This window comes from Shewanella algidipiscicola (assembly GCF_900380485.1).
GTDB lineage: Bacteria > Pseudomonadota > Gammaproteobacteria > Enterobacterales > Shewanellaceae > Shewanella > Shewanella algidipiscicola.
Genome location: NZ_OXJV01000018.1, coordinates 57,672 through 115,342, shown reverse-complemented (window position 1 = coordinate 115,342; position 57,671 = coordinate 57,672). Strand labels below are relative to the sequence as shown.

The window sequence follows — 57,671 nt, the reverse complement described above, 5'->3', positions numbered from 1 at the left end:
ATCGCCAGCCTGTGATAATAAGCCCGACATGCCCGAGCCGTTATCGGCTTGAGGCGCGGCGCCAAGTAACATATCCGCTCCCGGAATCGCCGCTGCAATCGGTGCAAAACTCTCGTTACCTAGAGTAGATTGTGCCAAGGAGAGTAGGCTGCCGAGTCCGCCTTCTGCTTGGTTTTGGTTGAGCCCGAGCTGTGACATGACAGTGCTAACCAGATCGTTATTTTGGGTCTGCGGCGCCGTTACTTGGGGTTCAGTCTTGTTACTTAAATTATCGAGCCAGCCCGCGTGAGCTGCGCCGTTGAAAGCGAGAGTACTGAGCAGTAGTGGAACCATCTTGAGTGACTTCATCACTTACCATCCTATGGTGAATCAATTTAATGTGGCGCTAATATTAGCTTAAGTCGGGCAAGATTTCGTCGTTATTTTTAGACATCTGCTGTGCATTAGATAGGAAATTTCGGTATCCTGTGCGACTTATTAGTTGGTTTATCATTATCTATTGGAACGACCTATGTCATTATCAGCGATTTTGACCGAAGCATATAACTTCTTTCGCAATCATATTAGTCAGTTAGCTATTTTAACCGTCCCCATTTTGTTTATTCAGGTGAGTATTCAATTATGGCTGGGAATGGAGATCAACAGTGCCGATTTAGAGAACCCTCAGTTTGGTGCATCTCATATGGTCGCTATGATGGTGTTGCTATTGGTCTTTTCGGTGTTGATTGCATCGTTAACCCTGTTTATGGAAGTGAGATCCAATGGCCATGAACCATCTAATGCCTTGATTTTAAAAACCAGTTTAAATTTTGTGCCTGGGTTATTGCTGGCGGGTGTGATGTCTGGGTTACTGATTTTAGCTCCAGTGATGTTGTTTGCCGCCTTTGGCCCCTTGTGGCTGATAGGCTTGACCCTGAGCATCTATGTGTTTGCTCGACTCGCCTATGTTAACTTCATGGTGGTGGTCGAGCGATTAACACCGCTCGAAGCGATTAAAGGCAGTTTCAAGTTTAGCTCTGCTATCGCCTTTAAAACGTTACTGGTATTAATGCTTTATATTCCATTATCTCTGCTGGGTGGTACCTTGTCGCAACTCGCCTCAGCTGTTGGCTTTCCGCTGATGCTGATTGTCGAGGTAAGCGTGGCGTTTTTTGGGTTATTTGTTAACGTTGCGCTGTTTCGCTTATACATGGTGTCGCGCCCTAGCATCGATGAGCAGGTGTAGCGAATGTTTATATAAGGGCCTAATAGGCCCTTTTTTGTAAGTTTTACGGAGTGTATGCCGTGCTGACCGATATCGAACTCGTGAGCGAATTTTCTCAAGTGCTTGGCGAAGATTATCGTATCGCCAAGAGTTACGTACGTGATGTGCCTACCCAAGCCTTGCTGCATATCCGCAGTTTTACTCATAAATTGACGGATCAGTTAGCCCAGTCGCAGCAGATTATTTTTGATAGCCCTAACCTCTACGATCATATTGAGACCCTGAATCGCCATCGAGTGATCAATGTGCGTATCACTCGAAGCCTGCATCGGCTGCGCGGTGATGGTAATCGAGGGGCTCATCCGGAAAAATACCATTTAACCGCCGATGCGCTGCAAGAGTTGGCGCAGCGGGCAATTGAACGCTTACTCAGGTTAGTGGTTGAGCTGTTTCCCTTGATACACCAACGGCCTGCCCCTGAGTATCAGTTTGAACCGTTCGATTCGATTGCCGGTCGCGACTTATGTTATCGGGCGATCATGGAAAACGACCATCAGGCTCAGTACTTGGTGGGGATGTCGTTAAAAACCCGTGCCCTGATGCAGCGTGAGCAAGAGCAAGCCCTAGAAGAGCAAGATGACGAGCCTAAGGCGCAGCACCTGCGCAGCGCAGACAGCTTTAAGCAAGCAGCCTATTGGTTTGCACAGGCAGCGCCTCATCATATTGACGCCTTATATGAATATGGGGTTAGCCTGTTGCACGGTTATAACGGCGAGCCAGATGTCAGCGCTGGTGAAACTGCGATCATCGGTGCAGCTAAAGCGGGTGTCGCCAATGCCATGGCCTTATTGGGGTATTTCTATTTGGTGGGAGGCGAGCATATTGAGGTCAGCCATAGTGATGCCTTGCACTATCTGCAGGCGGCTGCGGCATTAGAGCATTCTGAAGCGATGGCCAATCTTGGGGTGCTCTATTATCAGCAAGGCGACTATAGCCAAGCCTATCATTACATTTCGACAGCTGCTAACGCTGGGTTTCCCCATGCGCAGTATCATTTAGCCTTAATGTTAGCCCGAGGTGAGGGGTGTGAGCCCGACGCATTAGCCAGTCAGCATTGGATGGCCGAAGCGGCAGAGCAAGGCCAGCTCGACGCCATGTTGAATCGAGCGCAGCAGATGCTTAATAGCGACAATGCCCTCGGTGATGACTATAGCGTGGCCGAACGTTATCTGCGTCAAGTGGTTAAATATGGCCACAGTGTTCCGGCGATGATTGAACTGAGTATCGCCTTAGCCGATGGCATTTTGGGGCGTATTGATGTGGTCGGCTCGGCGGCACTGCTTAACATGGCGCGCGCCCGTGCAAATGAACAAGAGCTGGCGGTTATCTCACCGTTATGGCGCTCATTGGTGGCGCAAATCGACAATGTGCTGGCGGTCACTGATAATCAGGCCGAGGTCTCGGCGCTAGAGCGGGCTAAAGAGCTATTATCTGAGCCGATTTAACACGTTTAGGCTAATGGGCTGCTGGGGCATAAATTGGCTTGGATAGCTTGAGCTTAGAGGTGAGTTTGCCGGTAAGTTTTGGTGCTATTAAATACTGATTGAGTGCATTTATGCCATCTAGCTGAGGCCAATGGCCTCAGCTAGTACAGACTTACTCATTAGGATCATGGTCGAAGGTTCGGCCTTGGCGAGGGGCGCGCTTAGCGGAAAACGGCGCCTGTTGTTCAAAGTATTCCGCTTGGGTATGGCGGCGCTGAGCTTGATGAGGCATCTCATCTTGCGCTGGCGAATATTGGCGAAACTTAGCCAGTTGGCGCTTTAAAAATAAACGCCCAAAAACGCTTAACACAACCAAACTCACCGCCGCGGTTAAGATGATAAAGGGCAGCGCTAGCAAGACCAATGTCATCACAACTAAACCGATAGCAAATGCCAACCACCCTTTGGTGCCAGTGAACCTATGTTGCAAAGGATTTTGCTGAAATTGATGATAAATCATAGTTTCTCCTGAATTTGCTTAGGCTTAATTCTGCCTATTTAGGCGGCAGAGATCACGTTAAATTAGCTTAATCTTAGTGCGAGCTGGCAGCGAGTGTCTCGGCAGACTCTGCAATATCAGATGATAAGCTCATTAGGCTTAATGTGTGCTGAATCATTTGCATCGGCTTGATTAAAGGCCTGCGCTACGCTTTTGCAAATGGTTTCTCGTATCCATTTGTGTCCAGGATCCTCATTATTACGTTCATGCCAGAGTAAGACGTAGGCTAAAGGCGAAAATTCCAGAGGCAAGGGTAATTCCACTAAGGGGTAGAGTTTCTGTGCGTGGCTAGCAAAGCTAGAGGGCAGGGTAAAAATAAGATCGCTATGGGCGCAAACACTGGCGGCACCATAAAAGTCTGGCACCGTTGTGCTTAAGTGACGGCGGTGGCCCAGGTTAGCCAAAAAATAGTCGAGTGCCCACCACTCATTGCCCTCGCAACGCACCTGTACATGAGACATCTCTAAGTATACGGCTAGGCTCCATGCATCACTGTTGACGAGTGCGAGGATCGGGTGCCCATGCCGTACGAGGCAGACCTGATGATCCTTAAATAGGGTTTGGTGGGCAATGCCTTCGGGTAGGCGCTCGATAATCAGATCCGATTGCGGGCTGAGGTCGCGGCCTGTGATGCCAAAGTCTATCTGTCCTTGCTGTAATGCAGGCAGTGACTTTTCTAGCCAGAGGTAAGAGTCTAGGCGCAAGTTAGGTGCATTATAAAGTAACGGACCAATAAAGTAGGGGATCAGGGTTTCGTAGGCGCTTTCCACCATGGCAAAAGAAAATTGGCGGTTACTGCTAGCAGGCTCGAAATTGGGCGGCTGAGTCAACTGATAAAGCCCCTGCAACATGGTGGGCAGTTGTTGCCCAAGGTGCATGGCATGGGCGGTGGGTCTTAAGCCGTGTGCGGTACGAATAAATAGCGGATCGTCCAAGGTGTCTCGCAGGCGGTTTAAGCTCTTACTCAATGCCGATTGGCTGACGTGTAACCGAATGGCAGCGCGAGTCACGCTGCGTTCTTCGAGTAAGACTTGCAGTATCACCAGTAAGTTAAGATCGATACGAGCCAAATTGTCGAGATTCATTAGATATTCCTTAAAGGAAATTAGCTTTTGAAATTATACCATTTCTATTCATAACAGCACTGATTTAAAATGCCCGTCTAGCACACTTCCGATTAACTTACAGAGATTAAAGAAACCTCATGCGTCGTAATTTGTTACCTATTTTAATGATGATGGTGGTGCTCAGCCCACTGGCCATCGACATCTATCTGCCTTCGATGCCAACCATGGCGGCAGAATTCGCCGTATCGGCTAGTCAGGTGCAATCGACCTTAGTGCTGTTTTTATTTGCCATGGGGGTCGGGCAGATCCTGATCGGTCCATTAGCAGACCGTTACGGCCGTCGCCCAGTTGCTATGGGCGGTATTTTGCTCTATATCGCCAGTAGCTTTATGGCTGTGGTGGCGATGGAGTTCCATTGGTTGCAACTGGCTCGTGTGCTGCAAGGCTTAGCTGCCTGTTCAACCTCTATTGTGGTCTTTAGTGCGATCCGCGATAGTTTTACCCCTAAAGAAGGGGCGCGTTATTATAGCTATATCAATGGTGTTATCTGCGTGATCCCTGCCTTAGCTCCGACCCTAGGCGGATTACTGGCATTGCAGTTTGGCTGGCGTTCAACCTTTATCTTTATGGCCTTGTATGGCTTGTTGATGATGGTGATTGTGGGTTATCGCCTGCCTGAAACTCGCCCCGCCAGTACGGTAACCACTGGGCCACTGTATCGCTGGGCTCGCTATAAGCCGATATTGCGTGAGCCTCACTTCCTATTTTATGCCGTCGCCTGTATGGCTGGTATGGCCGCTATTTTGTGCTATGTATCATACTCTCCGGTGTGGCTTATCGAGCGTTTGGGTGTGTCAGAGCTGACGTTTAGTGGTTTGTTTGCTCTCAATGCCGTGGTCAATATTATTGCCTGTTTTGCCGCTCCAATGGTGATTAGCCGTTTAGGTAATCGCCCCACCGTTATCCTAGCGTTACTGGCTTTATTGGCAGCTGCCGTGTTGGAGTTGGCGATGCAGTTATGGGGACCACAGACGGGCTTGCCTGCGGCGTTTGGCTTTATGTTGCCTATGATGATCTTGTGTATTGGTTTTGCTTTATTGCTTGGTCCTGCGACGAGTATGGCGCTGTCGGCTTTTGGTGAGCGTGCCGGTACTGCCGCGGCGATGCTGGGGTTTATTCAGATGAGTGGTGCCTCGCTCATTGCCGGTCTCATTCAGCAAACTGATTTAACGGCGCCCTATGCGGTGATTGTTGTGACGGGAGGATTAGCAACCCTATTGCTGGCTCTGATGGGCATGAGCCGGTTCGACAACTGCCACCAAGAGCAACATGCTCATTAAGTTATTTATGTCTATGCCTTTGATGCCAAAGGCTGCCGCTGGCAGATAGCCCCCTCGCGGATAATGACAACCTAACCCTTTTGCCTGCGTGGAGTGACCTTAAGCGCAGGCTTTTTTTTATCAATATTCTCCCAAGGGGTATCCACTAACGGTTCAATATAGGCGCGCTGAGGGGCGTGGTTTGGTAAACTTAACGTCAGTGTGATTATCGAAATAGAGCCTGTTGTGAGTCGAGTCCTGTGTGAACAATGCCAATACCCGTTAAATGCCTGCCTGTGCGCCCATATTAGGCCCATGTCGACGTCGCTTGAACTCATTGTTCTGCAAGATCCCGGCGAAGTTAAGCATGCTAAAAATAGCGTCAAGTTAATGAAAGCCGTGCTTCAGCCGCTGCGTGTCGAGGTGGGGGAAACACCAAGTGATTTTGCCGCGCTTAAGGCCTATCTCGACAGTGTGGATAAGCCGATATATTTACTCTATCCCTCAGAGCATAGCCAAAGCATTACTCAGCAGAGAATGGCATCCGATGCTGTGCTGTTGTTGCTCGATGGCACCTGGCGTAAAGCCTATAAGTTATTGCAGCTCAACCCTTGGTTGCAACAGTACCCGGCGCTGCATCTGGAGCTTGATGCCCCTTCCCATTACACGATTAGAAAAGCTAAGCGTGACGACAGCTTGTCGACCTTAGAGGCGGCTGCACTGGCTATAAAGGCGGTGTCGCCTAATGTCGATGTATCACCTCTTAATGATGCCTTGGCGGCATTAGTCGAGCAACGCCTCAATGCCATGCCTGTGGCTGTTAGGGCACGTTATGGTCAAAATGACTAATTGACCTAAAAATGTGTGATCTACCGCCGTGGCCACGCTAACAATTTAGTACTGGGTCACGACAATCGGATTACAACTGATGTTTAATGATGCCATCACTTGTGTGCAAGTGGTTTGGTCGTTGTGTCAGTCACTGTCCATGCAGGGAGGCAGTGACTGACTCGGCTACCGGTTTCTGGCGACGTGACAAGCCCAAACCGGGTTTTCACCATCATATTACTTACCATTATCTTGCGCTCTAGGCTTATTTTCCTCCCCTCTCTTAATTTTCCACTAGGCTTATTTACCTAACGAGCTTTACCAAGCGAGTGGCGGCGTTGAGCGCTTACTGGGCTTGAGCAATCCGCTCAATAAAACCGACATGTTGCCATGGCTTGCGTTAAGTGCGCGAGCGGGTAACAGACTCTATTCCAATAATAAGCCGCTACCATCCCGAGCAAGCAGCATGTAATATCGACACGTTAAGTCAGCGGTTTATTCTTGGCTACAAGGGAGCTGATATTAAGCGAGTGACTATCGTTTTTAGGCTGCGCTTAGCAATTTATCGCATTGATATTCATCGTTTATCACACATAGGATTTGAGGAAAAATGATGCTTCGTACACAACATCGCATGACATCGATATTGATCAGCTGTTGTTTGCTGTGCAGCGGCGCCGTAATGGCCAAAGAGAATCTTAGCCTAAGTGACAAAACCGCAACGGCCGAGGCGCTATCGCGACAAACCGAGCAAGATCAATTAGCCAAGGCGCGCCAAGCGGCGAGCGAGACAGAGCAGCGTCAGCAAGAAGTATTGCAGCGCCAAGAAGCAGGCGAATGGCAAGCAGAACAAAGGGCTAAGGCGCAAGCCGAATTTAATCAGCGCGAAACCCGCGAACAAAAATATTTACGTGAAGCGGCCGAAGCGGCGGCAAAAACGCGTAAAATCCCGCAACCTTAGGGCGAATTAGCATACCTAGTGTGCGGGCGACCCTTAACGTGGATCATTGAAATAGGAAATACCGTGAGTTGTTGTCCTTTATGTAAGAGCCCATCTTTAACTGAATTTTATCAAGATAAGCAACGCGCCTATGTTATCTGCGCTGTGTGCCAGCTGGTCACTGTGCCCGACCAGTACCTGCTCAGCGCCGCCGACGAGAAAGCGTTTTACGATAATCATCAAAATAATAGTGACGATTTGGGCTATCGCCGTTTTTTAAGCCGTACTTGGAGCCCGCTATTGCCGCGGCTGACACCTACAATGCAAGGGTTGGATTTTGGTTGTGGCCCAGGGCCAACCATCAGTGTGATGGCTGACGATGCAGGTATCACTATGGCCAATTATGACCTGTATTACTTTAATCATCCTGAGCTGTTAGCGCGCCAATATGACTTTATTACCATGACCGAGGTGATTGAGCATGTCGCCGACAGTGCGGCATTGCTGCAGCAATTAGACGCCTTACTCAAACCTAATGGGGTACTGGCTATCATGACTAAACGAGTCTTGGGCGCCGAGGAATTTGCCCGCTGGCACTATAAGAACGATTTGACCCATATCCGTTTTTACAGCATTGCCACCTTTGAGTGGATTGCTCGGCAGTTGCAGTGGCAGTTAGAGGTGATTGACAACGATGTGGTTTTTTTTACCAAAACGGCACTAGCTAAGAGCTAGGCTCTTGAAAAAGGTGGCTTAATATGACTTGTTGTAAAAATGATTTCACCTTTGCATCGTTATCCTCGATGGTAAAACCATATTGATATTCGGCACTGTCATCGCTAGGAGTTTGAATATTTTTAATGATAATAGGTACAGCTTGTAACGGCTGTTCTTGCTGGGTCTTTACTTGCAGGTAACAGCGCTGTTCTAAAGTTAAGGAATTGACTCCTATACCAATATAGCCACCGCCTTTAACTGAAATGTCCTGTAAAAAACCGCTAGAAATGGGGAGAGCATCGTAGCTATCTTGACTTGGATTATGTAGCGATGCTTCCACAAAGATGGGAATGCGAGCATGTTGGCGTAAGGTAACGCTTTGCAATTGATTTGGGTATTTAACCACTAACCATCGTCCTGAGCTGCTTAGCACTGCCTTTATTTGGCTTCTAAAGGCCAAAATATTGGCCTCAGGGTCTTCGCTGTTGATAATACGCACCACCACATTTTGTCCTTGGGTGATGAGTAACTTCGCCGCTTGCCACTGTTTGTCATACCCAAGCGCTAAGATCACTCCATTATGGGGATCGATACCAATCAAGCGAGTGCGCAATCTTATCTGTTGTATCGGTGTTAATAGTTGCAACTGCACCTCCGTGTTACAGCTCAGGCGATTGAGGTAGGCAAAGTTAACATCTGCGGTAGGTGACACGATTAAACTCCATGTTACGTGCGGTAAAAGCAGTAGTTCTGGCTAATTAGAGTAGCAAAAAAGCAATAAGTTACAATTAAGTTGTGCAGTTTATTCCCTATGCACTTGATCTTAATCGGCGTTTCACCGCTAATAGTCAGCTGGGTGCCGATACCTTAGTCTATTGAGGGATTGGTAAAATTTGGATGTTTTAGTTGCGCAACGAGGGAACCACTGATGATGCGAACAATTATCGCGCTGGGGGTGTCGATAGCAGTGTTATGTACTGCTGCGGCCGCACAGGCGACACAAGTCGATGATATACAAAGCTTTACACTCGATAACGGCATGAAGATCATGGTGTTAGAAGATGCTTCTATCCCCAATGCCAACATGTACCTATTTTGGAAAGTCGGCTCGCGTAATGAAGTTCCCGGCATTACCGGAATTTCTCACTTTTTCGAACATATGATGTTTAACGGCTCAAAAAAATATGGTCCTAAGATGTTTGATAGAACCATGGAAGCCGCGGGGGGAGCCAATAATGCTTACACCACAGAAAACGTCACTGTGTATACCGACTGGTTTCCTGCCAGCGCGCTAGAGACCATTTTTGACCTCGAAGCCGATCGCATTGCGCATCTGGATATCAATGCCGAAATGGTAGAAAGTGAGCGCGGCGTGGTGACCTCCGAGCGCACCACAGGGCTAGAAAACTCCAACTGGCGCACCATACAAGAAGAGCTTAAGGGCGTCGCGTTTAGAGCGCACCCTTACAGTTGGTCTGTGATAGGCCATGAATCGGATATCTCCGCCTGGACCCTAGACGATTTAGTGCAATACCATAAGACCTACTATGCACCTAATAATGCGGTGGTGGTGATTGCGGGCGATGTTAAACTCAATGAAGTGAAAGCCTTAGCCAATAAGTACTTTGCGCCAATTCCAGCCCAAGCGCCGCCGCGCGAAGTGAAAACCGTGGAGCCGCTGCAAAAAGGTGAGCGCCGCGTCTATGTGCACAAGGCCTCGGTCAGTACGCCTAACGTGATGCTGGGCTATCATGTGCCCGCCACGACCCATGCCGATTATTATGCACTGGATCTCTTGTCCTCTATTTTGACCTCAGGCAATAGCTCGCGCCTCTATCAAGGCTTGGTTGAGCAGCAGGTGGCGATAGAAGTCGAAACCTATATGCCGATGAGTTTTGACCCTAACTTGTTTTACGTCATGGGGGTGGCAAATCCAGGGATCACCGCTACCGAACTAGAAAAAAGCATGATAAGCGAAATTAACCGCGTTGCGCGTGAAGGCGTTAGCCAGCACGAATTAGACAAGGTTAAAAATATCAAATTGATGGACTTCTATCGCTCGATGGAAACCATCAATGGTAAAGCCAATACCTTAGGTACCTATGAGCTTTACTTTGGCAATTATGCTCAGTTATTTAACGCGCCTGAGTCCTATAACAAGGTCACCCCAGATGATATTCAACGTGTAGCGCAAACCTATTTACGTCGTGCCAACCGCACCGTTGCCGTATTGGCGGCCACAGAGGAGAGTGACCAATGAAGCAATTTATGAGCCAAATGCCAGCCAAGTTGTCGACCTTAGCGCTGACTGCGCTGCTGGCGACCACGCTAGGCTTGTCTGGTTGTGCGACGACTCAAGCGCCTGTGTCTGACAGTGCCAGCTTTAAGATGCCCGCTTATGAGCGTTATCAACTCGATAATGGCTTAACTGTTTATTTAATGCCGCAGACGGAGGTTCCCTTAATTACCGTTAATGCCGTGGTGCGTGCAGGCGCAGTTAACGATACAACTTCTGGTGTGGCGCTGATGACGGCGCAGTCTTTACTGCTTGGCGCTAATGGTCAGTCAAAAGCCGACATCGAACAGATGGTCGATTTCCTCGGGGCGTCAATTGGGGCCAGCGCAGGCAAAGAGGGCACCTATATTGGCGCTGACTTTATGGCGAAAGATAGCGATAAGATGTTGCCATTGGTGCGAGACCTATTGGTGATGCCTGATTTTTCTGCCGAGGAGTTTGATAAGTTGCGTCAGCGTGAAATGGCTGCGTTAGCGCAAGCGAAAGAGAGCCCTCGCAATGTGATTGGTCGCTATTTCGATAAGCTAATATTTGGCCAACACCCTTATGGTAATCCCACTTCTGGGACGCGTACCTCGCTGGAGCAGCTTACTATCTCTCAGCTTAGAGCGTTTCATAAAAGCTATTATCAACCGCGCAACGCCGCTATCACTGTGGTGGGAGACTTTTCCCCAGCAGTCATGAAAGCCAAGCTAGCCAGCTTGTTTAGCGATTGGCAAAATGGTGAAGCGATTCAAATGCCCACTTTAGCCCAAGGACAGCCGGCGTTAGACCAGAGTAACGTCTTGCTGGTGAATAAGGGCGATGCCATTGAAACTACCTTCTTGATAGGTGGCAAAGGGGTCACGCGGGATAATCCTGATTTGGTTGGCTTACAAGTGGTGAATACCATATTGGGCGGTCGCTTTACCTCATGGTTAAATGATGAATTAAGGGTTAATGCCGGCCTAACCTATGGTGCTCGCTCAGGTTTTACCGCTTATTCTCAGGGCGGGGTGTTTAAAATTAGCACCTTTACCAAGAGTGAAACCACCAAAGATGCCATCGATTTGGCCTTAAAGACCTACGCGAGATTGTGGCAGAAAGGGATAGATCAGGCCACCTTAGACTCGGCCAAAGCCTATGTTAAAGGGCAGTTTCCGCCTAAATTTGAGACCAGTGGTCAATTGGCTGCTCTGTTGTCCGACATGTATTTGTACGGTTTCGACGACAGTTATATCAACGAGTTTCAAGCCAAGGTCGATGGCCTGACCATTGCCGAAAGCCAGCGCTTAATCAGTCGTTACTTTCCGCAGGATAAGCTGCAATATGTGTTAATTGGTAATGCCAGCAAGATTGCCGATGTTGCGGCGCAATATGGCGAGGTTAAGCAGGTTGAAATTGATGCCGTTGGATTTGCCCAGTAAGTCTACATCCTAGCAGTGCAGACCTTGCTGTTAAATAACAAGCCCCAGTAACCTTAAATTACAGGGGCTTTTTTATGATTGGCGATTAGCGCTGCTTATAGGCGCTCAAGAGTTAAAGCGCGCCTTCGTAGCCAATTTGACGCCAGGCTTCATAGCTGATGATCGCTACCGCATTAGACAGATTTAAGCTGCGACTGCTACCTGCCATGGGGATTTTTAGGCGTTGTGTGGTCGGTAAGGATTCGATGATCTCCATCGGTAAACCGCGGGTCTCAGGGCCAAACAACAGCACGTCATCTTTCTCAAAACTCAGTTCGCTGTGTGGACGGCTGCCTTTTGTGGTGCACGCCATTATGCGCTTACCTGCCATCGCCTCGAGAAAACTGGCAAAGTCTTTGTGGCGAGTCACCCGGGTTAAGTCGCTGTAGTCTAAACCCGCGCGGCGCAGCTTTTTCTCTTCTAAATCAAATCCAAGTGGCTCAATTAAGTGCAGTTGGCAGCCATTATTAGCACATAAGCGAATGATGTTGCCTGTGTTAGGGGCGATTTCGGGTTCATAAAGGGCGATATGGAACATGCTGGCCTACCTTTGGATTGATGAGCGGCGATTATACGGTAAAAGTCGATGGTGGAAAACGTCACTGTGAGTGGGATCGTGAATCTCATCATCGCCATCAACATAGTCGGCATTTAGGGTTATATTGCCTTAGGCGGTTATTAATTAGATGAGATAGATATGGAGCTGGCTAAACTCTCACGTATTAGCATGAAACACTTAATCACGTTGCACGTGATGCTGGACACCTTGAGTGTGACTGACAGCGCTCGGCGGCTGTGCCTTAGCCCATCAACGGTGAGTAAGACCCTAAGCCAACTGCGCAATAGCTTAGATGACGAGTTGTTTTACCGTAATGGTAATAAGTTGGTTGCCACGCCTGTTGCCCGTCGACTTGGGCCGAGTGTGCATCAAATCATTAATGATATGAACCAGATGGTCAGCCAAGAGGCGTTTAATCCTGCCCTGTATGAGGGCTGTTTCTCATTAGCCATGCGTGAAAGCACCTTTGAACTGCTCGCCGCGAAGTTAACTGCCCAGGTGCTGAAGATGGCGCCCAATATTCGCTTAACCATCTGTGCCAAGGAGGGAATAGGTTTCGACGGTTTAGTGCAGGGAACACTGGATTTCATCATCTTGCCCCATGATCGCAGCCAGCCGCCTATCACCCAGCAAGACTTGGTGTGGGAAACCTTAATTGATGATCAGATGGTATGTTTAATGAGTCCGGCGCATCCATTGGCTCATCAAGAGACCATTACCATGGCCGATTACTTAGATTTTAGTCATGTGGGAATAAGCGATGCCGACTTAAACATTCCCTTCTTTGAGATGCAGTTAGCTCAGCAGTCACGCCAGCGGGCGACCCCTGTAGTGGTGCCCGACTTTGGCAGTGCGGCGTTAATGTGTCATCACAGTGAACTGCTGTTTACCTGCTCGCGTCATTGGGCCAATACCGCTTTGCAGGCCAAAGGGTTAGTCACTAAAGCGCTACCATTCGATTATGGCAAGGTCGCCTACAGTCTGGTTTGGCAGCGTCAGAGTATGAATGATCCCGCTTTGCGTTGGCTCTATCAACAGATAGTTGAATGTAGTCTAGTGGCGTTTGAATGAAAGGATGGGGATTTTTTAGGGTTAAACTCTCTCTTGTCGCTTGAACGCAAACACAAAGCCTTTTATGTTATTGTTTTGTAATGGTCGATGCGATTAATCTCGATACAGATGAAGAGATTGCCAAACATGCGCTTTACTTATTGGCATGATGACTCCCATTAATTAATTGAAAGCGGCTTAATGCGTAAGGATGCATGTGCAAAGGTACATAAAAATAGCCAAATGGCGTGCCAATAGACAGCTCAAGCAACAACAAATGAGCTGGCAAGAGCGTATTAGAGGCATTGTTAAGCGAGGTCAGGCTATTTGGTTTAATTTAAGTACGGCACAGAAGCTGTATTTATTAGCCTTAACCAGTCTGCTTGTGCTGCAATCGGGCTGGCTCTGTACGGCGTTAACCATCGTTGCCTTAACCGTCGAGTTTTGGCCTAAGTTTAATCAACTTTGGCATTCACTTGCTGGTAAAGCACTGATATTAATCTTCTACGCAACCGTCGCCAATTTTGTACTTGCCAGCGCCAGCGGCATTGTCAATGAAGTCACCATGGTTTCGGCAAACCAATTAAATTATACCCATAACTTTGCCACCTTAATTTATTTACCGCCATGGGCGCTCGGGATCACCCTTGCCACCTTGCTGGCCCTGCAATTATTTTTGCCTTTGTATATTATCTTTCTATTGTTGATTAAGCCTTTTGGATCTGACCGCATCAAGTTCATTACGCAAAGTTATTCTCCCTTGTTAACGGCCTTATTACGCTTTGTGCTTTCCAGTGTCGTGATGATCAATATTTTTGCGTTTGTCGACGGTAAGCCTACGGCCGACATTGTCGATGATATTTCGAGCAGCTTTTCGCAAAGCCAGCCATTATCGGTCAAGCCTAAGGAACAACAAGAGCAAGTCATTGAGCAATTATCCGAGCAGATAGAGCAGCATACAGAGTCTAAAGCACTCGATGGACAGCCATCGGTTAGGGGGGATGGTGGGGATGAAGGCGATACCGAAATTGCTAATGCCGTGTTTTCTTTTATCGATACCAAAGGCTACTTCGAGCGCAGCAAGCGTTTGATCGCCCTTTTTGCCTATAACTTTGAAGCCAATAGTTACTCACGTTGTGAAAAATCTGAAAACAGTAAAGTCGTAGAGCTTAATGATTATGAAGTGGTCGAAATTGCTCTAGATAATAGTATGCCTTATGGTTACAGCTTCATTGTAAAAGCCTGTCACTCACCCGGCATAAAGCCACCGATGTGATAGCCGACACAGCAACTTTATCGACGCATGGTGGGTTGCGGTGGGCGGTGTTGTGATATATGACGGCACTATACTGCGCGGATCGAGTGCCTTCAGGCCCGTCTTTGTTGTTGCATTGACTTAACTTTACAGTGAGTTACTTAGTAAGCCAATGCGCTCAGAATTGAAAGCCCAAGTGGCTGCGAATGGAAATGGGTTATTTAACAAAAGGAGTGATTGTTAGAGTTGCCATTTGAACATGACATCATGCCCATTGTGAAGGTATCTAAGCTCGTTGACTAACCGGTCTTTTTCATTCAGCAGTTGTTTTTTCTTTTCTAGAGTCGCGGCTTTATCGATACTGGCTGTCAACTTCTGATCCAAATCGCGGATCTCATAATCGATATGCTGTAAGCGCATGCGGATATTATCGGCTCGTTGGTTGAGCTGGTGCTGCTGGTAACCGGCATTGTATTGTTCAACAAAAGCGTTGCTGGAGCAGACACCCGCATAGCCTTCTCCGGCTAAGCCAACGCGGTAGCCATTTTCGGGCTGACAGTAATTTTGTAGGCCTGTGAGGTAGCCTTCACGCCACTGTGCGTGATCGACCCTGATGCCAAATTCGGCACAATCCTCGGCATAGTCATTGATTTTATTGGCATAGCCTCCATTGTTACCGTCTTGATGTCCAAGAGAAAACCAATCGGCGTGCTGACACTGTTTGCTATCGAGTGAGGTGCACTGGGTGAGTACGAGCGCACTTAACGCCAATAAAATGTGTTGATACTTCATTCTGTCAATTACTGTATTTTTACTGGAGGTGTCGATTCTATGTAACTGAGTGAATCAACTCCAGTGATTAATTGGAGAAATGATACATGGTGATACATTTTTACCATTAAGCTTGACAAGGGCTACACCGGTTTACGTGCCCGCAGGAGGATATTGGTGATGACAAACAGTGCCAGATTACGCGGCTTCATTCAGTCCTTCACTCAGTTGGTTGGGCGAGTCGGTAGCGATGAGGAGCGCCTGTTTACGTATGGAAAGCCCTCTATAGAAGAGTATACATTAGGCTGAATGGAGCTTTATTTGCGACTAAAGCAGATAACTTCAACCATTCAGCGCTAGTTCTTATAGCTGATTTTATTAAGGATAGTAATCTGTATGGTTGATTTATTTTGTAAAAAAACGATTATGTAACGATGTTGAATCATAAATGCAACAAGCAAAGGACTGTAAATGAACAAAAAATATATCGCTGCGCTGCTCACTCTGCTAGTCAGTTCGTCAGTATTAGCGAACACTAGCACTCAGTGTAAGACTGTCTTTAAAGTAACCTATGATGATGCATTAACCTTGCAAACCGACAGCATTCTACAGGTTGACCCTGATTTTGATGTAAACCAAGCACTTACTCTGGAGTTAACTTCTACTAATTGCGCAATACGCACCAAGAACATTAATCAAGTGCCGGACGTTGCCCAAGAGGGCGATAGTCGTACTATCACTCAAAAGCGTGAAAATGTGTTAACGACGTATGTGCAGGTATATAAGGACGCTAGGTGGGTAACCACTAGCTTTACTCAAGTGTTTATCGACCCAAATAAAGATGAAAAAAAGCCGGTGTAGTACATTTTTAATTTCAGCATTGATCGACTAAATATAGATTTAGTACAAAAGGAACTCTCGGGTTCCTTTTTCATTTAGGTGACTCGGCTATGGCCATATCCATAGTTATATAGAGTTATCTATTGTTTTTAAGCGTTATAGTTCAACAATGAACAGCCAGATAGCTTAATTGATGAGCATGTTTATTAGGGGGACGTAATGGAAAGCAATGCCAGATTACGGGATTTTATTCAGTCATTTAGCCATTTAATCGAACACGCCGGCAATGATGAGGTGCGTATTTTGGCTGATGGAAAAAACCTACTGTCAGCACTTATCCGTCATGATGATTGGTTGCCCGAAGCGTTTGCCCAGCCGAGTGTGGACAGGTATCAACAGTATTTACTCTATTGCGATCCGCGGGAGCGTTTTTCTGTGGTGAGTTTTGTATGGGCGCCGGGGCAGACGACCCCAGTGCATGATCATACCGTATGGGGCATGGTTGGGGTTATGCGCGGCGCCGAGCGCTGTGAGGAGTTTGAACTAGACCCTGCAACCGCTCGCTTGCGTGCAATTGGTTCACATCACTTGCCCACGGGCGGCGTTGATCTCGTATCACCGCGCATTGGCGATATTCACAAGGTTTCTAATGCCCTTAAGGATAGTGTGTCGATCAGCATTCACGTCTACGGCGCCAACATCGGTGCGGTAAAACGCCATGTGTATGACCTTCATACTGGGCAGAAAAAGCCATTTATTTCTGGGTATACCAGCAAGGTAATTCCCAATATTTGGGATCATGAAGCCGAGTAGACTGCTAATTTATGTCGCAGGTCTACACTAGGTTTGAGCGTTGGGCTGAGTGGGTATTGGCTCGGTGAGTGAAGCTTAGCTTCGTGCTTATGAACGAGAGACAGGGATTGTCGAACTGGCTTTTAGATAGAGATATCGTTGCGAGCATGTCCTTGTGGGCTCTGCGAAATCATCCATGATTTCGAAGGCCAAAGCCGCGCTTACACTTATATCTATCGCCTCTTCGATTTAGCCGTATTTGGTGTGAACTCAGAATTAAAAGCTAACGTACTTTTACCCCATTTCAATTCAGCGCTGCTTTCCCTAACATTTTTCAGTATCCTCATTGCCTAAACTATTATAATGCGATAAACCATAAAATATTCCTCAAATTTAGTGTGAGTGAGCATGTAATGCGAGTAAAAATAGAACACCATGAAGATGGTGAGTACTATCAAAAATAGGTAATACGAAATGCTAGTGTTTAACTGCACCAAAGCCGCAGTAGAGTTTTTTACGGTTACGCGTCAAGGCCAAAAGGTTTCAGATCTAGAGCCTGCGCCACATAAAACCATCGCAGAGTCGATTGAAACACCTGTTTTTCCAAACGGTGTTGATACCGACAAAAATGGTGGATTTCAATGGCAGTGGGTACTACATTGTGTATCCATTAAACGCAAAAAATACTTAATGGCGATGGATTATCAAAGTCGTTTTTGTATAACAGTACTAGCAGGAAAGAAAGGTGATATTTATCAGTTTCTCAACACCTTTGAGCCAATGCTAAAAGCGTGTTTTCACAGTCTAGCCAATGAAAGCGGTGTTGATACGGTCGAGGTAGAGAACTGTGTTGATCATTATGACAGAGAAGTTAATGACTGTGCCTTCCACCCTCGAAGTGACCGTAGCGTGCAAGCTCACCTAAATGACGTTCATTGGCATCTTGAACGTCACTGCTATGAAGATGGAATGTTACTTGAAGATGTTGATCTACTTGGCTTTAACTTATTTTCAGGTCAGTTTCCTCGTAATAGTAAGCACAAGAAGGAGCACTTTTTCCCTAATGAAGAATTTGTTAACCAGTGGCAACAGTGGGCATTAAAGCCTCAACCAGTGGATATGAGTAATGTCATCGTGTTAAGCCATCACAGACAATAGAGAATAAGAATAACTTTTTGTAGCGACTCTGCTGACACTCCCAGCCTAAAAGCTTCTCTGCACATTGAGCAAGCTAAAAGAGGTAATTAATCAAGTGAGTTTGAGCATACTTAACCTCAGATCGGTTTAACGTAACACTGAAATCACGTTGAATTCTGCTGATGTAATATTGAGTTGTGGCTTATTCTCTTTGAGTTGATAAGCCACTAAACCACCTATCACATTAAGCATGAAACCATGTACGCTGCGGTGGCGTGTATGCTCTATTTGTGAGCTGTTTTTTAGCTGGTCATTGATTGTTTCTATAATAAATCGTCTAGAAAGCATACCAAATAGAATATTAGTCCTAACAAGCCTTGGTTCAAAAATAAGTTAGCTTTTGATTGTCCGAGTCATATCACTAAGGTTAAATCGAAGAGATAGATAAGTCGGTGTAGGTGCGGCTGAGGCCTTCGATTTCAGGGATGAAATCGCAGAGCGCCCAAGGATGGGTTTACAGCGGTGCCGAGGAAGCACCTGCACGAAAGGCCTGCGGCAAGCAATTCAAAACAATGTAAGTTAACGCTACCATCAATCAATAAAAACCAACTCTCTAAATGCTACAAGCCAAAAAAAGCCAACACCTTGATTCGAAGGCCAAGATACTTTTGTCCAAAAATAATTTAGCTTTTAACGGTTCTGTGGATACCAATTACGGCTAAATCGAAGAGATAGATAAGTCGGTATGTAGACTGAGACACCCATCGTTAAGGTATGTAGACTGAGACACCCATCATTAATGGCGCAGAAGTTAACCTCCGGCTATGCTTTGATTGAGCATTGAACAAGGAGGTTTTTATGCCACGCCCTCGCAGAACTCAAATAAGTATCGAAGACACAGCCTATTATCATTGTTGTAGCCGCGTCGTTCGCCGTGCGTTCTTATGCGGAGAAGACCAATACACGGGTAAAAACTATGACCATCGCCGTGGCTGGGTTGAAGCCCAAATACTCAAGCTGTCAGAAGTGTTTGCCATTGATGTAGCGGCCTATTGTGTCATGAGTAATCATCTTCACCTAGTGCTTCATATCGATATCGAGACGGCNAATAACTGGTCAGATAGGCAAGTGGTTGAACAGTGGNATAAGTTGTTTACTGGTAATGACCTAACTCAACGCTTTGCCAAAGGTGAGCTAATTGAAGTGCATTACGTTAGCCAGTTAAAACACCTTATTGCCACATATCGTTCAAGGCTCAGTGATATCAGTTGGTTTATGCGCTGCCTCAATGAGCCCATCGCTAGGCAAGCCAACATGGAGGATAACTGCACNGGGCATTTTTGGGAGGGTCGCTTTAAAAGCCAGGCCTTACTTGATGAAGCNGCACTGTTAGCTTGTATGGCGTATGTTGAGTTAAACCCTGTTAGAGCCAAGATGGCCAGTACTCCAGAGCACAGTGACTACACCAGTATCCAATTACGTGTTAATGCTGCACTGAAAGGTGAGCAGCCTAAGCATCTTTTGGCGTTTATTGGCAATGAGCGAGCACAACAACCGAAAGGCATAGCGTTCAGCTTTAAAGATTACCTTGAGTTGGTGGATGAAACCGGAAGAGTTATCCGAGAAGATAAACGAGGCGCTATGTCTAAACGTGCTGAAAATATCTTGCAAAGGCTTAATCTCCCCGCCGAAAACTGGCTAAAATTAACGACTGATTTTGGCAAGCTTTTTAGAGGGCCGGTTGGTTCATTGCAAGAGCTTGATGACTATTATACCCACCTAGAAAAACGACGAAGGCACTTTGCAAGCAGTTGTCAGCATCTTCAGTTCAGCTAGTATTTAGCCGCTTCCCACTTCTGTACTAGGCCTGTCAGTCAGGTCAATTTGTGATGCCTTAAATTCTGCCTTTTTGTCTTCTTTTCATCAATTCAAACTTATCAGATCCTCCCCAGTTGCCATTTTGACGAGTTTTCTCATTGATGATGCCTATCATGGGCAGCATAGGAGTAATCTGCAAATAATGGTGCTATGTTATTAATTAACTATGGGTGGCTTACTTCTTTTTTTGTTTCTTAATGAACTCCATAAAGTGTTACCCGACAACATTACACCGCTGATTGTCACTGACGCGGGCTTTCGTAATCCTTGGTTTCGAAAAGTAGAACAGCTTGGTTGGTATTGGCTAGGTCGCGCGCGAGGGTTGAGTGTCTATAGGCCGCATCCCTTTGGTCGCCAATTTTCACTAAGAGAGCTATACCCTCAAGCCAGTAGTCGAGCAAAACATGTTGGACGGGTGGCCTTGTCGGTAAAAAAACCTCTGCTATGCGACATGGTGTTATTCAGGGCGCGAAGTAAAGGAAGAAAAGGCCAGCGAAGTACGACAACCGACTGTCACCATACGGCCCAATGGACCTATGAATTGACGGCAAAAGAGCCTTGGGCACTGGTGACGAACTTAACAATGGAGGCGATACCGCCCAAGAAGTTGGTCAATATTTACCAAAAGCGAATGCAAATAGAAGAGACCTTTAGGGACTTAAAAAGTCCAGCGTATGGCTTTGGCCTACGCCATAGCAGAACACGGTACGCCGCGAGGATGGACATCTTGCTGCTCATAGCCTTGCTGGTACAACTGGCATTTTGGTGGGTAGGATTATACGGAGAAACGCAGCAATTACAGCGACATTTTCAAGCCAATACAGTGAAGAAACGTAAGGTGCTATCGATAGTCAGAATGGGAAAGGAATTGCTAAGACGACGTCATCACTACCCAATATCAGCGGATGATTTGCTTGAAGCTGCGAGAAAACTAGCCCAGTTATCATTAACCCATGGCTGCTGGGGCAACGAATTATGAGGGGATCCTACAGTGCTGGGCGTACACAAACAATTTAAGAGTGATTCAGCACGCTTGGCAATTTTGGTTTGGGTCGTGTTTCGTGTTTACGGTGTTCCAATTGAGCGTAGTGGTTGCGTGCCTCACACCTTAATTGGGCGTTAGCAGTTTTTACAATTCTGATGTTCTATGCGATAGTGAGTAAAAATCAAAAAGGGAATTAGATCATGGCTAAATTTTTGTTATCTATTACATTGTTACTTATCACTCTATTAAGTAAACCACGTAAAGAAATCCTTAAAGCGGTAAAATTTAGTTATCGCTACGCTGCCATTCAAATTGCTATCCTTTTTGCTGCTATTACTCCTTATATGTGGGGAGCTGCGCAAGAAGTCTTTGCCGGGCAAGTTCCACTTTTAACTACTTTGGTTGTTTTAGCGTATATCGGCATTTTTAAGTTTTTAGCTACACAATTTTGGTCCGTGGCTGATGCTTGTGCAATTCAATTAGATAAGCGTTTTGGTTCAGCATAAACTTAAACTGCTAACAAATAAGGATAGGCCGCGCGCAGCCGCGTCCTTATCCCGAGTGTTGAACAAGCCCGGGTTTGTAGGAAGTGATACCTTTATATAGTAAATAGCGGCGCGAGAGTTCACGCTGGTTTAGATCGGGATCTTGAATTACACTTTTGGCTAACCGTAACTATCCCTTAGCAACGCTAGCTAATTAATTAACTTCACTATATCAGTGCCTTAATCACCTCCTTTAAGTCCATCTCTTTCGGTCTATTAAGTCTGTATTCTTGAACTTACTCGCTTAAACAGCGGCGTTAGGCAGTGTTGCTTAGCGGTGTTTTTAAGCTTGTCGGTCGTGCATGCTTATTCTCATGTACTCCCATAAACTTCATTGGCTGTTGGCAGCAGGGACAAGGCCGTATTGCTGCGGTGTGCTTTGTATCCTCTACTATAGGAAATACCGCACCAGCGACAGCGAGCAGCAGCTGTATCTGTTGCCTCAGTTTGCAGAAGTTCCCGCTAAGTAATCCATAATCTCGTACTCGGCGTAACCCTTTGGGCAACACGTGTTGCAGCACCAGCCATAAAAACTCTATTGCGGGTAAGGTACGCACTTTATTGGTTTAAGTTTGGCTGTCTAGATACTCGAAGCTGACGTGCCCATCGATATTACTGATGATATTTTTATCAGGCAATCTACCACCCACTTCTTTGGGGTAGCTGCTGGCAGTGTGATGTCTAGCTTATTTGTCAGGTATTCCAGCAACCTTGCTCGCCACACTGTGACGAGATTAAAGGCGTTGAACAGATATTTACCTCTGCTTTTTTGCCACTGCTTTTTGTCTTTGTTGAAGCTTCCAGCAGGAATGATGAAGTGAAGATGCGGATGGTAGTCTCGGCGTCTGCTGTGGGTATGCAGTACTCCCGTGAAACCTATCTCTCCGCCAAGTGATTTTGAGTTGTGTGCAAAGTCTTTAAGTACACTGGCCGCAACTGAAAACATAGCTTGATAGAGCAACTCAGGTTGATGTTTTGCAATGATTCGAAGCTCAAAAGGTAAAGTGAACGTCACCATGTAATACTCAACGGGCAATAACTTAGTTTGTTGTTTAGCTAGCGAATCTGCCGTGGTGTTGTGCTGGCATTGAGGGCAGCTCCGGTGACCACATGAGAGTGGATAATCAGTGGTATGAGTACAACTCTGACATGCCCAATGACTCGTGCGTTCAGTATTGGTGCGGCAGCTGAGCATCGAATAAATGGCTTGTCGCATCGCGGTTGTTATCTGTTGCTCGTATGCCTGATTAAACGCATCAAGATGAGCATGTAAAATATCGACGAACTTGATACGCCACACTCCCACTTCAGCGCTAAACCATCCGTCAGCAGGTTAATTGCTTCGACCGTGTTCTTGCGAGTGATCTGGGTAAGTCGTGTATAGCGTGCAGTAGTATTTAGGCTGTTATGGCCGAGCAGACTTTGAACAGAGCGCAGATCTAATCCTTGTTCTAGCAAGTGAGTGGCATAGCTGTGGCGTAGATTATACGGGCTGATAGATTTATGAATATTGCACTCAGTAATCACTTTTTTTAGTGCTTTCTGGATGCCGCCTTTGTCCAAAACCGAGTTAGCTTTTTAACTAGCTACTCGCACGAAATGAAGCAAAATCGAAGAGACAGAATAACCCAGTGTAGATGCGGCTGCGGACGTTGATGGCAGGGATGCCATCGTCGAGCCTCCACGGATGGATTCACGGCGTGTAGCAGCAGTATCTGCACATAAGCCTGCGGCAAGCAATTCAAAACAATGTAAGTTAACGCTACCATCAATAAATAAAAACCTATTCCGGCAAATGCTACAAGCCAAACAATGCCAACACCTTCATTCGAAGGCCAAGATACTTTTGTCCATCTTTGAGTCAGCGAGCCTGCGCTGACTCACTTATGCCCCGAAGTGTGTTGGCCTTGCAGTGAGGGTATGGCATTTTTTTACTTTGTTTGGGTAGTGATTGGCAGAGTGACTCGTGTACTGGCTTCCTTGATCTGAATGCACTAAGACTTCACTTAGCAGCCTGCTTACTTTTGTGCCAAAACATACTCAGAATTAACCATGATTGGCTTGTGTTTATGGCGCAATGGTTTAGGTTTAGTGGTAGCGTTTTTATGCCTTAATGCGGCGTTATATTTTGAATTAAAAGGTGGAGTATATGGATAAAGCACTGCAAACCATGATTGAAAATATGCCTGAGAAAACTGGCAAAAAGCTAGAAGAATGGATTCAAATATTGAAAAAAGAAAACCTTGAAAAGCACTCGGCAGCGGTCACTTTTTTAAAAACAGAGCATGGTGTGACGCATGGATTTGCCAATACTATTGTCACCTTATCCAGAGATAAAACTGACTCTCCCGATGATTTGGTGTCAATGCAATATAAGGGTAAAGCATTGCTTAAACCAATTTATGACATGCTTCTTTTAGAAATAAATAAGTTAGGTGAAGATATCGTCATTACGCCAAAAAAAGGAAGTGTCAGTTTTATCAGAAAAAAACAGTTTGCCTTAATCAAACCTGCAACGAAAACGAGAATAGATTTAGGTTTGAAACTCAAAGATATCGCGGTTCAAGGTCGCTTAGAGGATTCTGGTCCATTTGGTACTATGTGTACTCATAGAATACAGCTAAAGAGCATATCTGACGTCGATGCTGAGGTTATTGGTTGGGTATCAAAAGCATACGAAAAATCTGTTTAGTCAAAATAGATAAAGTCAATCAAACGAGTCGGTTAATGGCTTACTCGGTGCAGTTTCACTGTTGAGTCAGCGATTATCTGCTCTCATTGGGGGCACTAAATGAAGTTCGCAGTTATACCTATAATATTGCTGTTTATTACGCTTAATACATATGCTAGAGATGTTGAGTCTTTGACCGTGGCTAGGCTCGATGGCTCTCAAATAAATTATTATCTTCTAGGTCAGCCTGATAAGTCTCCCAGTGATGTGTTGTTGCTTATTCTTCAAGGCTCTAGCTGCAACAGTGTTTTACAAATTGAGTCGATATTCAGTGACTACCAAGATGTCTGGCCGACAGCTGATCTTCTTCTCATCGAAAAATACGGAATTGACAGGAAACTCAGTTACAGCCCAGATACAGAGCGAAAAGATTGCCCGGTTCAATATCTTCAAAACGATAGTCCAAAGCAACGTGTTGCGGACATCAATACCGTTATCGATAGGGTACGTAAGGACCGTCGATACCGTTATTTAATCGTCCTCGGCGGGAGCGAAGGGGCGCTTGTCGCCAATTTGTTTGCCTCAAGCAATGAAGATGTAGATGCAACGATCTCCTTTAATGGTGGTGGTCGTTGGTTCATCGATGACGTTTTATACAATATCACTTCTGAGTATGAAAACCGCGCAGCGGCCAGAGATAGCATTGAAGGCTTTAAGGGGTTTTCTGAGCATGTACTTAACAGTCAACCATCGTTGAATCTTGTGGTGAGCGGGCATGGTTATAGTTGGTGGCATCAAATGTTATCTATCGACCAGTTTGATGTGCTTCAAAAAGTAAATTCTCCTTTGCTTATCGTTCAGGCGGGGATGGATTTATCGGTATCGCCGCAGGCTGTTGATGCAATGATTATGGCGTTACGAAAAGCCGGAAATAAAAACATTGATTATCTCACTTATGAAAAACTCGACCATGGATTTAGCAATGGTGCTGGCCAAAATGAACGGAAAAAAGTTATTGCCGACATGAAAGCATGGTTAACGCGACAGCTAAACAACACAGAACAACTCGATGCAGAGTGATTAATGCTATCGAGTTTTAGAAAGATTTAAGTTTTGAGCGTTTGGCGTTTGTCATATAACCCAAGCAAGCTTTTTGCATCGAATGTGAAGAAACAAACACCTTCCCTATAGAAGCGCCATTCATTGTGGTTAATTCTCGGGGGCGAGTTTACTGCAAGCTATTTAAACTTATTCAATATGCTGACAAATTGTTATGTATTTTTGCCGACAAAAAAGGCGCCTATGATGACTCATAGGCGCCTTTTTGATGAATCGCCGCTTAGGCTTTTGCTGGAATACGTTCGAGTACGGCTAGAAGCAGCTTCCAGTATTGATCGACGGTCTCAATCAATACCATCTCATCTGGGCTGTGAGGATAGCGGATGGTGGGGCCAATGGAGACCATATCCATCTCAGGGTAAGGCTTCTTAAACAAGCCACACTCAAGCCCTGCGTGGATCACCATAATGGTTGGCTCTTTATGGTAAATCGCTTCATAGGTGTCTTTGACAATCGCCATCACAGGGGAGTTGCTGTCAGGTTTCCAGCCGGGGTAAGCACCGCTAAACTCCACCTCTGCGCCCGCTAAGTTGCTCAGTGCTGTTAGGTTGCCTTCCACTTCTTCACGGCCAGAATCGATAAGCGAGCGAATTAAGCAAAGAATATTGACTGATTCTGCTTCGGTTGAGATCACGCCAACGTTTAAAGAGGTTTCTGTTACGCCTGCTATCTCATCGCTCATGCGCATCACGCCATTAGGGCATGCATGCAGCAGATCGATAAGCGTTTGCTGCGCATCTTCACTCATTACCTGTTTCGCGGCTGGAGCCTCTTGCAGGGTTAACTGCATATCTGGGTCGGCGATGGCTAACTCTTGACGAACGAGTTGGGTAAATGCTTGCATTAACTCATTTAGGCGCGCCACATTTTCACTGGGCAGCATAAAGCTGACGCTTGCCTCGCGAGGAATGGCATTACGCAGCGAGCCGCCAGTAAAGTTTGTCAGTTCAAGTGCTAACTCATCGGCGTGATTAAATAAAAAGCGGGCGAGGAGCTTATTAGCATTGCCGCGGCCTAAATGAATGTTTACCCCTGAGTGCCCGCCTTTGAGACCCGATATCGACAGGGTATAGGTTGCGTTTGTTGGCTCTGGCGCTTGCCATACCATAGGCACACTGATTTGAGCATCAACGCCACCGGCGCAGCCCATGTAGATCTCACCCTCTTGCTCCGAGTCGGTGTTGATCAAGATCTCAGCATCAAGATAACCCGCTTCTAATCCAAATGCGCCGGTCATGCCTGCTTCTTCATCTATGGTCAGTAGCACTTCTAATGGGCCGTGAGCAATGTCGTCGCTGCCTAGAACCGCCAGCGCCGACGCCATGCCGATACCGTTGTCTGAGCCTAAAGTTGTTCCCTTGGCTTTTACCCAATCACCGTCGACATAGGCTTCGATAGGATCGTTTTCAAAATCATGTTCTTTGTCGGCATTTTTTTGCGGCACCATATCGATATGGGCTTGCAGGGCGACGACTTTACGGTTTTCCATGCCTGGTGTGGCGGGTTTCTTAATGATTAGGTTGCCAACTTTATCTTCGACAACGCTGAGCCCTTTGTCTTTGGCCCAGTTTTGAATGTGTTGACTTAATGCTTGCTCATGCTTTGATGGGTGGGGAATGGCGCAGATCTGTTCAAACCACTGCCACAAGGCTTGAGGTTGCAATTGACTTAATGTGCTCACGGACAAACTCCTCTTTCATTCTTTAATATAGGTCTTTGAGGTCAAAATTGGCCACAGTCTATCATAGGGTGATTTTACTCGGGTCGATTAAAGTCGATTTTGCCTGTGATATCTGTCATACAAAGTTGCCAGATAGGTTCACAATAGTTCTGATTTGACTTGGCTTTATCGCTATATAAAGTGAATAATGCCACAACAATTTGACAGCGATGATCCGCCGCAGAGCGGTATCGAGTTCACAAGCATAGGGAATGGATATGAATCCAATAACGTTTGTTGATGTACAAGATAATGATGCCATTTTTGAAGGTGCAGGCTGGGATGCACTGATCGTGGTAACGCCAAGTATCGATGCTATCGGTATCGACGAAATCAGTTTACTGGCCCGCCATGGCGCTAAGGTCGATGCGCGAGTAGGGCGTAGTGCTACCTTATTATTTGCGCCCGGTTTGGCTGGCGGGCGTTTAATTGTCGCGCCAGTACTGGGGCATGACAAGGATGTTGAAGATGTGCGTATTTATGTCGATGCTGCCCGTCAAGGCATCGCGCTGGCTAAAGATGCAGGGGCTCGTAAGCCACTATTGATTATTTCACCGAGTAACGCCCCCCAATATCGTCAATCATTACCTGTTGCGGCTTTGGCTTGTGGCCAAGAGCTATGGCAAGCATTAGAGCTGCGTGAAGCGGTAGCACTCACCTATGGTATCGACACTATTGGTTTATTGGTTAGTGATGTGCAGGCCAAGGTACTTAATGCCATCGAAGCAGGACGCCATCTTGCGCGAGATCTGTGTGGTACCGAGCCCGAGCGGATGTCGGCCCCCGCGTTTGCACAGTATTGCCTCGAGGCGTATCAAGATTCGGGTTTAAGCGTGAGCGTAATTGAAGACCGGGATGTGCTTGAGCGTGATTATCCTCTGCTGAGCGCCGTTGGGCGCTCCTCTTTTGCGGTATCGCGCCATCAACCTAGGGTAGTTAAGGTGGAATATTGTGCCGATGATGAGATCACCCGCAGTTACTTTTTTGCCGGTAAAGGGGTGGTGTACGACACTGGTGGCGCCGATATTAAGGTTGGTGGCGGCATGGCGGGCATGAGCCGTGACAAAGGCGGGGCCGCAGCGATTGCCGGGCTGATGAAAACCTTGGCGATACTCAAGCCAAAGGGAATTAGGGTTGTTGCCGAGCTTGGGTTGGTGCGTAACAGTATTGGTAGTGAAGCCTTTGTTACCGATGAGATCATCAGTAGTCATGCGGGCGTGCGCGTGCGCATCGGTAATACCGATGCCGAAGGACGTTTAGTCTTGGCCGATCTCCTATCGCATCTACGTATTAAGGCTGCTAATGCGGTGGCGCCGCAGCTGTTTTCGGTCGCAACTCTAACAGGGCATGTGGTGCGCTGTTATGGCAATTATACTGCAGTGGTTGAAAATGCTGTGGCGCGTTCGCAGCGTGTGGCGAAGCAATTGCAAGAGGTGAGTGAAGTGTGGGCAGAGCCTATCGAGGTGTCTCGTCTGCGCCGTGAAGATTATAAGATGCTTATCGACCCCTCTGCGGCGGCCGATATTGTGTCATCCAATAATGCGCCTTCTTCGGTCACGGCTCGTGGTCATCAATACCCTGCTGCATTTTTACTTAAAGCTTCAGGATTAGAAGCCCACGGCTTAAAGAGTGATAAGCCGCTGGCTTATACCCATGTGGATATAGCAGGCAGTGCCACTGAAGGCTCGCCACTTTATGGTAAACCGACGGCGGCTCCTTTAGTGAGTCTGTTTCAGTATATGTGTGCCGATCAATAATGTGTTTGCGACAATGGCACTCGCGCTCACTTGATGTGGGCGTCGATTGACGCAGGGGAGGGTAATTGGGCCGAGTCGGGTAACTGGCGCAATAGCAGAGGAACATTGATTTTGTGTGTCGAATGAGCCGGCATTTTTTATGCTAAGCCAGCTTATATGGCGGAGGCTGGCTTAAGCTGGCCTCTTGTCGCTTTTAGTTCAAAAAATGCCAGAAAGTGTGATCTTAATGCGCCGCCAAAGTTGCTTTGTTGTATTAAAACTACAAAATTAGCCTTTTTTACAAAAAACCGCCCTAAGGGGTTGTAATAAAATTACGCTTTTGGCTATAATAGCCTCGTTGGTTGGCATAGGCCATTCAACATAAGTCTATCCAGGATGGATAATTCTCCAAGGAACCGAGCGACAAGTTGACTCTGCGGTATATCGCCCTATTTGAGCGACTAATATCAAGTTTCATTTATTCAACTTTGTTAGGAGTTTTGACTATGTCTTATACAGGAATGCAATACGTTTATTGGCAGAATACTTGGTTTAACACTGATGCTCTGCGTGGCGGATTGTTTGCTATGTCCCTTTAAGGGTTAACTACCCCTTTATCAATTGAACCTAGTTCATTTGATAGCAAGTAGTTGCATCATCCATCAACCTTACCCCAATGTTGGGGAATTTTAGACTCAAGTTGTATATTGTTCGTATTGACCCATGAATGATATGCCAGTGTCATCCGCTAGCGCGGTAACTCTTTCCGTTAGGAACACTTGATACATGTCTTGCCTGCTCTTTGAGCAGGCTTTTTTTTACCTAAAATTCAGTGTTCTGCATCCTTGCCTCTGATTGACTGTTATTAAGGGCGTTGTCGAGTATAATCGGCGCGCGATATCCCAGTAAACTGAATGATATTACTACCCTATACAATGACTTACTATTCAAGGAACCTTGTTCCATGTTAGAAAAACTATTCAAATTAAAAGCACATCAAACCAGTTTGAAGCAAGAAGTGGTGGCCGGATTAACCACTTTTTTAACCATGGCTTACATCATTTTCGTTAACCCTATGATGCTTGCCGATGCAGGGATGGATCACGGCGCAGTATTTGTGGCCACCTGTCTTGCGGCCGCCATTGGCTGTTTAATTATGGGCATAGTGGCTAATTACCCTATCGCATTAGCACCTGGCATGGGACTCAATGCCTTTTTTACCTATACAGTTGTCGGTGAAATGGGTTACAGCTGGGAAACAGCACTAGGTGCAGTGTTTCTGTCTGGGGTCTGTTTTCTGGTGTTATCTTTAGTCAAAATTCGCGAGTGGATTGTTAACAGTATTCCTATGTCGCTACGTTTAGGTATTGCGGCGGGCATAGGCCTGTTTTTGGCGTTAATTGGGCTAAAGAGTGCCGGTATTGTGGTGGCGAACCCCGCGACCTTGGTCAGTATGGGGGATGTGACGGCATTTCCAGCTGTGATGGCGGTGCTGGGCTTTTTTCTTATCATCGCCATGGTGCATCACGGCATGAAATCGGCCGTTATCGTCAGTATTCTGGCTATTACCGTGCTGGGCGTATTATTTGGCGATGTGCAATATAATGGCCTGATGGCGATGCCACCTTCTATTGCACCGACCTTTATGAAAATGGACCTCTCTAGTGTCCTAGAGATCAGCATGCTCTCGGTGGTATTTGCCTTCTTGTTTGTCGATCTGTTCGATACCTCTGGCACCTTAGTGGCTGTTGCTCATCGTGGTGGGTTTCTGGATGATAAAGGCCGCTTGCCTAGATTGAACCGCGCGCTGACTGCCGACAGCACAGCGACCATTGCTGGTGCCATGTTAGGCACCTCAACAACCACAAGTTACATTGAAAGTACCGCAGGTGTCAGTGCCGGTGGCCGCACTGGACTCACCGCCGTGGTGGTTGGGATACTGTTTTTATTATCGCTGTTTATCTCGCCGCTGGCCGGTATGGTGCCAGCCTACGCCACCGCAGGCACTTTGTTTTATGTGGCTATCTTAATGATGTCGGGCCTAATGCATGTTGATTGGGATGACTTAACCGAAGCGGCTCCTGTAGTGGTGGTATGTATCTTAATGCCGCTGACTTTCTCGATTGCAACGGGGATAGCCATGGGGTTTGTTGCCTATGCGGCGATTAAGCTGCTGAGTGGTCGTTATAAAGATTTGAGCCTGGGCGTGGCGGTATTAGCCGTTCTATTTTTAGCTAAGTTTATCTATGGCTAATGCTGACTATTAATGGCGTGGGTGTTATTAAACGGCATTTAAGCACGCAATGGTGATAGGTTAACTCGCTTATTTACCGCAATGTCATTAAGGGTCATACACAGTATGGCCCTTTTTATTGGGGCTAATTTATCCATGTCGATATAGCGCTAAACTTTTATCTTGTTCACTACCATTTTTGCAAGGGATTGGGTATAACCTTAACTTCGGTTTTTTCTTCCCCTATAAAAATGAACTTAAGTGAGATTGGTTACCGCCGTGTGGTGGTGAAATTGGGTACCAGTGTGCTGACATCCGGCTCTAGGCAGTTAGATAAGGCACATATGGTTGAACTGGCACGCCAGATGGCAAGCTTAATGAAGTCTGGCATTGAAGTGGTGTTGTGTACCTCGGGGGCCATAGCCGCTGGGCGCGAACATTTAGGTTACCCCAGCCTGCCCGATACAGTGGCCAATAAGCAACTATTGGCCGCTGTGGGGCAGGGACAACTTATTCTGGCGTGGTCACAACTGTTTAGTATTTATGGGTTGCATGTCGGGCAGATGTTGCTCACCCGCGCCGATCTGCATGACAGAGAGCGTTATCTCAATGCCAGAGACTCGCTTAATGCATTATTAGCCAATGGCATCATTCCTATCATTAATGAAAACGATGCGGTGGCGACCAACGAGATAAAAGTGGGCGATAACGATAATTTATCGGCTCGGGCGGCGCTATTGTGTGATGCCGATCTTTTGATTTTATTAACCGACCAAAAAGGGTTGTTCGATGCCGATCCTCGCGCTAATCCTGATGCCAAGTTGATTAAACAGGTGGTTAATATTGATGACAGTTTACGTCGGCTTGCAGGCGGAGCCGTGTCTGGTTTAGGAACGGGCGGCATGGCGACCAAGTTGCAGGCCGCCGATATTGCGCGCCGCGCCGGTATTGAAGTGGTCATCGCGTCAGGGCACAGACCAAGGGTTATCCAAGATGCGGTCTGTAAAGAGGCGGTCGGAACGCACTTTACCGCGCTAGAAAACCCACTTGAAAGCCGTAAACAATGGATCTTAGCTGGGCCTGCCACTAAGGGAAAATTAGTGCTCGACAGTGGCGCGATTGTGGCCGTCACCCAAAAAGGGCGTAGTTTACTGTCAAAAGGCATTGTCAGTGTTAGTGGTCAATTTGAGCGTGGCGCGACCTTGCAGCTGGTGGACGAAGTGGGGCGTGAATATGCGCGGGGTATGAGTCGTTACAGCGCCAAGGATCTGCTGGTCATTGCCGGCAGACACTCTGAGGAAATTGATTCTATCCTTGGCTACGATTATGGCGCTGCCGTTGTGCATCGTAACGATATGGTGGTGCTGTAAAGGTACGCCATATTAATATCAATAACAGCTGAGATAACTTGAGGAGTAAGGGTGTGTTCGAACATCATCAAGCCTACTTGCAGACGCTAGGTCAGCAAGCAAAACAGGCAAGCTATGCACTGGCTAATCTCAGTGGCGAGCAGAAACAACAGCTATTAAGCGCCATCGCCGCCACATTAACCGCCCATAGTGACACCATTCTCGCGGCTAATCGGCAGGATGTGGTTAATGCGCGCGCAAGCGGCCTCAATGATGCGATGATCGATCGTTTACTGCTCGATAAGGCCCGTCTTAATAATGTCATTGCCGATATCGACAATGTGATACGCCTTGCCGATCCTGTGGGAACCGAGTTAGAAAGTCAGTTGCTCGATAACGGGCTGCGTTTGTCGCGTCGCCGGGTGCCATTAGGGGTCGTTGGGGTGATTTATGAAGCGCGGCCAAATGTCACCGTCGATATTGCGGTGCTGGCCCTCAAGACAGGCAATGCGGTCATTTTACGCGGTGGCAAGGAAACCTTGCAGTCGAATGTGGCGCTCAGTGATGCGATTCGTGAGGCCATAACCGCGCAAGGTTTACCTGCCGATGCGGTGCAGTTGATCCAAAGTGCCGATCGCGCCTTAGTGACAGGGCTATTAAAGCTCGACCGTTACATTGACATGATAGTGCCCCGTGGCGGCCAACATCTGCAGCGCTTATGCGCCGAGCAAGCGACTATCCCGGTGATATTGGGCGGGATCGGCATTTGCCATCTGTATGCCGATAAAGAGGTCGACATCGATAAAGCGATAGCGGTGATTGCCAACGCCAAGGTGCAGCGTCCAACTGTGTGTAATGCACTGGATACCGCGTTAGTGCATCGAGACATTGCCGCCCAGTTACTGCCTAAATTGTACCGTCAATTGGCTGACTTAGGCGTGAGCTTTTATGCCTGTCCACAGGCCAAAGCCTTGGCTGATGGCTTTGCGGTTGATATACATGATGCCACTGAGGAGAGCTATGCTCAGGAGTGGTTAGCACTCTCATTAGGTATTAAGGTGGTCGATGATATTGACGCCGCCATTGCCCATATTCGTCAATATTCTAGTGGCCACTCGGAGGGAATATTAACTGATAATATTCACGCTGCGGCCTACTTTGTTAATCAGGTCGACGCCTCGGCGGTATACGTGAATGCGAGTACGCGCTTTACCGATGGTGGCCAATTTGGACTTGGCGCCGAGGTGGCGGTGTCGACGCAGAAATTGCATGCGCGTGGCCCTATGGGGCTTGAAGCCTTAACCACGTATAAGTGGATTGGGGTTGGGGATTATACCGCCCGTCGCTAATGGCGTTGACCTAAGTGCAGTTCACCACTACAAAGTCAAAGCCTGTAAAACTAACGCAGCTTAAAGAGAAAGCAGTTATCCTAAATTGCTTTCTCTTTTTTTTATGTTTAACGATCTCTTTACTGATGGGATCTCAGTACAAGCATTTAAATCAAGTTTAACAAGCTGATTTAAATGGCTAATAGATAGCTTCGACGGGGGAAGCGCCTGTTATAACCCTGGTGAAACGGGCGCCTTGGGCGGGCGGCGTTTTAGCTGTGGTAGCAGTTGCTGCAGTGCCAATGCCGATAAAATTAATCCAAGGCCGATGAAGGTCGAGCGGGTTATGGTTTCTTGTAATATCCAAGCGATAAAGCCTACTGATAATACTGGTGTGATAAACACTAGTGTGCTCATGCTGGCAGTGCGGTCGGCTTTTTTCAGAGCCACTAACCACAGCACAAAAGTGACCCCCATCTCAAATAATCCCACATAAACCGCAGCGCCAAAGGCGTTGGTGTTCCAGGTGGGAAGCGATTCTGTCAGTAGCAGAGTGACGACAATAAAGGGCAAGCCCATTAAGAAGCTGAGTAGCAGGCTAACCACTGGGTCGCCACTGTCTTTGGTGTTGATTATCCAATAAAGGCACCAGAGTACTGTGCTGGTCAATGCGAGCATGACCCCAGCTGCGCTATCAAAGTGGATATCGGTAATATGGCCGTCTGTTGCGATGATAAACACCCCAAGATAGGCGATAAGCGCCGCGGTGAGATCGCTTTTGCGTAGCTTTTGTTTGAGCAGTGGCACAGATAATAGCGGTAGCAAAATGGCCCAAGTGTAATTGAGCGACAGCGCTTGCTGCGCCGGTAACAGATCATAGGCCTTAAACAGCACTAAATAATAGAGAAACGGATTGAGCAGCCCACTTTGTAGATAAAACCAAGGGCGGCTCATCCATTGGCGTTGAATTAGGTGAAGCTTGCCCATAATTAATAAGATAATCGTCAGTGCCACAATGGAGCTGGAGACGGCAATAAACACCAATTGCAACGGCGTAAAGTGGCTTAAGGCTAATTTAAATGCGGTGGCGACGGTCGACCATAATAGTACGGCCCCTATGGCATACAAATAGGCTTGGCTCGATGATTTCACTGATTTATCTCACTAACTGAAAATAGCTCACGGTAGGATTATCGTGAGCTGTCGAGGGTGGTTAATTGTTTACATTATACCCATCAAATGGCGGGTGAACTGGCTTTCAGCCAAAAAAATGTTCAATTAAGTTAATTTTTATATTTTTAACCCTTGTAATCATCTCTGGTGGCCCAATATAGGGTGTTAAGGAAAGATATTGGTTTGGATAGTAAGGCTTGAAAATCACGACGCCTATCCCCATATCTGAATCAGATGACAAATTTAGCATTCGTTAAAAGTTTTTATTGGAGGACTCCATGGGTAAAATTATTGGTATCGATTTAGGTACAACCAACTCTTGTGTTGCTGTATTAGATGGTGGCAAGGCTCGCGTAATTGAAAACGCAGAGGGCGATCGCACGACTCCCTCAATCATCGCTTACACAGGTGAAGAAGTATTAGTGGGTCAGCCAGCTAAGCGCCAAGCGGTAACAAACCCAAAGAACACCTTCTTTGCGATTAAGCGTCTTATTGGTCGTCGTTTTAAAGATGACGAAGTACAGCGCGATGTAGACATCATGCCATTTAAGATCATCGGTGCTGACAACGGTGATGCATGGGTTGAAGCGCACGGTAAGAAAATGGCGCCACCACAAGTGTCTGCAGAAATTCTGAAGAAGATGAAGAAAACTGCCGAAGACTTTTTAGGTGAGCCAGTAACAGAAGCGGTAATTACCGTTCCTGCATACTTTAACGACTCACAGCGTCAAGCGACTAAAGATGCTGGCCGTATCGCGGGTCTTGAAGTTAAACGTATTATTAACGAACCAACTGCTGCGGCATTGGCTTACGGTATCGATAAGAAGCAAGGCGATAACGTTGTTGCTGTGTACGACTTAGGTGGTGGTACATTCGATATCTCTATCATCGAAATCGACAGCGTAGATGGCGAGCAAACATTCGAAGTACTGGCCACAAACGGTGACACTCACTTAGGTGGTGAAGATTTTGACAACCGTCTAATCAACTACCTAGCTGATGAGTTCAAGAAAGAGCAGTCTATCGATCTACGTAACGATCCGCTAGCAATGCAGCGTCTAAAAGAAGCTGCTGAAAAAGCGAAGATTGAACTTTCTAGCACCACACAGACTGAAGTTAACTTGCCTTACATTACGGCAGATGCGACAGGTCCTAAGCACTTAGTGGTTAAGGTTACTCGCGCTAAACTTGAGTCATTGGTTGAAGATTTGATCGCTCGTACACTTGAGCCTCTAAAAGTGGCTTTGGCTGATGCTGATCTATCAGTATCGGATGTAAACGAAGTGATTTTGGTTGGTGGTCAGACTCGTATGCCTAAAGTACGCGCAGAAGTTTCTGCCTTCTTTGGTAAAGAGATCCGCCAAGACGTTAACCCAGACGAAGCGGTAGCTATCGGTGCAGCAGTTCAAGCTGGTGTACTTTCTGGTGACGTAAAAGACGTACTATTGCTAGACGTTACACCACTTTCTCTTGGTATCGAAACCATGGGTAGTGTAATGACTAAGCTAATTGAGAAGAACACGACTATCCCAACTAAGGCGAGTCAAACCTTCTCTACAGCAGATGACAACCAAAGTGCGGTGACAATTCACGTACTTCAAGGTGAGCGTAAGCAGTCAAGTGCCAACAAGTCTCTAGGTCAATTTAACCTAGAAGGTATCGAGCCTGCACCACGCGGTATGCCACAAATTGAAGTGGCGTTCGATATCGATGCTGATGGTATCTTGCATGTGTCTGCGACTGACAAGAAGACAGGTAAAGCACAGGCTATCACCATTAAAGCCTCTTCTGGTCTAAGTGAAGAAGAAGTTGAAGCTATGGTTCGTGATGCTGAAGCACACGCAGACGAAGATGCTAAATTCGAAGCGCTTGTAACCGCCCGTAACCAAGCCGATGGCATGGTACATGCGACCAAGAAGCAGATCGAAGAAGCAGGTGATGCGCTACCAAGCGAAGACAAAGAGAAAATTGAAGCAGCGATGGCCGATGTTGATGCCGCAAGTAAAGGTAACGACAAAGAAGCTATCGAGAAAGCGACTCAAGCACTGATGGAAGCATCTGCTAAGTTGATGGAAATTGCTCAAGCTAAGGCACAAGCAGGCCAAGGTGAACAAGCTGAAAAATCAACTGATTCGTCTGCTGATGATGTTGTCGATGCTGAGTTCGAAGAAGTTAAAGACGACAAAAAATAATTCAGGCTTAGCCTAAATTATTTCCAGCGGGCGTTATGGGGAAACTCTAACGCCCGTTCGTACAACTCTAGCGCAGAAAGTATAAGACTATGTCAAAGCGAGATTATTACGAAGTATTAGGCGTAGGTCGTGACGCCAGCGAACGAGAGATTAAAAAGGCTTATAAGCGGCTAGCCATGAAGTTTCACCCAGATCGTAATCCGGGTGACAAAGAGGCTGAAACCCGCTTTAAAGAGGTAAAAGAAGCCTACGAAATCCTAACCGACAGCGATAAGAAAGCCGCCTATGATCAGTTTGGTCATGCGGGCGTCGATCCTAATCGTGGTGGCGGCGGATTCGGCGGCGGTGCCGATTTCGGTGATGTGTTCGGCGATGTGTTTGGCGATATCTTTGGTGGTGGCCGTCGTGGTGGTCAGCGTCAAGCAGCGCGCGGTAGTGACTTACGTTACAACCTCGAACTGTCCCTTGAAGAAGCGGTGAGAGGCTTAACCAAAGAGCTACGCATTCCAACCCTTGCAGCATGTGATGCGTGTGATGGTAGCGGCGCGAAAAGAGGCTCATCACCAACCACATGTGGCACCTGTCATGGCCAAGGCCAAGTGCAGATGCGCCAAGGTTTCTTTGCCGTACAGCAAGCCTGTCCAACGTGTCATGGCCGCGGTAAGATCATTAAAGATCCTTGCAACAAGTGTCATGGCGAAGGTCGCGTCGAGAAGAGTAAAACCCTGTCAGTTAAAATCCCAGCAGGGGTGGATACTGGCGATCGCATTCGTCTCTCTGGCGAAGGTGAAGCGGGCGAGTTTGGCGCACCAGCAGGTGACTTATATGTGCAAGTCACGGTGCGAGAACATGCTATTTTCGTGCGTGATGGCAACAACCTGTACTGTGAAGTGCCTATCTCATTTAGCACAGCAGCCCTGGGCGGTGAGATTGAAGTGCCCACCCTTGATGGTAAGGTAAGCCTTAAGATCCCAGCCGAGACACAAACAGGACGTATGTTCCGTTTACGCGGCAAAGGGGTGAAGTCGGTTCGCAGCCATGCAGTGGGTGACCTGCTGTGTAAAGTTGTGATGGAAACACCAGTCAACTTAAGCGAAAAGCAAAAAGAGTTACTGCGTGATTTTGACAAAACACTGACGGGGTCGGCAAAAAAGCACAGCCCTAAAGCTGAAGGCTTTTTCGATGGTGTGAAAAAGTTCTTTCAAGACTTAAATAGTTAATGCTAAGCGTTAACATCTAAAAAAAACCTCGCAATGCGAGGTTTTTTTATGGCCTACTCTCGCTAATATATGCTGTAACGGCTCAACTTTACTCGGCATTATCATCAAACGATTAAGCCCGTAGCCGCTAGCTCCTTTAGCCATGATATCGAGGCACTACTATGCCGAAAGATTGCTGTGATTAGGGCGTGTATTATGATGATAGAGTATCCGTTGCATTTTTGGCATAGTTGCTGGCTGGTGGACCCTAAAGGAATTGATGATGAAACAGATGATAACAGTGGTAATACTAGTCATATTAGCCGGCTGCGTGACAAATCTGTCGCCCACAGGGCGATCGCAAACCTTGCTGTTTTCGGCGCAGCAGATGGATCAAATGGGCGCCGAATCATTTGAGCAGATGAAACAGCAACAAGCCTTAAGTAAAGATAAGCAACGTATCGCCTATGTTCGCTGCGTCGCCTCTCGCATTACCGCGGTATTGCCTGCCGGGCAACCCAAATGGGAAGTCGTGCTATTTGAGTCTGAGCAGATAAACGCCTTTGCATTGCCTGGTGGCCATATTGGGGTGTACACCGGCTTGCTCAAAGTGACGACGAATCAAGATCAGCTAGCTACCGTTATTGGGCATGAGGTGGCACATGTGCTAGCCAATCACAGTAATGAGCAAGTCTCTCGGGCGCAGGTGACGGGAGTTGGCATGCAGCTGGCGAATGCGGCACTGGATGTTAGCGGGGTGGGCAATCGCGAACTTTATATGGCGGCGCTGGGCTTAGGTGCCCAAGTGGGCTTTGTATTGCCCTATGGTCGTGAGCAAGAAAGTGAGGCCGATATTATGGGCGTTGAGTTAATGGCTCGGGCGGGGTTCGATCCCAGCCAAAGCATTAAACTGTGGCAAAATATGGCCAAGGCGGGGGGCAGCCAAGGCCCCGAGTTGCTCTCGACACACCCGTCCCACGGACGTCGTATTGCCGATTTACAACAGATGCAACCTAAGGTGATGCCCTTATATCAGGCAAGCCAAGCTAAGGTAAAAAATAGCTGTGACTAATTGGCTATTCGCGAGTTTTTTGTTGCATAGTATGGTAGGATCCGCCGCGAAATTAATTGAATAAATGAGAGTATTATCATTATGTCTGACAAGTTCACCACAATTGAACAGCATGCCAGCTACGGTGTCGGTCGCCAACTAGGCGAGCAATTAGCGGCAAACTCTTTTGAAGGTATTGATATTTCAGCTGTACAAGTTGGTCTATCTGATGCGTTTGACGGTAAAGAGAGTGCGGTTTCTATGCAAGATCTTCAAACTGCCTTCACTGAAATTAGTCAGCGTATTCAGAAGGTACAAGAAGCTGCAGCAGCAGCTGCGTCTGCTGAAGGTGATACTTTCCTTGCGCAAAACCAACAACGTGAAGGTGTCGTAACCCTAGAGTCTGGTCTGCAGTATGAGATCATTACCGAAGGTAATGGTGATAAGCCTGCTTATGATTCTACTGTTCGTACTCACTACCATGGTACTTTTATCGGTGGTGACGTATTTGACAGTTCAGTATTACGTGATCAACCTGCCGAGTTCCCAGTATCTGGCGTGATTGCCGGTTGGACCGAAGCACTACAACTTATGCCTGTTGGGTCTAAGTGGAAGCTGTATGTTCCGCATCACCTAGCTTACGGCGAGCGTGGTGCTGGTGCATCAATTCCGCCATACTCGGCGTTAGTGTTCGAAGTTGAGTTGCTCGATATACTTTAATAAAAATAGCCTAAGCCATTGCTTAGGCTTTTTTTTGTATTGTATTTAAAGCGAGTTTTGTGGTCTATTGGACATAATAATAAACCGTAAAACAGCGCAATATAGATTTGAGGGAGAGGTAGATGACAGAGCAAGTAAGAGTCGCTATTACTGGTGGCAGCGGCCGAATGGGTCGAACTCTTATTGAATCGGCCAAACTGAGTAGCAATATCTTTTTAGGTGCTGCGATTGAGCGTGCCGGTTCGACACTGATTGGTGTCGATGCAGGTGAGCTTGCTGGTGTCGGGGCGATGAATGTGGCGATCACCGATTCGCTTGATCAAGCTGTCGATGACTTTGATATTTTGATCGACTTCACTTCTCCTGAAGCCAGCGTGGTACATACCGATTGGTGTGCACGCAATGGTAAGGGTATCGTTATCGGTACCACAGGCTTTAACCATGCTCAAAAAGAGCAGATTGCTGCATATGGCGAAACCACGCCTATCGTGATGGCGCCCAATATGTCTGTTGGGGTGAATCTGATGTGGCGTTTGTTGGAATTAGCCGCCGAGGTGATGGGCGACTATACCGATATCGAGATCATCGAAGGTCATCACAGATACAAGAAGGATGCGCCTTCTGGTACAGCGCTTAAGATGGGCGAGGTGATTGCTGATGTGCTAGGCCGCGATCTTGAAAAATGTGCCGTTTATGGCCGCGAGGGCATAATGGAAGAGCGTTCGCGCGAGACCATTGGTTTCTCAACGATCCGTGCTGGTGATTTAGTCGGTGAGCACACAGCGATGTTTGCCGACATCGGTGAGCGTTTAGAGATCACCCATAAAGCATCCAGTAGAATGACCTTTGCCAATGGTGCTATGCGCGCCGCATTTTGGCTTGGCGATCAAGATCCGGGTCTTTATGACATGCAGCAGGTGTTAGGCCTGAAAGATTAGTATTTAATAAAAAACGCCCATATGGCGTTTTTTTTTGAAATAAACTACCCGCTACCTATAGACGAGTTGCTACTTGACCTATAGAATTGACGGAATTTGTCAAAATTTCGTATTTCAGCGGAAATTGGTATTTTAAAAGTAAAATAAAACCCTATTATACAATGGCTTGGCTCTTTTCGGAGGTCGCGTTGACAAAGTCTGCCTTACTCGTACTCGAAGATGGAACCGTATTCTCTGGCACTGCAATTGGTGCTGATGGACTGGCAGTAGGAGAAGTGGTTTTTAACACTTCAATGACTGGTTACCAAGAGATTCTTACTGATCCATCCTATTCTCGTCAAATTGTTACTTTAACCTACCCACACATTGGTAACACAGGAACCAATAGTGAAGATACCGAATCAGATGCTGTGCATGCATGCGGATTAGTCATTAGAGATTTACCGCTAATGGCCAGTAACTTCAGAAATCAGCAATCCCTCAGTGATTATCTTAAAGCCAATAATGTTGTCGGCATAGCTGATATTGATACGCGTAAACTGACGCGTATTTTAAGGGAAAAAGGCGCGCAGGCTGGCGCTATCGTCGTCGGTGATACGGATGAAGCTAAAGCCCTTGCTGCCGCTAAAGCCTTTCCCGGATTAAAAGGCATGGATTTAGCCAAAGAAGTGACCACTGACACGCAATATCAGTGGCGCAGTGGCAGTTGGCGCTTAGTCGGCGGTCTGCCGGATGACACACCAGAAGCAGAACTAAAATTTAAAGTCGTTGCTTATGACTATGGTGTGAAGCGCAATATTTTACGTATGTTAGTCGACCGCGGTTGTGATGTGACTGTGGTTCCCGCCCAAACGCCTGCTAGCGAAGTGTTAGCGATGAATCCTGATGGGGTGTTTTTATCCAATGGTCCAGGCGATCCAGAGCCATGCGATTACGCCATTAGCGCGATTCAAGATATCTTAAAAACCGACGTTCCTGTATTTGGTATCTGCTTAGGGCATCAATTACTGGCACTAGCATCCGGTGCTAAAACCTTGAAGATGAAGTTTGGTCACCATGGTGCTAACCATCCCGTGAGCAACATCGAACTCGGCAACGTGATGATCACCAGCCAAAACCACGGTTTTGCTGCTGATGAAGCGAGCCTACCCGATAATATCAGAGTGACGCATAAGTCGTTATTTGATGGTTCGTTGCAAGGTATCCATCTTACCGATAAGCCTGCCTTTAGCTTTCAGGGGCACCCTGAAGCGAGTCCAGGTCCACATGATGCGGCCCCCTTGTTTGATCACTTTATTGAGTTGATTGAACAATATCGTCACCACGCTAAGTAGTCCGGGAGAAGGTTTCAGCAATGCCAAAACGTACAGATATAAAAAGTATTCTAATCTTAGGTGCCGGCCCGATTGTGATTGGGCAAGCGTGTGAGTTCGATTACTCGGGCGCTCAGGCCTGTAAAGCACTTCGTGAAGAGGGTTACCGAGTTATTTTGGTTAACTCGAATCCTGCCACTATCATGACCGACCCTGAAATGGCCGATGCGACCTATATCGAGCCGATTCAGTGGGAAGTGGTGCGCAATATTATTGCCAAAGAGCGTCCAGACGCCATTTTGCCTACCATGGGTGGTCAAACCGCACTTAACTGTGCACTGCGCCTAGAAAGCGAAGGTGTATTGAGTGAATTTAATGTCGAGATGATTGGCGCGACAGCCGATGCTATCGACAAAGCGGAAGATCGCAGCCGCTTCGATGAGGCAATGAAGGCTATCGGTCTTGAATGTCCGCGTGCCGGTATCGCCCGTAGCATGGAGGACGCTTATGGCGTGCTCGATGAGGTCGGTTTCCCTTGTATTATTCGTCCCTCATTTACCATGGGTGGCAGCGGCGGCGGTATCGCCTATAACAAGGAAGAGTTCGAAGAGATCTGTTCGCAAGGACTAGACCTTTCACCAACCAATGAATTGCTTATCGATGAGTCGTTAATTGGCTGGAAAGAATATGAAATGGAAGTGGTTCGTGACCGCAACGATAACTGTATTATCGTGTGTTCAATCGAAAACTTCGATCCGATGGGCGTGCATACGGGGGACTCTATTACAGTGGCTCCGGCGCAAACGTTAACGGATAAAGAGTATCAGTTGATGCGTAATGCATCACTTGCGGTACTGCGTGAAATTGGCGTTGAAACCGGTGGCTCAAATGTGCAGTTTGGTATCAACCCTAAAGATGGCCGTATGGTGATCATCGAGATGAACCCTCGGGTGTCTCGCTCATCGGCATTGGCATCTAAAGCCACAGGTTTCCCCATTGCTAAAATCGCCGCAAAACTTGCCGTTGGTTTTACCCTAGATGAACTAAGCAACGACATTACTGGTGGCGCGACTCCAGCCTCATTTGAGCCTGCAATCGATTACGTTGTCACTAAAGTGCCGCGTTTTAACTTCGAAAAATTTGCCGGTGCCAATGACCGTTTAACTACCCAGATGAAGTCCGTGGGTGAAGTGATGGCGATTGGCCGTACTTTCCAAGAGTCGCTGCAAAAAGCGCTGCGTGGATTAGAAGTGGGCGTTAATGGTCTAGACACTATCATCGATATTCAAGATAAGGATGCCTTGTCTCGTATTCGACATGAGTTAAAAGAGCCTGGTGCAGACCGTATTTGGTATATTGGCGATGCATTTCGCGCGGGATTGAGCTTAGAAGAAATTTTTAAGCTGACCAATATCGATCCTTGGTTCCTTATTCAAATTGAAGAGCTACTGACGCTAGAGACGCAAGTCAAAGAACTCGGTATGTCGGGCATGGATAAGGATTTCTTATACAAGCTCAAGCGTAAAGGGTTTGCCGATTCTCGCCTTGCCGTGCTGTTAGGTGTCAGTGAAGCCGAGATGCGCAAATTGCGCTATCGCCATGAGATCTATCCCGTGTACAAGCGCGTCGATACTTGTGCCGCAGAGTTCTCAACCGATACGGCCTACATGTACTCTACCTACGAGGAAGAGTGCGAGGCTAACCCATCAGATCGTGAAAAAATCATGGTGATTGGTGGTGGGCCAAACCGTATTGGTCAAGGGATTGAGTTTGATTACTGTTGTGTTCACGCCGCATTAGCACTGCGTGAAGACGGTTATGAAACCATTATGGTCAACTGTAACCCAGAGACAGTATCAACCGATTATGACACCTCTGACAGGCTGTATTTCGAATCGATAACCCTTGAAGATGTGCTTGAAATAGTGCGTATCGAAAAGCCCAAAGGGGTGATTGTCCAGTATGGTGGCCAAACGCCACTTAAGTTGGCTCGTGATTTAGAAGCCGCTGGGGTTCCTATTATTGGTACCAGCCCTGATGCCATCGACAGAGCCGAAGACCGCGAACGTTTCCAGCAAGCGATTGAACGCCTTGAGATGAAACAGCCTGAAAATGATACCGTAACCACGGTTGAAGGCGCGGTGATTTCCGCCGAGCGTATCGGCTATCCGCTCGTGGTACGTCCATCCTATGTACTGGGTGGGCGCGCAATGGAAATTGTTTATGACGAGCAGGATTTGCGTCGCTACTTTAATGAAGCGGTTAGCGTGTCTAATGCCTCGCCTGTGCTGCTAGACCGTTTCCTTGACAACGCGATTGAAGTGGATATCGACGCTATTTGCGACGGTGAAATCGTGGTGGTTGGTGCGATTATGGAGCATATCGAGCAAGCGGGAGTTCACTCTGGTGACTCGGGTTGTTCACTGCCACCATACACCCTAAGCCAAGCGATTCAAGCTGAAATGCGCGAGCAGGTTGGCAAGCTAGCAATGGAGCTGGGTGTGGTCGGCCTGATGAATGTGCAGTTTGCGGTGCAAGATAACAACATCTACATGATTGAGGTTAACCCTCGCGCAGCACGTACCGTGCCATTCGTCTCTAAGGCGACGGGTGTGCCGTTAGCTAAGATTGCCGCGCGCGTGATGGCGGGCCAATCACTAACATTGCAAGGCTTTACTCAAGAAGTGATTCCGCCTTTCTACTCAGTGAAAGAAGTGGTATTGCCGTTCAATAAATTCCCCGGTGTCGATCCTCTGCTTGGCCCAGAAATGCGCTCAACAGGTGAAGTGATGGGCGTGGGTGATACGTTTGCCGAAGCTTACGCTAAAGCACAGCTTGGTGCGACATCGGAAGTGCCTAAGTCTGGTCGTGCGTTATTATCTGTGCGTAACAGCGACAAGAATCGTGTTGCCGATTTAGCGGCTAAATTGATTGAACTTGGCTATGAAATTGATGCCACTCACGGTACTGCTGTGGTGCTGGGCGAGGCAGGGATCAACCCTCGCTTAGTTAACAAGGTACACGAAGGTCGTCCTCATATTCTTGATCGCATTAAGAACGATGAATACACCTACATAGTGAACACCACCGAAGGTCGCCAAGCGATTGAAGACTCACGTCAACTTCGCCGCGGTGCATTGCGTTATAAGGTTAACTACACCACGACATTGAACGCGGCTTTTGCCACGTGCATGGCGCACGCTGCAGATGACCGTACCAATGTGACGTCGGTGCAAGAGTTGCACCAGCGTATTACTGGTTAAGGCGTTATTGAGCGAAGAAAAGGCCGCGATAGCGGCCTTTTTCATGGGGTTATTTTACAATGATGACCCTTGTGGCTCTTGCTGTTTCGTCATAGTTTGCCTACATTCACGCTGTGCAGCCCCTGCTATATGTTCAGCTAGGCGGAGTAAAAAACACCGTTCTTATGGGCTTACGACTAACTGAGCGTGATTCAATAGCATCTAGTGGCATCACGGTATAGAATAGGGGTATTCCATGCGTTATTTTGCTTAGTCAGTGGCCTAAACTTGGGCCAGGCTGGCTAGGATGCTTTTGTTTTTAAGGAGACGATCGTTCCTATGAATAAGGTTCCGATGACTGTAGTTGGCGCTGAACAACTACGTAAAGAGTTAGATTTTTTAAAGTTTGATAAGCGTCCTAAGATTGCTGAAGCGATCGGCATTGCCAGAGAGCTGGGTGATTTGAAAGAAAATGCTGAATACCATGCGGCCCGCGAAGAGCAAGGTTTGTGTGAAGCGCGTGTACGTGACATCGAAGGTAAACTGTCTAATGCACAGATCATCGATGTGACTAAGATGGAAAATACTGGTCGAGTGATTTTCGGGACGACAGTGACTATCTTAAATATCGATACCGAAGAAGAATTCACCTATCGCATTGTGGGTGAAGATGAAGCCAACATTAAACAAAATTTGTTGTCGGTTAGTTCACCTATCGCCCGTGGTTTGATAGGTAAAAACGTCAATGATGAAATCTCAATCACCACGCCGGGTGGCACTAGTGATTTTGAAATCATCAAAGTTGAATATATCTAGTCGACAAGGTGATACAAAAAAGCCGCTAATTAATAGCGGCTTTTTTATTAAGCAAAATGAATTTACTTTGCTCTAGGAATGGCAATCTTCATTTCTGGAGATTGACGGAAAAGGACCAATACGTGACCGATAAGCTGAACTTTTTCAGCTTGTGTTTCGCGTACGATGGCGTCAACGACTGCATTTTTTAGCTCTCTGTCTCCAGAGGCTACTTTCACTTTGATTAATTCATGATGAGAGAGTGCATTATCAATTTCAGCCAGTACACCTTCAGTCAGACCATTGGAACCAAGCTGTACAACAGGCTTTAAGTTATGTGCTAAGCCTTTTAAGTGCTGTTTTTGTTTGGTTGTTAAGTTCATTTCTACCAACTTTATGCTGAGTTACTGTTGAAAAAACGCTATTCTACCCTCATATAGCCTTTGTGTAACTCATATTTGTTACGGATTTTAAATGTCAGGTAAAAAACGAACAGCAAGTTCCTCTCGCTGGATGCAGGAACATTTCGATGATCACTATGTTAAATTATCGCAAAAACGGGGCTTACGTTCGCGTGCCGCGTTTAAACTTGAAGAAATTCAGCAGAAAGATAAATTAATCCGCCCAGGAATGACTGTGGTTGATTTAGGAGCTGCACCAGGAGGTTGGTCGCAAATCGCGGTTAAACTGGCTGGTGATAAGGGTAAAGTCATCGCCTGTGACATTTTACCTATGGACCCTATCGTTGGGGTCGATTTTTTACAAGGAGACTTTCGAGAAGATAAAGTGCTCGAGGCCTTACTTGAACGTGTCGGTGATGCTAAAGTTGATGTCGTGCTATCTGATATGGCGCCCAATATGAGTGGTACAGGCGGCGTCGATCAGCCGCGGGCCATGTATTTGGTCGAACTTGCATTAGATATGTGTCATCAAGTGTTGGCACCAAATGGCAGTTTCGCGGTCAAAGTCTTTCAGGGGGAGGGCTTTGACGATTATATGAAAACGGTTAAAGAAGCATTTACAACCGTTAAAACACGTAAGCCAGACTCTTCGCGACCGCGTTCGCGTGAAGTCTATCTTGTGGCGACAGGATACAAGTTGTAGTAACCTAACGTCAGTAACCGCAAGACTGTATGAGGTCTAGTAATTTTGAGTGATATGGCAAAAAATTTAATTCTCTGGGTTGTCATCGCCGTAGTGTTGATGTCAGTGTTTCAGGGCTACTCCCCCTCTTCATCAAATTCGTTGAAGATGGATTATTCAACATTCTTGGACGATGTGCGTGCCGGACAGGTTAATACTGTTGAGATAAAAAGTGATCAGCGTACTATCGAAGGGACTAAAAAAACCGGCGAGAAATTTACCACTATTATGCCGATGTATGACCAAGATCTGATTAATGATCTTGATCGCAAAGGGGTGATAATGAAGGGGCAAGAAGCGGAAGAATCTGGCTTCTTAACTCAGATATTTATCTCTTGGTTCCCTATGTTACTGCTCATCGGGGTATGGATTTTCTTCATGCGCCAGATGCAAGGCGGTGGCGGTAAGGGCGCGATGTCATTTGGTAAGAGTAAAGCCAAATTGATGAGTGAAGATCAGATTAAGACGACGTTTGGCGATGTTGCAGGTTGTGACGAAGCCAAAGAAGACGTTAAAGAGCTGGTCGATTACCTTAGAGAGCCCACTAAATTCCAAAAGCTAGGCGGTCGCATTCCAACAGGTGTTTTACTTGTCGGCCCTCCAGGTACAGGTAAAACATTACTGGCTAAAGCGATTGCTGGTGAGGCTAAAGTCCCCTTCTTTACTATTTCAGGTTCTGATTTCGTAGAGATGTTTGTGGGTGTCGGTGCATCACGTGTGCGTGACATGTTTGAACAGGCTAAAAAGTCAGCGCCTTGTATCATCTTTATCGATGAGATTGATGCCGTTGGTCGCCAGCGCGGCGCGGGTGTCGGTGGTGGGCACGATGAGCGTGAGCAAACACTAAACCAGATGTTGGTTGAAATGGACGGTTTCGAGGGTAACGAAGGTATTATTGTTATTGCGGCGACTAACCGCCCAGATGTGCTCGATGCTGCACTGCTGCGTCCAGGTCGTTTTGACCGTCAGGTGGTCGTAGGCTTACCTGATGTACGTGGTCGTGAGCAAATTCTTAAAGTGCATATGCGTAAAGTGCCTCTGGCTGACGATGTTAAAGCCAGCGTGATTGCCCGTGGTACACCTGGTTTCTCTGGTGCTGATCTGGCCAACTTGGTGAACGAAGCGGCATTGTTTGCTGCCCGTAATAACCGCCGAGTGGTGGGCATGGAAGAGTTTGAAAGTGCCAAAGATAAAATCATGATGGGCGCGGAGCGTCGCACTATGGTGATGTCGGAAGAAGAGAAAGAAATGACTGCTTACCATGAAGCAGGCCACGCGATTGTGGGTTGTTTAGTGCCTGAGCATGATCCTGTGCACAAGGTGACTATCATTCCACGTGGCCGTGCGTTAGGTGTGACTTTCTTCTTGCCAGAAGCCGATGCCATAAGTCAGAGCCGCAGAAAGCTTGAAAGTCAGATTTCGGTCGCCTACGGCGGACGTCTTGCTGAAGAGTTGATTTATGGTAGTGAGCGAGTTTCTACTGGTGCATCGCAAGACATTAAGTATGCAACGTCTATCGCTCGTAACATGGTGACTCAGTGGGGGTTCTCAGAAAAGTTGGGGCCTGTACTGTATGCTGAAGATGAGAACGAAGTGTTCTTAGGTCGCAGCATGGGTAAATCGCAACATATGTCAGATGAGACCGCAAAAATCATCGATGATGAAGTCAAGATGCTGATCGATTCTAATTACGACAGAGCTAAAAAATTCTTGACTGATAACATGGACATTCTTCATGCCATGAAAGATGCGTTAATGAAGTATGAAACCATTGATTCGGCTCAAATAGAAGATCTAATGGCACGTCGTGAAGTGCGTCAGCCTGCCGATTGGAACTTGGATGAGAATGGTAGCAATGGTGGTGATAAAGGTGGCAAAAAGTCCGCCAGTGACACCAATACCGCGACAGGTGATGCTAGCTCTTCAGATGTCCAAGATGATGCGGTAACGCCAAAGGATGTGACTGATCAAGGTGACGTTAAAGATGGTGATGAGTCTCCTGTGACCAAATAAGTTAGCCTATTAATATTATATCGCTACTAAAAGAGAACCCCGTAAGGGGTTTTCTTGTTTTAAGGCATAATGTGAGAAACCTTTTTGAGATAGGTTTGTTAGCCAGCAGTTAAGCAGACTGTTTTGAGTATGAGGCTATTGGCATTTGCTAGATGCCACATTGAAATTCAATTTATTTTTTAGCGATATTTCAATTTTTTATGCTTGAGGTGCAACTTATTGAGCCTTATTGACAGTACAGGTTAATATTGCTCAGCGTAAAATAGTCATAATGTCGAGGATCCTCTTTTGCAATTAGTTAGTAGACAGAAAACATTAGATTTAAGCCAACCTAGAGTCATGGGGATATTAAATACCACACCAGATTCTTTTTCTGATGGCGGCAGCTACTCGCATTTTGAACACGCTTGCCAGCATGCCGAGCAGATGATTGCTGCTGGTGCCGACATTATTGATATTGGCGGCGAGTCTACCCGCCCTGGTGCGGTAGAGGTTTCTTTACAAGAAGAGCTAGATAGAGTGATCCCACTGGTAGAATATATTCATGCCCGTCACGAGGTATGGATATCTATCGATACCAGTAAAGCGCAGGTGATGGCGCAGGGGGTTAAAGCTGGAGCAGATCTTATTAATGATGTCAGGGCACTGCAAGAACCGGGCGCGTTAACAACGGCTGCAGCCCTAGGCGTTCCTGTTTGTTTAATGCATATGCAAGGTCAGCCTCGTACTATGCAAGAACAGCCTCAATATAATGATGTTATTGCTGATGTTACTCAATTTTTTGTTGAACGTATTCAAGCCTGTATTGATGCTTCAATACCTCGCTCACACATTATTCTAGATCCAGGTTTCGGGTTCGGAAAAAGCTTGGCACACAATTACGAGTTACTGCATCGTTTGGCTGAGTTTAAGCATTTTGAATTGCCACTGCTGATAGGGTTATCGCGTAAGAGTATGATCGGCCAATTATTATCAGCAAATGTCGAGCAGCGATTAGCTGGCAGTTTAGCCGCCGGTATGTTGAGTCTTCAGCGCGGTGCACATATTCTTCGAGTGCATGATGTAAAAGAGACTATGGACATGATTGCCGTTATGCAGGCAATGGAGCACTATAAAACACTGTAAGTGAGCTAGATAAGCGATAAAATACAGCATTTGTGGTTAAGTGTCGGCACTTTGGGGTCGCTTAGTCAGTCATGCTTATCAGTACACATTGTAAAAAATGAAGTCCTAAGAAAGGACTCAAGGGGTTAATATTGTGAGAAAGTTTTTTGGCACCGATGGCATTAGAGGCAAGGTCGGCTCAGGCAAAATGACGCCTGAATTGGCATTAAAGCTGGGCTGGGCAGCGGGTAGGGTATTATCGCGCTCTGGTACCAATAAGGTGATTATCGGTAAGGATACGCGAATTTCAGGTTACCTATTTGAATCAGCGATGGAAGCGGGTCTATCTGCTGCCGGATTAAACGTGATGCTAATGGGACCTATGCCAACACCTGCGGTCGCTTATTTAACCCGTACCTTTAGAGCAGAAGCGGGCGTAGTGATCAGTGCGTCGCATAACCCCTATTACGATAACGGTATTAAATTCTTTTCCAATGATGGTAGTAAATTAGACGATGCCATTGAGCTTGAGATTGAAGCTGAACTAGAAAAGCCACTTGTCTGTGTTGAATCTCATCTACTAGGTAAAGTCTCACGCATCGAAGATGCCCCCGGTCGATATATTGAATATTGTAAAGGCAATTTCCCCGCCGAACATACCCTCAAAGGGCTCAAAATTGTGGTCGATTGTGCTCATGGCGCCACCTATCATATTGCCCCTAATGTTTTTCGTGAGCTTGGCGCCGATGTCGTTGTAATTGGCGCATCGCCTAATGGTACCAATATCAACCATGAGGTAGGCGCTACTGCAATGGGTAAGATCCGTGAAACTGTCATCGCAGAACAAGCCGATCTAGGTATTGCACTCGATGGCGATGGCGATCGCATCATGATGGTCAATCGTCATGGTAAGGTGATCGATGGCGACGAGATCCTGTATATTTTGGCCTGTGATGCACAGGACCGAGGCGTACTTAAAGGGGGCGTTGTCGGGACCTTAATGTCCAACCTAGGGTTAGATCTTGCCCTTAAGGCGCGAGGCATCGCTTTCGCTCGCTCTAAAGTCGGCGACCGCTATGTAATGGAGATGCTGAAGAAGAACCAGTGGCGTATTGGCGGCGAAAATTCAGGTCATATTTTGAATTTAGATCACGGTACAACAGGTGACGGTATCATTGCGGGTATTTTAGTCTTAGCAGCAATGTGCCGTAAGCAAGCGACGTTGGAAGAGCTGACCGAAGGCATTAAAATGCTACCACAAGTTTTGGTTAATGTGCGTTTTGAAGGCAGCCATGATCCACTCAAAGCCGATAGCGTGTTAGCGGCTAAAACTGAGGTTGAGAAACGACTGGGCGATCGCGGTCGGGTATTGTTACGTAAGTCGGGAACTGAGCCGTTGATCCGTGTGATGGTTGAGGGAGATGTTGCCAGTGATGTGACTCGTCACGCAAATAGGATTGCCGATGCTATCAGGGCATTGGTCTAATTAGTTTTTACGCGTAAGATCAACAGGATTTAATCTTTTAAGGTTAAATCCTGTTCGTTTACCATCCGTTAAGGGTAAAAAGTAGCCGAGCGGTACGTTTATAGCAAAAATTCGCTATTTAGGTATTGTAAGTTAACAAGTGGTTCGCTATTATTCACGCCGCTTTCAGAAGGAGACAGTGATGGCACTAAGACGCCCAATGGTCGCTGGTAACTGGAAAATGAATGGCACAGCGCAACTCGCGCAAGAGCTATTTAATAAATTCGCTACCAAGCTTCAAAACGATTCTGCGGAAGTAGTCTTATGTCCGCCAAGTATATTTCTTGAAAGTGTACGGCAGCAGCTTGATGCTAATAAAGAAGCCTTAAATGGTTGTCTAGTCAGAATGGGCGCACAAAACGTAAGTCAGCATGACTTCGGTGCTTATACTGGTGAAGTGTCAGGGCAAATGCTAAAAGATTCAGGATGTCGATATGTTATTATCGGTCACTCCGAACGTCGTCGTATGTACGGCGAAACTAGTGATATCGTAGCAGAGAAATTTGCTGCAGCTCAAAAGCACGGTTTGACCCCAATCTTATGTGTTGGTGAGTCAGGTCCAGCTCGTGAAGCAAGACGCACTTTTGAAGTGATTGCTGAAGAGCTAGACATAGTCATTGAAAAAAATGGTACCATGGCTTTTGATAACGCGATTATCGCCTACGAACCCTTATGGGCAGTAGGAACGGGTAAGAGCGCTACGCCAGAGCAGGCACAAGAAGTTCATGCGTTTATACGCAAGCGTCTCTCTGAAGTGTCTCCATTTATTGGAGAGAATATCAGGATTTTGTACGGTGGTAGCGTAACACCGAGTAATGCAGCAGATCTATTTGCTCAACCTGATGTAGATGGTGGACTGATAGGCGGTGCAAGCTTAAACTCTACCGAGTTTTTAAGTTTATGTTCGATAGCAATGAGCGCATAATATGTACGAAGTTCTAATGGTTATATACTTGTTGGTTGCACTAGGTCTCGTAGGCCTAATCTTAATCCAGCAGGGTAAAGGTGCTGATATGGGAGCCTCTTTTGGCGCCGGAGCATCAGCAACATTATTCGGATCTTCAGGATCGGGTAATTTTTTAACACGTTCTACAGCCATTTTGGCAATTGCATTTTTTGCATTAAGTCTAACCATAGGTAACTTAAGTGCAAATCACGCTAAAAATGAAGAATCGTGGAAAGATTTAGGTGCAGACGCTGCTGCAGTTACTGAGCAAGTGACTGATGCAACTGAAAGCCAAACTCAGTCAGAAGATAAAATTCCTGACTAAGGTTTTAGCTTAATAGGCTAAATCAAGACGTCAATGTTATTGACGTGACTATTAGGTCTCTTGGTAATCCTCATTACCAACTAAATAGAGACAAGATAGTTAAAGTGTAACAATCACATGCGGATGTGGTGGAATTGGTAGACACGCCATCTTGAGGGGGTGGTGAGCTATGCTCGTGGGGGTTCAAGTCCCCCCATCCGCACCAAATTTAGATTAATATCACATTGGTCTGAGTTAAATAAAGTCGCGATATAAGCAGCTTTATTATTGCAAATATGGGGCACTATCCATATAATTGCAGCAGTTGTCGCGGGGTGGAGCAGTTTGGTAGCTCGTCGGGCTCATAACCCGAAGGTCGTCGGTTCAAATCCGGCCCCCGCAACCAGTTTCCCAGTAGTGAAGATACTCTTCATTTCTGTTACAGGTTCTGAATGCTATGACCTCGTGATTACGGGGTTTTTTGTTATCTGGACTTTTAAAATGTCGCTATTTAGCGATGTCATACTGGGGCTTTAGGCCCTTTTTTGTTTTTCGGGGGGTAACCTTGGCAACTTTAGAAAGTAAACTGGAACAGATGCTTATCGCACCAGTTGAAGCATTAGGCCACAGTCTTTGGGGTATTGAATTCGTACATGCGGGTAAACATTCAATCTTGCGTGTTTATATCGACAATGAAAAAGGCATTTTTATTGACGATTGTGCCGACGTGAGTCGTCAAGTCAGTGCCGTACTCGATGTCGAAGACCCCATTTCAACCGAATACACATTAGAAGTTTCTTCTCCAGGTGTAGATAGACCGCTATTTAATGCCGCGCAATATGCGCTCTACATAGGTGAAACTGTAAAGGTTCAATTGACTATGCCTGTTGCTGGTAGTCGTAATTTAAAAGGTACCGTCGTGGGTGTAGAGGGGCAGATGCTCACTCTGGCTGTCGATGGCAACGAACTGATTATTGCCCTGGATAACATCCGCAAAGGCAACTTAATCGCTAAGTTTTGATGGATTCAAGGTGAACGAGGCAAGAGGATGAATAAAGAGATTCTGCTAGTCGCTGAGGCGGTTTCAAATGAGAAAGCCGTGCCGCGCGAAAAGATTTTTGAAGCGTTAGAAACAGCGCTCGCCACAGCAACCAAGAAAAAGTATGAAGGCGATATTGAAGTTCGTGTCGCTATCGACCGTAAAACGGGTGCTTATGAAACTTTCCGTCGTTGGATGGTGGTTGACGATAATGGTGAAGCGTTAGAAAATCCATTTCGTGAAATTACATTAGAAGCGGCAAAATACGAGGACCCAGAGATCCAAGTCGGTGATTATATCGAAGATGAGATCGAATCTGTGGTATTTGACCGTATAACGACCCAAACAGCTAAGCAAGTGATCGTACAGAAAGTGCGTGAAGCTGAGCGTGCACAAATCGTTGATCAATTTCGCGAGAAAGAAGGTGAGTTGATCACCGGTGTGGTGAAGAAGAGTAACCGTGAAAGTGTCGTGGTTGATTTAGGTAACAATGCTGATGCAGTGTTATTTAAAGAAGACTTGATCTCACGTGAAAGCTTCCGTCCTGGTGACCGTGTTCGTGCATTGCTATATGCCGTACGTCCAGAAGCGCGCGGTGCGCAGCTGTTTTTAACACGTACTAAGCCGGAAATGCTCATGGAGCTGTTCCGTGTTGAAGTACCTGAAATTGCAGACGAAATGATTGAAATCATGGGAGCTGCTCGTGATCCTGGTTCTCGTGCCAAAATCGCTGTTAAATCCAACGACCGTCGTATCGACCCTATCGGTGCATGTGTTGGTATGCGTGGTGCACGTGTTCAAGCCGTTTCTAATGAGTTAGGTGGCGAGCGTGTTGATATTGTGCTTTGGGATGACAATCCAGCACAGTTTGTTATCAACGCTATGGCACCAGCAGATGTGGCATCTATCATCGTTGATGAAGATAACCACTCAATGGATATTGCTGTTGAAGCAGATTCATTGGCGCAAGCTATTGGCCGTAACGGTCAAAACGTACGTCTAGCAACCCAGTTATCGGGATGGGAGCTAAACGTAATGACAGTGGCTGATATGCAAGCTAAACACCAAGCAGAAAGTGCGAAGGTGGTTAACTTGTTTGTTAGCGCATTGGATGTCGATGAAGATTTTGCTCAGGTTCTTGCTGATGAAGGTTTTACTTCATTAGAGGAGATTGCTTATGTACCTGAAACTGAGCTACTGGACATCGACGGATTCGACGAAGATATCGTTGAATCATTGAGAGAACGTGCGAAAGCCGCTATCTCTACACGGGCTCTGGCGTCCGAAGAAGCACTCGATGGTGCTGAGCCGAGCGAAGATTTACTTGCCTTAGAAGGTTTAGAGCGTCATTTGGCGTATGTGCTGGCAAGTAAAGGCGTAATTACGCTTGAAGATTTAGCCGAACAAGGCATTGATGATTTGATCGAGATTGAAGAATTAACAGAACAAAAGGCTGGTGAGCTCATCATGGCAGCCCGCAATATCTGTTGGTTTGGCGAAGAAGCATAAGTCGATCAACAGAGGGGATTTTACAGATGGCAGAAACTACAGTAGAAAAACTGGCCGTAGAAGTTGGCAAGAGTGCTGAACGTTTAGTTGAGCAGTTTTCCGAGGCTGGTATTAAGAAAAGTAAAAGCGATACTGTTTCAGAACAAGAAAAGCAGCAACTGCTGGACTTTTTGAAGAAACAGCATGGTGGCGATGCAGCGCCAACCAAGATGACATTACAGCGTAAATCTGTCTCAACACTCAGTGTTGCAGGCAGTGGCGGTCAATCTAAAGACGTGAAAGTCGAAGTACGTAAGAAACGTACTTTTGTTAAGCGCGATCCAGCTGTAGAGGCAGAAGCAGAAGCTAAAGCCAAGGCAGAAGCTGAAGCTCAAGCTGCAGCAGAAGCAGAAGCTAAGGCCAAAGCGGCAGCAGAAGCTAAAGCTAAGGCCGATGCAGCGGCAAAAGCTAAGGCCGAAGCAGAAGCCAAAGCTAAAAAAGCCGCTGAAGCTAAGCCTGCAGTTGCAGAAACTGCTGAAGAGAAAGCAGCCAAACTTGAAGAAGCGCGTTTGTTAGCAGCAAAAGAAGCAGCAGCAAAACAAAAGCTCGATGAAGAAGCCAAAGCGGCAGCGGATGAAGCTCGTCGTTTAGCTGAAGAAAACGAGAAGCGTTGGGCGGAAGAAGAACGTCTGCGTAAAGAATCTGAAAAAAGTGCTGATCATCACGTCACTACGTCTACCGAAGCGCGTGCGGCAGAAGATACTGCCGATATGAATGCGGAAAAACGTGGTCGTCGTGCACGTAAACCTGCTGGCGGTAAGGCTGCTACGAATAAGAAGCGTGGCGGTAAAGATACCCGTGGCGGACGTGACCGTAATGGCCGTAATCAGCGTAACGCTCCAGAGTCAATGGACCATGGCTTTAACAAGCCTGTCGCTGCTGTTAGCCGTGATGTCAGCATTGGCGAAACGGTAACGGTTGCTGAGTTAGCTCAGAAGATGGCCGTTAAGGCCACAGAGATCATCAAGCAGATGATGAAGATGGGCTCTATGGTTACGATTAACCAAGTGCTTGATCAAGAAACTGCGCAGATGGTTGCCGAAGAGATGGGCCACAAGGTTGTGCTGACTCGTGAAAACGAGCTAGAGCATCAAGTACTTGCTGATCGTGATGGAAACGTTAAGCTAGAGCCTCGTGCGCCAGTTGTCACCATTATGGGTCACGTTGACCACGGTAAAACATCGTTACTCGATTATATTCGTCGTGCGAAAGTGGCCTCAGGTGAAGCGGGTGGTATTACCCAGCATATCGGTGCTTACCACGTTGAAACTGAAAACGGCATGATCACTTTCTTGGATACTCCGGGTCACGCGGCGTTTACCGCTATGCGTGCTCGTGGTGCTAAGGCAACCGATATTGTTATTTTGGTGGTTGCAGCAGATGATGGTGTGATGCCACAAACGATTGAAGCGATTCAACACGCTAAAGCCGGCGGCGTTCCGCTTATCGTTGCAGTGAACAAAATTGATAAGCCAGAGGCTGATCCTGATCGCGTTAAGTCTGAGTTATCTCAGCACGGCGTAATGTCTGAAGATTGGGGCGGAAACAACATGTTCTGTCACGTGTCAGCTAAGACAGGTGAAGGTATCGACGAATTAC

The 57,671-nt window shown here is 46.8% G+C and carries 48 protein-coding genes, 2 tRNA genes and 3 pseudogenes (2 of these 53 cut by a window edge); 41 read left to right on the top strand and 12 right to left on the bottom strand.

Features of this window, described 5'->3' with window-relative positions:
- Nucleotides 1-348: the 5' portion of a DUF2780 domain-containing protein gene (locus DN599_RS14380; protein WP_110458282.1), read on the bottom strand. Its footprint begins 171 nt before the window's first position; the window shows 348 of its 519 coding nt (coding positions 1-348); it begins with the start codon at nt 346-348; the stop codon falls past the left edge of the window.
- Between the two features lie 163 nt (nt 349-511).
- Here DN599_RS14380 and DN599_RS14375 point away from each other — a divergent pair, with 163 nt between their 5' ends.
- Nucleotides 512-1,225, top strand: a complete 714-nt coding sequence (locus DN599_RS14375; RefSeq protein WP_110458281.1) for a hypothetical protein — start codon at nt 512-514, stop codon at nt 1,223-1,225.
- A 59-nt stretch (nt 1,226-1,284) separates the two neighbouring features.
- Nucleotides 1,285-2,709 (top strand): tetratricopeptide repeat protein, encoded by a 1,425-nt coding sequence (locus tag DN599_RS14370; RefSeq protein WP_110458280.1) that lies wholly within the window; start codon nt 1,285-1,287, stop codon nt 2,707-2,709.
- A 151-nt stretch (nt 2,710-2,860) separates the two neighbouring features.
- Here the strand turns inward: DN599_RS14370 and DN599_RS14365 are convergent, their stop codons facing one another.
- Together DN599_RS14365 and DN599_RS14360 are read right to left on the bottom strand one after the other, a co-directional pair.
- On the bottom strand, nt 2,861-3,208 hold the full coding sequence (locus tag DN599_RS14365) for a hypothetical protein (protein WP_110458279.1): 348 nt from the start codon (nt 3,206-3,208) through the stop codon (nt 2,861-2,863).
- Between the two features lie 116 nt (nt 3,209-3,324).
- The gene (locus DN599_RS14360) at nt 3,325-4,332 is read right to left on the bottom strand and encodes a LysR substrate-binding domain-containing protein (RefSeq protein WP_110458278.1); all 1,008 of its coding nucleotides are present in this window, start codon (nt 4,330-4,332) and stop codon (nt 3,325-3,327) included.
- 119 nt (nt 4,333-4,451) lie between these two features.
- Between DN599_RS14360 and DN599_RS14355 the strand changes: the two genes are divergently transcribed.
- From DN599_RS14355 to DN599_RS14340, 4 genes are all read left to right on the top strand, one after another.
- Nucleotides 4,452-5,654 carry a multidrug effflux MFS transporter gene (locus DN599_RS14355; RefSeq protein ID WP_110458277.1) on the top strand — a complete coding sequence of 401 codons (1,203 nt, stop codon included), beginning with the start codon at nt 4,452-4,454 and terminating at the stop codon, nt 5,652-5,654.
- A gap of 225 nt (nt 5,655-5,879) precedes the next feature.
- Nucleotides 5,880-6,482 (top strand): tRNA-uridine aminocarboxypropyltransferase, encoded by a 603-nt coding sequence (locus DN599_RS14350; RefSeq protein ID WP_110458276.1) that lies wholly within the window; start codon nt 5,880-5,882, stop codon nt 6,480-6,482.
- Nucleotides 6,483-7,071: 589 nt separating this feature from the next.
- Entirely contained in the window at nt 7,072-7,422 is a 351-nt protein-coding gene (locus DN599_RS14345) for a hypothetical protein (protein WP_239473316.1), read from the top strand.
- A gap of 63 nt (nt 7,423-7,485) precedes the next feature.
- A complete protein-coding gene (locus DN599_RS14340; RefSeq protein WP_110458275.1) occupies nt 7,486-8,136 on the top strand; it encodes a class I SAM-dependent methyltransferase in 651 nt (216 codons plus the stop codon).
- Here DN599_RS14340 and DN599_RS14335 read toward each other — a convergent pair.
- A complete protein-coding gene (locus DN599_RS14335; protein ID WP_162599217.1) occupies nt 8,126-8,830 on the bottom strand; it encodes a flagellar brake domain-containing protein in 705 nt (234 codons plus the stop codon). The genes DN599_RS14340 and DN599_RS14335 overlap by 11 nt on opposite strands.
- A 216-nt stretch (nt 8,831-9,046) precedes the next feature.
- Here DN599_RS14335 and DN599_RS14330 point away from each other — a divergent pair, with 216 nt between their 5' ends.
- Both DN599_RS14330 and DN599_RS14325 read left to right on the top strand, forming a co-directional pair.
- Nucleotides 9,047-10,378, top strand: coding sequence for a M16 family metallopeptidase (locus DN599_RS14330; protein ID WP_110458273.1), 1,332 nt, complete (start codon nt 9,047-9,049; stop codon nt 10,376-10,378).
- Nucleotides 10,375-11,820, top strand: coding sequence for a M16 family metallopeptidase (locus DN599_RS14325; protein ID WP_110458272.1), 1,446 nt, complete (start codon nt 10,375-10,377; stop codon nt 11,818-11,820). The genes DN599_RS14330 and DN599_RS14325 overlap by 4 nt, the downstream gene beginning before the upstream one ends.
- Before the next feature lie 112 nt (nt 11,821-11,932).
- Here the strand turns inward: DN599_RS14325 and trmL are convergent, their stop codons facing one another.
- On the bottom strand, nt 11,933-12,397 hold the full coding sequence (gene trmL, locus DN599_RS14320; protein WP_110458271.1) for a tRNA (uridine(34)/cytosine(34)/5-carboxymethylaminomethyluridine(34)-2'-O)-methyltransferase TrmL: 465 nt from the start codon (nt 12,395-12,397) through the stop codon (nt 11,933-11,935).
- A 159-nt stretch (nt 12,398-12,556) separates the two neighbouring features.
- Here trmL and DN599_RS14315 point away from each other — a divergent pair, with 159 nt between their 5' ends.
- Both DN599_RS14315 and DN599_RS14310 read left to right on the top strand, forming a co-directional pair.
- Nucleotides 12,557-13,489 carry a LysR family transcriptional regulator gene (locus DN599_RS14315; RefSeq protein WP_110458270.1) on the top strand — a complete coding sequence of 311 codons (933 nt, stop codon included), beginning with the start codon at nt 12,557-12,559 and terminating at the stop codon, nt 13,487-13,489.
- A gap of 256 nt (nt 13,490-13,745) precedes the next feature.
- Nucleotides 13,746-14,744: a hypothetical protein gene (locus DN599_RS14310; protein ID WP_239473315.1), complete on the top strand. Its 999-nt coding sequence runs from the start codon at nt 13,746-13,748 to the stop codon at nt 14,742-14,744.
- A gap of 219 nt (nt 14,745-14,963) precedes the next feature.
- Here DN599_RS14310 and DN599_RS14305 read toward each other — a convergent pair whose 3' ends face one another.
- A complete protein-coding gene (locus DN599_RS14305) occupies nt 14,964-15,515 on the bottom strand; it encodes a DUF2799 domain-containing protein (RefSeq protein WP_110458269.1) in 552 nt (183 codons plus the stop codon).
- A gap of 450 nt (nt 15,516-15,965) precedes the next feature.
- Between DN599_RS14305 and DN599_RS14300 the strand changes: the two genes are divergently transcribed.
- The 3 genes from DN599_RS14300 (at nt 15,966) to DN599_RS14290 (ending at nt 18,284) form a co-directional block, all read left to right on the top strand.
- Complete coding sequence (locus DN599_RS14300; RefSeq protein WP_110458268.1) at nt 15,966-16,355, top strand: hypothetical protein; 390 nt, start codon at nt 15,966-15,968, stop codon at nt 16,353-16,355.
- A gap of 198 nt (nt 16,356-16,553) precedes the next feature.
- Nucleotides 16,554-17,147: a cysteine dioxygenase family protein gene (locus DN599_RS14295; protein WP_110458267.1), complete on the top strand. Its 594-nt coding sequence runs from the start codon at nt 16,554-16,556 to the stop codon at nt 17,145-17,147.
- Nucleotides 17,148-17,600: 453 nt separating this feature from the next.
- Entirely contained in the window at nt 17,601-18,284 is a 684-nt protein-coding gene (locus DN599_RS14290; RefSeq protein ID WP_110458266.1) for a DUF6933 domain-containing protein, read from the top strand.
- A 126-nt stretch (nt 18,285-18,410) separates the two neighbouring features.
- Here the strand turns inward: DN599_RS14290 and DN599_RS14285 are convergent.
- Nucleotides 18,411-18,611 (bottom strand): annotated as a pseudogene (locus DN599_RS14285) (transposase); the annotation flags it as partial.
- Between the two features lie 510 nt (nt 18,612-19,121).
- Between DN599_RS14285 and DN599_RS14280 the strand changes: the two are divergent.
- The 3 genes and pseudogenes from DN599_RS14280 (at nt 19,122) to DN599_RS14265 (ending at nt 21,632) form a co-directional block, all read left to right on the top strand.
- Nucleotides 19,122-20,099, top strand: coding sequence for a transposase (locus tag DN599_RS14280; RefSeq protein ID WP_110458265.1), 978 nt, complete (start codon nt 19,122-19,124; stop codon nt 20,097-20,099).
- A gap of 232 nt (nt 20,100-20,331) precedes the next feature.
- A pseudogene (locus DN599_RS14275) lies at nt 20,332-21,120 on the top strand (IS4 family transposase); the annotation flags it as partial.
- A 206-nt stretch (nt 21,121-21,326) separates the two neighbouring features.
- Entirely contained in the window at nt 21,327-21,632 is a 306-nt protein-coding gene (locus DN599_RS14265; protein WP_110458263.1) for a hypothetical protein, read from the top strand.
- 296 nt (nt 21,633-21,928) lie between these two features.
- Here the strand turns inward: DN599_RS14265 and DN599_RS14260 are convergent.
- Together DN599_RS14260 and DN599_RS14255 are read right to left on the bottom strand one after the other, a co-directional pair.
- Nucleotides 21,929-22,962: pseudogene (locus DN599_RS14260) on the bottom strand (IS91 family transposase).
- Complete coding sequence (locus DN599_RS14255) at nt 22,896-23,234, bottom strand: tyrosine-type recombinase/integrase (protein ID WP_275426007.1); 339 nt, start codon at nt 23,232-23,234, stop codon at nt 22,896-22,898. Before DN599_RS14255 ends, DN599_RS14260 begins: the two are co-directional and overlap by 67 nt.
- Nucleotides 23,235-23,820: 586 nt before the next feature.
- Between DN599_RS14255 and DN599_RS14250 the strand changes: the two genes are divergently transcribed.
- Together DN599_RS14250 and DN599_RS14245 are read left to right on the top strand one after the other, a co-directional pair.
- Entirely contained in the window at nt 23,821-24,363 is a 543-nt protein-coding gene (locus DN599_RS14250; RefSeq protein ID WP_110458262.1) for a DUF4287 domain-containing protein, read from the top strand.
- 99 nt (nt 24,364-24,462) lie between these two features.
- A complete protein-coding gene (locus DN599_RS14245) occupies nt 24,463-25,422 on the top strand; it encodes an alpha/beta hydrolase family protein (RefSeq protein ID WP_110458261.1) in 960 nt (319 codons plus the stop codon).
- 259 nt (nt 25,423-25,681) lie between these two features.
- Here the strand turns inward: DN599_RS14245 and DN599_RS14240 are convergent, their stop codons facing one another.
- The gene (locus DN599_RS14240; RefSeq protein ID WP_110458260.1) at nt 25,682-27,142 is read right to left on the bottom strand and encodes an aminoacyl-histidine dipeptidase; all 1,461 of its coding nucleotides are present in this window, start codon (nt 27,140-27,142) and stop codon (nt 25,682-25,684) included.
- A 257-nt stretch (nt 27,143-27,399) separates the two neighbouring features.
- Between DN599_RS14240 and DN599_RS14235 the strand changes: the two genes are divergently transcribed.
- The 4 genes from DN599_RS14235 (at nt 27,400) to DN599_RS14220 (ending at nt 33,848) form a co-directional block, all read left to right on the top strand.
- Nucleotides 27,400-28,938 (top strand): M17 family metallopeptidase, encoded by a 1,539-nt coding sequence (locus DN599_RS14235; RefSeq protein ID WP_110458259.1) that lies wholly within the window; start codon nt 27,400-27,402, stop codon nt 28,936-28,938.
- Between the two features lie 943 nt (nt 28,939-29,881).
- Complete coding sequence (locus tag DN599_RS14230) at nt 29,882-31,171, top strand: NCS2 family permease (RefSeq protein WP_110458258.1); 1,290 nt, start codon at nt 29,882-29,884, stop codon at nt 31,169-31,171.
- 230 nt (nt 31,172-31,401) lie between these two features.
- Nucleotides 31,402-32,520, top strand: a complete 1,119-nt coding sequence (gene proB / locus DN599_RS14225) for a glutamate 5-kinase (protein ID WP_110458257.1) — start codon at nt 31,402-31,404, stop codon at nt 32,518-32,520.
- Between the two features lie 53 nt (nt 32,521-32,573).
- Nucleotides 32,574-33,848, top strand: a complete 1,275-nt coding sequence (locus DN599_RS14220; RefSeq protein ID WP_110458256.1) for a glutamate-5-semialdehyde dehydrogenase — start codon at nt 32,574-32,576, stop codon at nt 33,846-33,848.
- A gap of 210 nt (nt 33,849-34,058) precedes the next feature.
- Here DN599_RS14220 and DN599_RS14215 read toward each other — a convergent pair whose 3' ends face one another.
- Nucleotides 34,059-34,979: a DMT family transporter gene (locus DN599_RS14215; protein ID WP_110458255.1), complete on the bottom strand. Its 921-nt coding sequence runs from the start codon at nt 34,977-34,979 to the stop codon at nt 34,059-34,061.
- 299 nt (nt 34,980-35,278) lie between these two features.
- On the opposite strand from DN599_RS14215, the gene dnaK reads away from it, so the two are divergent.
- The 8 genes from dnaK (at nt 35,279) to greA (ending at nt 46,471) form a co-directional block, all read left to right on the top strand.
- On the top strand, nt 35,279-37,192 hold the full coding sequence (gene dnaK, locus DN599_RS14210; protein ID WP_110458254.1) for a molecular chaperone DnaK: 1,914 nt from the start codon (nt 35,279-35,281) through the stop codon (nt 37,190-37,192).
- An 89-nt stretch (nt 37,193-37,281) separates the two neighbouring features.
- Entirely contained in the window at nt 37,282-38,412 is a 1,131-nt protein-coding gene (gene dnaJ, locus DN599_RS14205; RefSeq protein WP_110458253.1) for a molecular chaperone DnaJ, read from the top strand.
- A gap of 259 nt (nt 38,413-38,671) precedes the next feature.
- Nucleotides 38,672-39,463, top strand: a complete 792-nt coding sequence (locus DN599_RS14200; RefSeq protein WP_420820875.1) for a M48 family metallopeptidase — start codon at nt 38,672-38,674, stop codon at nt 39,461-39,463.
- 81 nt (nt 39,464-39,544) lie between these two features.
- Nucleotides 39,545-40,162 carry a BamJ family beta-barrel-assembly machinery protein gene (locus tag DN599_RS14195; RefSeq protein ID WP_110458251.1) on the top strand — a complete coding sequence of 206 codons (618 nt, stop codon included), beginning with the start codon at nt 39,545-39,547 and terminating at the stop codon, nt 40,160-40,162.
- A gap of 122 nt (nt 40,163-40,284) precedes the next feature.
- Complete coding sequence (gene dapB / locus DN599_RS14190) at nt 40,285-41,100, top strand: 4-hydroxy-tetrahydrodipicolinate reductase (protein WP_110458250.1); 816 nt, start codon at nt 40,285-40,287, stop codon at nt 41,098-41,100.
- Between the two features lie 161 nt (nt 41,101-41,261).
- On the top strand, nt 41,262-42,434 hold the full coding sequence (gene carA, locus DN599_RS14185) for a glutamine-hydrolyzing carbamoyl-phosphate synthase small subunit (protein WP_110458249.1): 1,173 nt from the start codon (nt 41,262-41,264) through the stop codon (nt 42,432-42,434).
- Between the two features lie 20 nt (nt 42,435-42,454).
- Nucleotides 42,455-45,676 (top strand): carbamoyl-phosphate synthase large subunit, encoded by a 3,222-nt coding sequence (carB, locus tag DN599_RS14180; protein WP_110458248.1) that lies wholly within the window; start codon nt 42,455-42,457, stop codon nt 45,674-45,676.
- Between the two features lie 318 nt (nt 45,677-45,994).
- Nucleotides 45,995-46,471 carry a transcription elongation factor GreA gene (gene greA, locus DN599_RS14175; protein ID WP_110458247.1) on the top strand — a complete coding sequence of 159 codons (477 nt, stop codon included), beginning with the start codon at nt 45,995-45,997 and terminating at the stop codon, nt 46,469-46,471.
- Nucleotides 46,472-46,533: 62 nt separating this feature from the next.
- Here greA and yhbY read toward each other — a convergent pair whose 3' ends face one another.
- Nucleotides 46,534-46,833, bottom strand: a complete 300-nt coding sequence (gene yhbY / locus DN599_RS14170) for a ribosome assembly RNA-binding protein YhbY (RefSeq protein WP_110458246.1) — start codon at nt 46,831-46,833, stop codon at nt 46,534-46,536.
- Between the two features lie 91 nt (nt 46,834-46,924).
- Between yhbY and rlmE the strand changes: the two genes are divergently transcribed.
- The 11 genes from rlmE to infB all read left to right on the top strand — a co-directional run.
- A complete protein-coding gene (rlmE, locus tag DN599_RS14165) occupies nt 46,925-47,554 on the top strand; it encodes a 23S rRNA (uridine(2552)-2'-O)-methyltransferase RlmE (RefSeq protein ID WP_110458245.1) in 630 nt (209 codons plus the stop codon).
- Between the two features lie 54 nt (nt 47,555-47,608).
- Nucleotides 47,609-49,606: an ATP-dependent zinc metalloprotease FtsH gene (gene ftsH, locus DN599_RS14160; RefSeq protein WP_239473314.1), complete on the top strand. Its 1,998-nt coding sequence runs from the start codon at nt 47,609-47,611 to the stop codon at nt 49,604-49,606.
- 339 nt (nt 49,607-49,945) lie between these two features.
- On the top strand, nt 49,946-50,731 hold the full coding sequence (gene folP, locus DN599_RS14155; protein ID WP_110458243.1) for a dihydropteroate synthase: 786 nt from the start codon (nt 49,946-49,948) through the stop codon (nt 50,729-50,731).
- A 133-nt stretch (nt 50,732-50,864) separates the two neighbouring features.
- Complete coding sequence (glmM, locus tag DN599_RS14150; protein WP_110458242.1) at nt 50,865-52,196, top strand: phosphoglucosamine mutase; 1,332 nt, start codon at nt 50,865-50,867, stop codon at nt 52,194-52,196.
- Between the two features lie 181 nt (nt 52,197-52,377).
- On the top strand, nt 52,378-53,160 hold the full coding sequence (tpiA, locus tag DN599_RS14145; RefSeq protein WP_110458241.1) for a triose-phosphate isomerase: 783 nt from the start codon (nt 52,378-52,380) through the stop codon (nt 53,158-53,160).
- A gap of 1 nt (nt 53,161) precedes the next feature.
- Nucleotides 53,162-53,506: a preprotein translocase subunit SecG gene (gene secG, locus DN599_RS14140; RefSeq protein WP_110458240.1), complete on the top strand. Its 345-nt coding sequence runs from the start codon at nt 53,162-53,164 to the stop codon at nt 53,504-53,506.
- A gap of 119 nt (nt 53,507-53,625) precedes the next feature.
- Nucleotides 53,626-53,711: transfer RNA gene (locus tag DN599_RS14135), tRNA-Leu, on the top strand.
- Nucleotides 53,712-53,814: 103 nt separating this feature from the next.
- Nucleotides 53,815-53,891 (top strand) — tRNA-Met (locus DN599_RS14130).
- Nucleotides 53,892-54,050: 159 nt separating this feature from the next.
- Complete coding sequence (gene rimP / locus DN599_RS14125; protein ID WP_110458239.1) at nt 54,051-54,506, top strand: ribosome maturation factor RimP; 456 nt, start codon at nt 54,051-54,053, stop codon at nt 54,504-54,506.
- Between the two features lie 27 nt (nt 54,507-54,533).
- Entirely contained in the window at nt 54,534-56,033 is a 1,500-nt protein-coding gene (gene nusA / locus DN599_RS14120) for a transcription termination factor NusA (RefSeq protein ID WP_110458238.1), read from the top strand.
- A 26-nt stretch (nt 56,034-56,059) separates the two neighbouring features.
- Nucleotides 56,060-57,671: the 5' portion of a translation initiation factor IF-2 gene (gene infB, locus DN599_RS14115; RefSeq protein WP_110458237.1), read on the top strand. 1,037 nt of this gene lie beyond the right edge of the window; 1,612 of the gene's 2,649 nt are visible here — the first part of the coding sequence; it begins with the start codon at nt 56,060-56,062; its stop codon lies beyond the right edge, outside the window.

Coding starts and splice junctions, on each gene's coding strand:
- carA (WP_110458249.1), top strand. CDS start 41,262: ATGGCTTGGCTCTTTTCGGAGGTCGCGTTGACAAAGTCTGCCTTACTC.
- DN599_RS14300 (WP_110458268.1), top strand. CDS start 15,966: ATGAACAAAAAATATATCGCTGCGCTGCTCACTCTGCTAGTCAGTTCG.
- dnaJ (WP_110458253.1), top strand. CDS start 37,282: ATGTCAAAGCGAGATTATTACGAAGTATTAGGCGTAGGTCGTGACGCC.
- DN599_RS14330 (WP_110458273.1), top strand. CDS start 9,047: ATGATGCGAACAATTATCGCGCTGGGGGTGTCGATAGCAGTGTTATGT.
- DN599_RS14355 (WP_110458277.1), top strand. CDS start 4,452: ATGCGTCGTAATTTGTTACCTATTTTAATGATGATGGTGGTGCTCAGC.
- DN599_RS14290 (WP_110458266.1), top strand. CDS start 17,601: ATGCTAGTGTTTAACTGCACCAAAGCCGCAGTAGAGTTTTTTACGGTT.
- dnaK (WP_110458254.1), top strand. CDS start 35,279: ATGGGTAAAATTATTGGTATCGATTTAGGTACAACCAACTCTTGTGTT.
- secG (WP_110458240.1), top strand. CDS start 53,162: ATGTACGAAGTTCTAATGGTTATATACTTGTTGGTTGCACTAGGTCTC.
- proB (WP_110458257.1), top strand. CDS start 31,402: ATGAACTTAAGTGAGATTGGTTACCGCCGTGTGGTGGTGAAATTGGGT.
- DN599_RS14295 (WP_110458267.1), top strand. CDS start 16,554: ATGGAAAGCAATGCCAGATTACGGGATTTTATTCAGTCATTTAGCCAT.
- DN599_RS14310 (WP_239473315.1), top strand. CDS start 13,746: ATGAGCTGGCAAGAGCGTATTAGAGGCATTGTTAAGCGAGGTCAGGCT.
- dapB (WP_110458250.1), top strand. CDS start 40,285: ATGACAGAGCAAGTAAGAGTCGCTATTACTGGTGGCAGCGGCCGAATG.
- yhbY (WP_110458246.1), bottom strand. CDS start 46,833: ATGAACTTAACAACCAAACAAAAACAGCACTTAAAAGGCTTAGCACAT.
- tpiA (WP_110458241.1), top strand. CDS start 52,378: ATGGCACTAAGACGCCCAATGGTCGCTGGTAACTGGAAAATGAATGGC.
- DN599_RS14250 (WP_110458262.1), top strand. CDS start 23,821: ATGGATAAAGCACTGCAAACCATGATTGAAAATATGCCTGAGAAAACT.
- DN599_RS14200 (WP_420820875.1), top strand. CDS start 38,672: ATGATGAAACAGATGATAACAGTGGTAATACTAGTCATATTAGCCGGC.
- DN599_RS14375 (WP_110458281.1), top strand. CDS start 512: ATGTCATTATCAGCGATTTTGACCGAAGCATATAACTTCTTTCGCAAT.
- DN599_RS14265 (WP_110458263.1), top strand. CDS start 21,327: ATGGCTAAATTTTTGTTATCTATTACATTGTTACTTATCACTCTATTA.
- DN599_RS14245 (WP_110458261.1), top strand. CDS start 24,463: ATGAAGTTCGCAGTTATACCTATAATATTGCTGTTTATTACGCTTAAT.
- greA (WP_110458247.1), top strand. CDS start 45,995: ATGAATAAGGTTCCGATGACTGTAGTTGGCGCTGAACAACTACGTAAA.
- DN599_RS14195 (WP_110458251.1), top strand. CDS start 39,545: ATGTCTGACAAGTTCACCACAATTGAACAGCATGCCAGCTACGGTGTC.
- DN599_RS14230 (WP_110458258.1), top strand. CDS start 29,882: ATGTTAGAAAAACTATTCAAATTAAAAGCACATCAAACCAGTTTGAAG.
- folP (WP_110458243.1), top strand. CDS start 49,946: ATGGGGATATTAAATACCACACCAGATTCTTTTTCTGATGGCGGCAGC.
- carB (WP_110458248.1), top strand. CDS start 42,455: ATGCCAAAACGTACAGATATAAAAAGTATTCTAATCTTAGGTGCCGGC.
- rlmE (WP_110458245.1), top strand. CDS start 46,925: ATGTCAGGTAAAAAACGAACAGCAAGTTCCTCTCGCTGGATGCAGGAA.
- DN599_RS14305 (WP_110458269.1), bottom strand. CDS start 15,515: ATGAAGTATCAACACATTTTATTGGCGTTAAGTGCGCTCGTACTCACC.
- DN599_RS14235 (WP_110458259.1), top strand. CDS start 27,400: ATGAATCCAATAACGTTTGTTGATGTACAAGATAATGATGCCATTTTT.
- nusA (WP_110458238.1), top strand. CDS start 54,534: ATGAATAAAGAGATTCTGCTAGTCGCTGAGGCGGTTTCAAATGAGAAA.
- DN599_RS14315 (WP_110458270.1), top strand. CDS start 12,557: ATGGAGCTGGCTAAACTCTCACGTATTAGCATGAAACACTTAATCACG.
- trmL (WP_110458271.1), bottom strand. CDS start 12,397: ATGTTCCATATCGCCCTTTATGAACCCGAAATCGCCCCTAACACAGGC.
- DN599_RS14360 (WP_110458278.1), bottom strand. CDS start 4,332: ATGAATCTCGACAATTTGGCTCGTATCGATCTTAACTTACTGGTGATA.
- DN599_RS14325 (WP_110458272.1), top strand. CDS start 10,375: ATGAAGCAATTTATGAGCCAAATGCCAGCCAAGTTGTCGACCTTAGCG.
- ftsH (WP_239473314.1), top strand. CDS start 47,609: ATGGCAAAAAATTTAATTCTCTGGGTTGTCATCGCCGTAGTGTTGATG.
- DN599_RS14345 (WP_239473316.1), top strand. CDS start 7,072: ATGATGCTTCGTACACAACATCGCATGACATCGATATTGATCAGCTGT.
- DN599_RS14365 (WP_110458279.1), bottom strand. CDS start 3,208: ATGATTTATCATCAATTTCAGCAAAATCCTTTGCAACATAGGTTCACT.